Source organism: Thermoleptolyngbya sp. C42_A2020_037 (assembly GCF_015272455.1).
Taxonomy (GTDB): domain Bacteria; phylum Cyanobacteriota; class Cyanobacteriia; order Elainellales; family Elainellaceae; genus Thermoleptolyngbya.
In genome coordinates this window covers 1-57671 of the sequence record NZ_JACYLP010000057.1, presented here as the reverse complement: position 1 = coordinate 57671, position 57671 = coordinate 1, and the positions used below count along the sequence as shown (strand labels likewise).

Annotated in this window: 56 protein-coding genes and 1 pseudogene (1 of these 57 running past the window's edge); 24 read left to right on the top strand and 33 right to left on the bottom strand. The window is 56.3% G+C overall.

All coding sequences use genetic code 11. From position 1 onward, the window contains the following. On the top strand, positions 1-1768 hold the 3' portion of the coding sequence (locus tag IGS16_RS21130; protein WP_297088889.1) for a CAAX protease. The gene continues 1277 nt to the left of window position 1, outside the view; the window shows 1768 of its 3045 coding nt (coding positions 1278-3045); its start codon lies off the left edge, out of view; it ends in the stop codon at positions 1766-1768. Between the two features lie 92 nt (positions 1769-1860). Here IGS16_RS21130 and IGS16_RS21125 read toward each other — a convergent pair whose 3' ends face one another. Beyond that, positions 1861-2343 carry a cupin domain-containing protein gene (locus tag IGS16_RS21125; RefSeq protein WP_367185855.1) on the bottom strand — a complete coding sequence of 161 codons (483 nt, stop codon included), beginning with the start codon at positions 2341-2343 and terminating at the stop codon, positions 1861-1863. 231 nt (positions 2344-2574) lie between these two features. On the opposite strand from IGS16_RS21125, the gene IGS16_RS21120 reads away from it, so the two are divergent. Then, a complete protein-coding gene (locus tag IGS16_RS21120; protein ID WP_068508434.1) occupies positions 2575-3084 on the top strand; it encodes a hypothetical protein in 510 nt (169 codons plus the stop codon). Positions 3085-3421: 337 nt separating this feature from the next. After that, a complete protein-coding gene (locus IGS16_RS21115; protein WP_297088885.1) occupies positions 3422-3961 on the top strand; it encodes a late competence development ComFB family protein in 540 nt (179 codons plus the stop codon). Between the two features lie 224 nt (positions 3962-4185). Here the strand turns inward: IGS16_RS21115 and IGS16_RS21110 are convergent, their stop codons facing one another. The 4 genes from IGS16_RS21110 to IGS16_RS21095 all read right to left on the bottom strand — a co-directional run bounded on the left by IGS16_RS21110 (position 4186) and on the right by IGS16_RS21095 (position 8664). After that, positions 4186-4833 carry an NUDIX hydrolase gene (locus tag IGS16_RS21110; protein WP_297088883.1) on the bottom strand — a complete coding sequence of 216 codons (648 nt, stop codon included), beginning with the start codon at positions 4831-4833 and terminating at the stop codon, positions 4186-4188. Between the two features lie 178 nt (positions 4834-5011). Next, complete coding sequence (locus IGS16_RS21105; protein WP_297088881.1) at positions 5012-6064, bottom strand: DMT family transporter; 1053 nt, start codon at positions 6062-6064, stop codon at positions 5012-5014. A gap of 54 nt (positions 6065-6118) precedes the next feature. Next, entirely contained in the window at positions 6119-7093 is a 975-nt protein-coding gene (locus IGS16_RS21100) for an XdhC family protein (protein ID WP_297088879.1), read from the bottom strand. A 137-nt stretch (positions 7094-7230) separates the two neighbouring features. Then, on the bottom strand, positions 7231-8664 hold the full coding sequence (locus tag IGS16_RS21095) for an NCS2 family permease (protein ID WP_297088877.1): 1434 nt from the start codon (positions 8662-8664) through the stop codon (positions 7231-7233). Between the two features lie 729 nt (positions 8665-9393). Between IGS16_RS21095 and ebsA the strand changes: the two genes are divergently transcribed. From ebsA to msrB, 3 genes are all read left to right on the top strand, one after another. Next, entirely contained in the window at positions 9394-9768 is a 375-nt protein-coding gene (gene ebsA / locus IGS16_RS21090) for a type IV pilus biogenesis protein EbsA (RefSeq protein WP_068508424.1), read from the top strand. A gap of 119 nt (positions 9769-9887) precedes the next feature. After that, entirely contained in the window at positions 9888-10976 is a 1089-nt protein-coding gene (locus IGS16_RS21085; RefSeq protein WP_297088875.1) for a phosphotransacetylase family protein, read from the top strand. A gap of 94 nt (positions 10977-11070) precedes the next feature. Beyond that, positions 11071-11472: a peptide-methionine (R)-S-oxide reductase MsrB gene (gene msrB, locus IGS16_RS21080; RefSeq protein WP_068508420.1), complete on the top strand. Its 402-nt coding sequence runs from the start codon at positions 11071-11073 to the stop codon at positions 11470-11472. A gap of 46 nt (positions 11473-11518) precedes the next feature. Here msrB and fni read toward each other — a convergent pair whose 3' ends face one another. The 13 genes from fni to psbD form a co-directional block, all read right to left on the bottom strand. Beyond that, complete coding sequence (gene fni, locus IGS16_RS21075; RefSeq protein ID WP_297088872.1) at positions 11519-12622, bottom strand: type 2 isopentenyl-diphosphate Delta-isomerase; 1104 nt, start codon at positions 12620-12622, stop codon at positions 11519-11521. A gap of 110 nt (positions 12623-12732) precedes the next feature. Next, a complete protein-coding gene (locus IGS16_RS21070; protein WP_367185844.1) occupies positions 12733-13419 on the bottom strand; it encodes a YggS family pyridoxal phosphate-dependent enzyme in 687 nt (228 codons plus the stop codon). Positions 13420-13500: 81 nt separating this feature from the next. Beyond that, positions 13501-13770, bottom strand: a complete 270-nt coding sequence (pipX, locus tag IGS16_RS21065; RefSeq protein ID WP_068508416.1) for a transcriptional coactivator PipX — start codon at positions 13768-13770, stop codon at positions 13501-13503. Between the two features lie 350 nt (positions 13771-14120). Further along, on the bottom strand, positions 14121-14558 hold the full coding sequence (gene acpS, locus IGS16_RS21060) for a holo-ACP synthase (RefSeq protein ID WP_297088868.1): 438 nt from the start codon (positions 14556-14558) through the stop codon (positions 14121-14123). A gap of 155 nt (positions 14559-14713) precedes the next feature. Continuing rightward, positions 14714-15649, bottom strand: coding sequence for an energy-coupling factor transporter transmembrane protein EcfT (locus IGS16_RS21055; RefSeq protein WP_297088866.1), 936 nt, complete (start codon positions 15647-15649; stop codon positions 14714-14716). Between the two features lie 11 nt (positions 15650-15660). Then, positions 15661-17022, bottom strand: a complete 1362-nt coding sequence (gene der, locus IGS16_RS21050) for a ribosome biogenesis GTPase Der (protein WP_297088864.1) — start codon at positions 17020-17022, stop codon at positions 15661-15663. A gap of 180 nt (positions 17023-17202) precedes the next feature. After that, positions 17203-17928 (bottom strand): DnaJ domain-containing protein, encoded by a 726-nt coding sequence (locus IGS16_RS21045; RefSeq protein WP_297088862.1) that lies wholly within the window; start codon positions 17926-17928, stop codon positions 17203-17205. Positions 17929-17970: 42 nt separating this feature from the next. Then, entirely contained in the window at positions 17971-18936 is a 966-nt protein-coding gene (gene cysK / locus IGS16_RS21040) for a cysteine synthase A (RefSeq protein ID WP_297088860.1), read from the bottom strand. Positions 18937-18965: 29 nt separating this feature from the next. Continuing rightward, on the bottom strand, positions 18966-19403 hold the full coding sequence (locus IGS16_RS21035; RefSeq protein ID WP_068516006.1) for an Rrf2 family transcriptional regulator: 438 nt from the start codon (positions 19401-19403) through the stop codon (positions 18966-18968). A 166-nt stretch (positions 19404-19569) separates the two neighbouring features. Then, complete coding sequence (locus IGS16_RS21030) at positions 19570-21063, bottom strand: iron uptake porin (RefSeq protein ID WP_297088857.1); 1494 nt, start codon at positions 21061-21063, stop codon at positions 19570-19572. A 397-nt stretch (positions 21064-21460) separates the two neighbouring features. Then, positions 21461-23080: an iron uptake porin gene (locus tag IGS16_RS21025; protein ID WP_297088855.1), complete on the bottom strand. Its 1620-nt coding sequence runs from the start codon at positions 23078-23080 to the stop codon at positions 21461-21463. A 582-nt stretch (positions 23081-23662) separates the two neighbouring features. Beyond that, positions 23663-23941: a 4a-hydroxytetrahydrobiopterin dehydratase gene (locus tag IGS16_RS21020; protein WP_297088853.1), complete on the bottom strand. Its 279-nt coding sequence runs from the start codon at positions 23939-23941 to the stop codon at positions 23663-23665. Between the two features lie 694 nt (positions 23942-24635). Continuing rightward, the gene (gene psbD, locus IGS16_RS21015; protein ID WP_068508400.1) at positions 24636-25694 is read right to left on the bottom strand and encodes a photosystem II D2 protein (photosystem q(a) protein); all 1059 of its coding nucleotides are present in this window, start codon (positions 25692-25694) and stop codon (positions 24636-24638) included. 331 nt (positions 25695-26025) lie between these two features. On the opposite strand from psbD, the gene IGS16_RS21010 reads away from it, so the two are divergent. Together IGS16_RS21010 and IGS16_RS21005 are read left to right on the top strand one after the other, a co-directional pair. Then, positions 26026-26298 (top strand): hypothetical protein, encoded by a 273-nt coding sequence (locus IGS16_RS21010; protein ID WP_068508399.1) that lies wholly within the window; start codon positions 26026-26028, stop codon positions 26296-26298. A 59-nt stretch (positions 26299-26357) separates the two neighbouring features. After that, complete coding sequence (locus IGS16_RS21005) at positions 26358-27032, top strand: energy-coupling factor ABC transporter ATP-binding protein (RefSeq protein WP_205370908.1); 675 nt, start codon at positions 26358-26360, stop codon at positions 27030-27032. Between the two features lie 30 nt (positions 27033-27062). Here the strand turns inward: IGS16_RS21005 and IGS16_RS21000 are convergent, their stop codons facing one another. Then, complete coding sequence (locus IGS16_RS21000) at positions 27063-29213, bottom strand: HAD-IIB family hydrolase (protein ID WP_297088851.1); 2151 nt, start codon at positions 29211-29213, stop codon at positions 27063-27065. Between the two features lie 361 nt (positions 29214-29574). Between IGS16_RS21000 and IGS16_RS20995 the strand changes: the two genes are divergently transcribed. The 3 genes from IGS16_RS20995 to IGS16_RS20985 all read left to right on the top strand — a co-directional run bounded on the left by IGS16_RS20995 (position 29575) and on the right by IGS16_RS20985 (position 32222). Beyond that, positions 29575-30741 carry a pyridoxal phosphate-dependent aminotransferase gene (locus IGS16_RS20995; RefSeq protein WP_297088850.1) on the top strand — a complete coding sequence of 389 codons (1167 nt, stop codon included), beginning with the start codon at positions 29575-29577 and terminating at the stop codon, positions 30739-30741. Between the two features lie 139 nt (positions 30742-30880). After that, on the top strand, positions 30881-31204 hold the full coding sequence (gene trxA / locus IGS16_RS20990; RefSeq protein ID WP_068516004.1) for a thioredoxin: 324 nt from the start codon (positions 30881-30883) through the stop codon (positions 31202-31204). A 211-nt stretch (positions 31205-31415) separates the two neighbouring features. Beyond that, positions 31416-32222, top strand: coding sequence for a hypothetical protein (locus IGS16_RS20985; RefSeq protein WP_297088849.1), 807 nt, complete (start codon positions 31416-31418; stop codon positions 32220-32222). A 179-nt stretch (positions 32223-32401) separates the two neighbouring features. Here IGS16_RS20985 and IGS16_RS20980 read toward each other — a convergent pair whose 3' ends face one another. Together IGS16_RS20980 and IGS16_RS20975 are read right to left on the bottom strand one after the other, a co-directional pair. Continuing rightward, positions 32402-33118, bottom strand: coding sequence for a TIGR03943 family protein (locus IGS16_RS20980; RefSeq protein WP_297088848.1), 717 nt, complete (start codon positions 33116-33118; stop codon positions 32402-32404). Positions 33119-33313: 195 nt separating this feature from the next. Beyond that, positions 33314-34333, bottom strand: a complete 1020-nt coding sequence (locus tag IGS16_RS20975; protein WP_297088847.1) for a permease — start codon at positions 34331-34333, stop codon at positions 33314-33316. Positions 34334-34518: 185 nt separating this feature from the next. On the opposite strand from IGS16_RS20975, the gene IGS16_RS20970 reads away from it, so the two are divergent. The 3 genes from IGS16_RS20970 to IGS16_RS20960 all read left to right on the top strand — a co-directional run bounded on the left by IGS16_RS20970 (position 34519) and on the right by IGS16_RS20960 (position 35775). Next, positions 34519-34677, top strand: coding sequence for a hypothetical protein (locus IGS16_RS20970; RefSeq protein ID WP_297088845.1), 159 nt, complete (start codon positions 34519-34521; stop codon positions 34675-34677). Between the two features lie 122 nt (positions 34678-34799). Then, positions 34800-35306 carry a GNAT family N-acetyltransferase gene (locus IGS16_RS20965; RefSeq protein ID WP_225894760.1) on the top strand — a complete coding sequence of 169 codons (507 nt, stop codon included), beginning with the start codon at positions 34800-34802 and terminating at the stop codon, positions 35304-35306. Positions 35307-35574: 268 nt separating this feature from the next. Then, positions 35575-35775 (top strand): hypothetical protein, encoded by a 201-nt coding sequence (locus IGS16_RS20960; RefSeq protein ID WP_068508382.1) that lies wholly within the window; start codon positions 35575-35577, stop codon positions 35773-35775. Positions 35776-35954: 179 nt separating this feature from the next. On the opposite strand, the gene hpsL is transcribed toward IGS16_RS20960, so the two are convergent. The 6 genes from hpsL to IGS16_RS20930 form a co-directional block, all read right to left on the bottom strand. Next, positions 35955-37589, bottom strand: coding sequence for a hormogonium polysaccharide biosynthesis protein HpsL (gene hpsL, locus IGS16_RS20955; RefSeq protein WP_297088842.1), 1635 nt, complete (start codon positions 37587-37589; stop codon positions 35955-35957). A gap of 306 nt (positions 37590-37895) precedes the next feature. Next, positions 37896-38183, bottom strand: a complete 288-nt coding sequence (locus tag IGS16_RS20950) for a hypothetical protein (protein WP_297088840.1) — start codon at positions 38181-38183, stop codon at positions 37896-37898. A 309-nt stretch (positions 38184-38492) separates the two neighbouring features. After that, positions 38493-38810 (bottom strand): hypothetical protein, encoded by a 318-nt coding sequence (locus tag IGS16_RS20945; RefSeq protein ID WP_297088838.1) that lies wholly within the window; start codon positions 38808-38810, stop codon positions 38493-38495. Between the two features lie 148 nt (positions 38811-38958). Then, positions 38959-39270 (bottom strand): hypothetical protein, encoded by a 312-nt coding sequence (locus tag IGS16_RS20940; RefSeq protein ID WP_297088836.1) that lies wholly within the window; start codon positions 39268-39270, stop codon positions 38959-38961. 12 nt (positions 39271-39282) lie between these two features. Next, entirely contained in the window at positions 39283-40893 is a 1611-nt protein-coding gene (locus IGS16_RS20935; RefSeq protein ID WP_297088833.1) for a bifunctional aminoglycoside phosphotransferase/ATP-binding protein, read from the bottom strand. 138 nt (positions 40894-41031) lie between these two features. Beyond that, positions 41032-42369 (bottom strand): adenylosuccinate synthase, encoded by a 1338-nt coding sequence (locus IGS16_RS20930; protein ID WP_297088832.1) that lies wholly within the window; start codon positions 42367-42369, stop codon positions 41032-41034. Between the two features lie 198 nt (positions 42370-42567). On the opposite strand from IGS16_RS20930, the gene IGS16_RS20925 reads away from it, so the two are divergent. Then, complete coding sequence (locus tag IGS16_RS20925; protein WP_297088830.1) at positions 42568-43665, top strand: adenosine deaminase; 1098 nt, start codon at positions 42568-42570, stop codon at positions 43663-43665. 134 nt (positions 43666-43799) lie between these two features. Here IGS16_RS20925 and psb27 read toward each other — a convergent pair whose 3' ends face one another. From psb27 to purH, 4 genes are all read right to left on the bottom strand, one after another. Then, positions 43800-44198: a photosystem II protein Psb27 gene (psb27, locus tag IGS16_RS20920; protein ID WP_068508368.1), complete on the bottom strand. Its 399-nt coding sequence runs from the start codon at positions 44196-44198 to the stop codon at positions 43800-43802. A gap of 136 nt (positions 44199-44334) precedes the next feature. Continuing rightward, the gene (locus IGS16_RS20915; protein ID WP_297088828.1) at positions 44335-44817 is read right to left on the bottom strand and encodes a DUF4079 domain-containing protein; all 483 of its coding nucleotides are present in this window, start codon (positions 44815-44817) and stop codon (positions 44335-44337) included. A gap of 288 nt (positions 44818-45105) precedes the next feature. After that, positions 45106-45411, bottom strand: a complete 306-nt coding sequence (locus IGS16_RS20910) for a hypothetical protein (RefSeq protein ID WP_068508364.1) — start codon at positions 45409-45411, stop codon at positions 45106-45108. A 233-nt stretch (positions 45412-45644) separates the two neighbouring features. After that, positions 45645-47225 (bottom strand): bifunctional phosphoribosylaminoimidazolecarboxamide formyltransferase/IMP cyclohydrolase, encoded by a 1581-nt coding sequence (purH, locus tag IGS16_RS20905; protein ID WP_297088826.1) that lies wholly within the window; start codon positions 47223-47225, stop codon positions 45645-45647. 483 nt (positions 47226-47708) lie between these two features. On the opposite strand from purH, the gene IGS16_RS20900 reads away from it, so the two are divergent. Together IGS16_RS20900 and IGS16_RS20895 are read left to right on the top strand one after the other, a co-directional pair. Continuing rightward, entirely contained in the window at positions 47709-48371 is a 663-nt protein-coding gene (locus IGS16_RS20900; RefSeq protein ID WP_068508361.1) for an alpha/beta hydrolase, read from the top strand. 141 nt (positions 48372-48512) lie between these two features. Next, positions 48513-48725 (top strand): DUF2555 domain-containing protein, encoded by a 213-nt coding sequence (locus IGS16_RS20895; protein WP_172353751.1) that lies wholly within the window; start codon positions 48513-48515, stop codon positions 48723-48725. A gap of 95 nt (positions 48726-48820) precedes the next feature. Here IGS16_RS20895 and IGS16_RS20890 read toward each other — a convergent pair whose 3' ends face one another. Next, positions 48821-49513 (bottom strand): phosphoribosyltransferase, encoded by a 693-nt coding sequence (locus IGS16_RS20890; protein ID WP_297088821.1) that lies wholly within the window; start codon positions 49511-49513, stop codon positions 48821-48823. Positions 49514-49869: 356 nt separating this feature from the next. Here IGS16_RS20890 and psaK point away from each other — a divergent pair, with 356 nt between their 5' ends. From psaK to IGS16_RS20860, 6 genes are all read left to right on the top strand, one after another. Further along, positions 49870-50130 (top strand): photosystem I reaction center subunit PsaK, encoded by a 261-nt coding sequence (gene psaK, locus IGS16_RS20885; RefSeq protein WP_068516001.1) that lies wholly within the window; start codon positions 49870-49872, stop codon positions 50128-50130. A 236-nt stretch (positions 50131-50366) separates the two neighbouring features. Next, positions 50367-50738, top strand: coding sequence for a hypothetical protein (locus tag IGS16_RS20880; RefSeq protein WP_172353753.1), 372 nt, complete (start codon positions 50367-50369; stop codon positions 50736-50738). Continuing rightward, positions 50735-52318 (top strand): D-alanyl-D-alanine carboxypeptidase/D-alanyl-D-alanine-endopeptidase, encoded by a 1584-nt coding sequence (gene dacB, locus IGS16_RS20875; RefSeq protein ID WP_297088819.1) that lies wholly within the window; start codon positions 50735-50737, stop codon positions 52316-52318. Before IGS16_RS20880 ends, dacB begins: the two co-directional genes overlap by 4 nt. A 238-nt stretch (positions 52319-52556) precedes the next feature. Next, positions 52557-55091, top strand: a complete 2535-nt coding sequence (locus IGS16_RS20870; protein WP_297088817.1) for an HDIG domain-containing metalloprotein — start codon at positions 52557-52559, stop codon at positions 55089-55091. Between the two features lie 106 nt (positions 55092-55197). After that, positions 55198-56320 (top strand): peptide chain release factor 2 gene (gene prfB / locus IGS16_RS20865; RefSeq protein ID WP_367185854.1). Its coding sequence is split into 2 segments (ribosomal slippage): positions 55198-55269 and positions 55271-56320, totalling 1122 coding nucleotides; the frame shifts between segments, so codons are not numbered across the junction. Between the two features lie 65 nt (positions 56321-56385). After that, a complete protein-coding gene (locus tag IGS16_RS20860) occupies positions 56386-56928 on the top strand; it encodes a hypothetical protein (protein WP_297088813.1) in 543 nt (180 codons plus the stop codon). On the opposite strand, the gene IGS16_RS22410 is transcribed toward IGS16_RS20860, so the two are convergent. Next, on the bottom strand, positions 56923-57309 hold the full coding sequence (locus tag IGS16_RS22410; protein WP_367185842.1) for a transposase: 387 nt from the start codon (positions 57307-57309) through the stop codon (positions 56923-56925). The genes IGS16_RS20860 and IGS16_RS22410 overlap by 6 nt on opposite strands. 89 nt (positions 57310-57398) lie before the next feature. Between IGS16_RS22410 and IGS16_RS20855 the strand changes: the two are divergent. After that, a pseudogene (locus tag IGS16_RS20855) lies at positions 57399-57671 on the top strand (IS4 family transposase); the annotation flags it as partial.

Here is a 57671-nt window from a genome sequence, read left to right as displayed (position 1 = left end):
CGCTCCGCGAATCGCCCCCTGGATGGGGCGGCTGATTTTGCCAAAACCGAACGAGCGGCGGCAGGTGCGCGGCGTGTGGTTTGAGGTGCATCACGCGCCGCCAGAATATGCCCATCTGGTGGGACAGGTGGTGGTGCTGCGCTGGCAGCAAACGCCGGGGATTCAGTTCTTTTTGCAGCAGACCACCCGCGATGTCTTTTTTAGCGAAGAGACGGAATACAGCATTTGCCAGGGCTTGGTGCATCCGCTGCGAATTGACCGCTGGCAGCGGGTCGATCCGCTAGAGTCGCTGGCAGGCAGCCGCCCCTACGATGACGTGCTGGTGATGCTGGACGAGCCGCAGGTGAAAGATGTCCAGATCGGCGGCGAAGGGCGATCGCTCCTCGCCATTACGCGAGAACCCGTGCAGATTACAGGTCGCTATTATGCCCTAGCGACGGTGCTGGAACCCGTCAATGCCCAGGGACACCCCCTGCCAAACTCCGATGCCTCTGAGCCAGAATTTTTCCGCATTCAGCATTTCAACCGGGCCACGCGCCAGTTTGACGGGCCCACGGAAATTGTGCGGTTTCCCCCGGTCATTCCCGATGCAAACAACCTGCCGCCTGCTGGGAATCGGGGATTGGAAAAGTCTCCTGCGGGACGCGATGGCTGGTATCTCTATGGCGCAAAGGACGCAGCGGGTCGGTTTGTGGTGCAGGCGATCGCCCCCCGTGCGCTCCTGCGCTTGCAGCCGGATCAAACCATTGGCGATCGCCGCGAGGCGTGGCAGTTCCTCAGGCGCGGCATCTGGGAAGACATTGCCACGCTGAAGGGCAACGTCCGCTCGACGCTGCTCCTAAACGCCCTAAACGAGAGCATGGCAGATTCTCCGAATGCTCCCCCGGATGCCCCTGCGCCCGCCAATGCCCCGCCCTTTGCCGAAGGCTCTCGGGCGCTGGTGATTCACCTCTACGGCGGCATCGGCGGCGCAATGGCAGAACCCCAGGCGCAGGGCCCGCTATACTTTGGGCATTTTGCCTACGGCGTGGCGACCGTGGTGCGCGAACCGCTGGCCGACGAGCTCATCTTCGACATTCACTATCACCAGGTCTATACCCACAACACCGATGGAGTGATTGCGGGAACGCTTTCCTGGCAGCGATTTTTGGGCGATCGCCAGTTTGGCTGGCTGGGTGTGCGACCAGTGTGTGACCTGGTGATTCAATACGATCCGTTCACCAGACCCTTCGACTTTGGCGGCGTAAAAGCCTCGGCGCTAGACGGACTCGTAACCCAGCTTGAAATCATGACCGCCCGCTACCGCATCGGCGACGGCACAGGCGGAACCTACGTCGGCCCGGCTCACAACTGCTCACAAGACTCCAATCAGGCCCTCTACGCGGCGGTGAAAAACCTGGGCGACGCGCTCAACCGGATGCCCGAACTCAAGGACTGGCTGGATGAACAGCCCGACCAAGCAGCCCGGTTTGACCAACTGGTGCAGTTGGGGCGCTTTATTAAACGCGAGATGTTGCCGCTGGGCACGGCCCGCGCCGACTGGAAAACGAACGACAGCACCCTCGGCGTTAGCCCCGAAAGCGAAATTCTCTATAACCTCACTGTCGGGCTGATTAGCTGGCGGACGCTATTGCCCCGCCTCGCCTGCGAAACCATTGCCCGCCAGTTTCTCAATCAGGGCGCACAGATTTGGGTGCTGCAAACTTGCCAGGTGGGGGGCGATCGCCCGGAGATTGCGCCCGTTGCGCCAACGCCGTTGGGGTGGTGAGTGGGTGGGGGATGTGGGGGAAGAGGGAAGAGGGAAAACGAAGAACGAAGAGGGAAGAACGAAGAACGAAAAACCTTTTTTAGCGCGATGTGCTAGCCTGCCGGATCATCACCTGCTGGATGATTGCCTGCTGGATCATTACCTGCTGGATTGTGGTGTGCTGGATTGTAGAGGACGACGTTTTCTTGCTCGTTAGGGTCGTTGCGGGAAACTAGGGCGCGGGCGGGTTCGGTCTGGCTGAGGTTGTGGGGCTGGTGGGGCACGCCGGGGGGAATAAATAGGAAATCGCCTGTTTCGTTGATGACCGACTGCCGAAGTCCCAGCCCGTAGCGGGTTTCGACGCGCCCCTCCAGGATGTAGATGGCGGTTTCGTAGTCGCGGTGGAAATGCGGCTCGGCAGAGGCTCCTGGTGGAATAATCACCAGATTCATGGAGATGCCCTGCGTCCCTGCGGTGTTGCCAGAAATGCCAACGAAATAGGGCAACCGCTGGCGAGTCAGGGTTTCTGCATCGGGACGCACGGTAATGATTTCGCCGTCGTTGGGCTGGGGAGCGGTAGTGTCTGCCCCGCTCATGCCCTCATCGCTCACCTGCTCTGCCTGGGCTGCTTGGCGTGAATCTTGTTGCAATGCCATCGAACTGTGTCCTCCGGGCCAGCATCTAAATTTCTCTATCTTCATCCTAATCGGCAGATTTGCACCTGGCCCTGCGAACGACGCTTGCGCCGCCATCTCAGCCGATAATGGAACCAGCAGTTGGAAACCTTGCAAGTCAACATTGCAAAGAAGGCACGGAGTGCGATCGCCATGAATTATGTTGTAGCAATCCTTCCTGACCGCATTCAGGCAGAGGCGGCCTATTCAGCACTGGAGGCGGCAAACCTGCCCATGAATCAGGTGAGCATTTTGGGGCGCGGCTATAAAAGCGCTGATGAGTATGGCTTCCTTGACCCCAAAAAGCCCGCCCGCAAGCAGGCACTGCTGATGGCGACGTGGCTGGTGCCGTTTGGCTTTATTGCAGGGGTGGCGTTTAACCTGGCGACTGCGTATCAACTGGTGCCCTCGGCGGGTGTGCTGGGCAATCAGATCATCGGTGGCGTTTTGGGGGCGATCGCCGGAGCAATGGGCAGCTTCTTTGTCGGCGGCGGCACGGGGCTGGTCTTCGGCGGGGGCGATGCCCTACCCTATCGGAATCGTCTCAAGGCGGGGAAGTATCTAGTCGTGGTGAAGGGACAGCCCAACCTGACGAATCAGGCCACGAAAATCTTGAAACAATTTGATCCAGAAAATATCCAGGGCTACGTCGAGCCAGATTGAGTCTTGCCAGATTGAGCCTTGCCAGATTGAGCCTTGCCAAATTAAGCACTGCCAGATTAAGCATTAGCAGGCTGTTTTTGTCGCCAGGGGCAGCCTGGAACGGGCAGGCTCCGTAATTTTTCTTAAAGTGCCTGAATCGTTTGCAAGCCCATTACGCAGCCCAGAGATTGCACTCTTGATCAGTCCAGACCCGTGCCACTATCCGGATAGATCTTCACACAATTGTTAAATGGGGTTGGTGCAGTTGTGGAATTCCGGGGCACACTAAGCCTGATGGGTATAAGCCTGATGGATTCGAGTGACCCATTCCGTTTTGCTGTGAAGATTTGAGGGCGACATGAGCATTGAGAAAATCGTCGAGCAAGCGCTTCAAGATGGCTACCTTACCCCTGCGATGGAAGCTGAGGTTGGGCGCATTTGCGATACGGCTTCCGAATTGTCTATCGAAGAGTACATGGCCCTCGATCGGCTCATGGGGGCGCTATTGACCGGCGAGGTGGTCGCAGTGCCCCGCAAGCAGTTCATCAACGTGATGGAAGAAATGGTGTTGACGGAGGCGATCGCCCGCGTTGCCGAAATCGAAGCCACCAGCGATTGCACTCTCGACTTGGGCGACATTGCCGCCTACGCGCTGAACCGACTGCCGCCCATGTATGCCACAACGGAGGAAGGCGCAGACTATCAGCGCAGCCGCGCCCGCGAAGATCTGCAACCGCTGATTGCAGAACAGGTGGCAGAGGCGATCGCCCGCAGCGTCAACCGCCCCGACTTCTATCCCGAACGCCAGGCCTTGGGCAAGAGCACCAGCGACGAAGTGCTGGGTCAGGTGAGTACGCTGCTCAAAGCCTACGCCCATAAGTTTGAAGCACACGCCTAGAGACGCACGCCTAGAGAAGGGTGGAAATTGGCGATCGGGGAACCGGATTGCTCTCAATTCTCGATTTTGGCTTTTCTCGATTTTGGCTTTGCCATTTGGCTTTGCGATTTGGGTCTGCGCTTTGGGTTGGCCTATGCAGTGAACTCAGGGCTTTCTGTGAAAGTTGCAAGCCAGCCCTGAGCGGTCACCCGGTTCTGCTGTGGGCGCTGTAGCGCAACACCCTCTTAACCCTCAACTGCCAAGCCCCAACCCCTCGCGCCCTGATGCGTCAAAAAAGCGGCCGTGCCGTGGGGAACACACACCACGTCTGGGCTGAGCCGGATGCCCGGTTGCAGGTCGATTTTTGCACCCGTGCTGAGCAAGTGTCCGAGGGTGGGGCGATCGCCCGTCTGCATCTGCTGCAAATGCTCGTCGCGTAGGTACAGGATTGCTGCGATTTCGCTGCTGGGCTGGGGTTTTGCCCGCAGAGACGCATCAAAGGCAAGCAAGTAGTAGGTCTGTTGGCTGCTGGCCAGGCTGCCGTAGCTGGAGTGCGCTCGCTTTTCTAAAATCAGTCGGGGGCGCAGGCCTGATTCCAGCAGACGCACCGTGAGGACTTCCCCCTCAGCGCTCAGAAAATAGGTCTGCTCAGCGCTGTGAATCGCAGAAACCACCGCGCCGATTTCTTCAGCGCTTTCTCGCAGGGCGCAGTCTGTCCAGGACTCGTCGGGCGAGCGCCGCTTGCCGCCCACTCCAAAAAACCGCAGGCGATCGCCGCCGTGGGTCAGTTCTCTCCGGGGAATCGAAAAGACGTGATAGCCATCCCATCGCAGAAACAGCGCCGCCCCTGTAGGGGTCGTCCGAGAGATGAAATCAGACAGTGAAATGAGCATTGACCAATTCAGACCTATCGCAAGGGAGACGGTTTCAGGAAGTTGCGTTCAGGAAGCCATAGCAAGGCATCGCCTCCCCTATTTAAGCCTGTCTAAAGTTAAGACCGGGTAAAGCGACACAAAACGATCGCTCTTTGGGCATAAGCATCCATTCATTCGTCAGAACAACGAAGCAAGATCACGAATCAGAGCGAGTCGGAGAATTGACCGACGGATTGACCGTTGCAGCTTCTACAGTTCCCTTTTTGGGGGCGACAACGACGGGGCTGGGCCCCGGAAATTTTGCCGCCAACTCATGGCGCTGATTCACCAGATACACGCTTACCAGCGTCAGCACCACGCCAATCCACTCTTGCTGGGTCAACTGTTCCCCCAGCGTCAGATTGCTGAACAGCAGAGCGAAGACAGGGGTCAGGAAAATCAATGCGCTGACGCTGGTGACATTGCCCGTCGCCGCCAGGTAGAAAAACATGCCGTAAGTAATTGCTGTGCCAAAAATCGTCGTGTAGCCCAGCCCGGCCCAGTCGCCCAGACTCAGCCCTGACACCTGCCCTGCCTCAGTCAGCGCTGACAGTAGCAGCAGGGGAACCGCGCCAATAATCATGTGCCAGCCTGTGCCCACGATGGGGTCGGCGTGTTTGCGGACATAGGTGACGATGATCGTGCCAAAAGACATGGCCAGCGCCGCCAGAATCATCAGCAGTTCGCCGCTTTGCATCAGCGTCGCCCAGCTAAAGGCTCCGGTCGGCAGGCTGAGGTTGCCCTGGAGGGTGGACTGGATCGCTGCCTCCGGCAAACCGCACAGCGCTACGCCCAGCACCCCAATCGCCAGCCCAATCCAGCCCCAAAGCCCAATCACATCGTTCAGAATGAACCGCGACAGCACTGCCACAATCATCGGCTGCGCGTCGATTAGCACGGCTCCCAGCCCCGCACCTGTATGCACCAGTCCTTCGCTCAAAAAGCCCTGGAACAGTGCGCCATCGACCAGACCAAATAGCGCGATCCAACTCCACGCCTTCCAGCCCTGAGGTTGCGGCAGTTTGGCGATCGCCCCCACCAGCAGCACCAGCAGCCCCGCAGGCAGGAGCCGAAATCCTGCCAGAAACAGCGGCGTGGTATGCGGCAGGACAAACTTCATCACCACCATCGCCGTCCCCAAAAAGAAGAAGGGTGCAACCAGGACAATGGGCGATTTGGCGAGGGCGGGCGTAGATGGGTTGAAAGACATTAGGACACGAGGGGGTGACAGGGTGGCAGAGGGATGGAATCGTAAACGCGAACGCTAAAGAGGGGTGACGGACTGGCGGAGGGATGCGGAGAGCGATCGCCCTGTGCCGCCGCGCCGAACCAGGATTAGCTCGGCAGCGATGCTGACGGCAATCTCTTCTGGAGTGAGGGCACCGATGTCTAACCCGATGGGGGCGTAGATGGTTTGCAATTTGCCAGGATCAATGCCGCGCTGGGCGATCGCCTGATAGACCTGGTGCACGCGCTTTTCGCTGCCAATCATACCCAGGTAGCAACAAGGCAAATTGCGGCTTAGCAAACAGTCCAGCGCCTCTAGGTCATATTGGTAGCCGCGAGTCACCAGGGCGACATAAAGCTGGGGATGAGGTGCTAGCTGGCGCAGAGCATTGGCGATTGGTTCGACAAAGATATGCGTCGCCTGGGGATAGCGGTCGGCGTTGGCCCACTCTGGACGATCGTCCTGCACCATCACCTGAAAGCCAATGAGAGCCGCGATTTTGGCCAACTGTTCGCCAACGTGACCCGCGCCGACGATCAGCAAAGCAGGCGGCGGCTGTAGCGTTTCGACAAAGGCAGATTCGCTGAGGGCGATCGCCCGTCCATTCCCCAACTCATCGGCCAGGTAGGGCGACCGATCAGGAGCAAGGTCAATAGCAAGGGGCGTAACCAGCGTGGCGGGCTGTCCCGACTGGAGGCGATCGCAGATAGACCGGGCCAGGGCGATCGCCCCTTCTCCCTGCCAGCGCTCCACCCACACCTGCATCCAGCCGCCGCACACGCCCTGAATCTCGCGGTTTGGCGCACCCGACAGGTCAATTTGCACCTGCTGCTTTTCGCCCGATGCCAGTACCTCCTGCGCGGCGCGAATGACCTTGGCCTCACCTGCCCCGCCGCCAATCGTGCCCCAGATCTGTCCATCTCCCCAAACTAGCATCCGCGCCCCCACCTCCCGCGGCACCGATCCCCGCACCTGGATGACCGTCGCCAGGACAACTGGATGATGTTGCAAAAGGATTGCGAGTTGAGAGAAGCATTGGATAGACATCGGAGCAGTACCAGCAGGGGTGGAGTCATGGAGTCATGGGGTTAGGGAGTGTAAGAGAGCCACTGTCCCACTCCCCATTCGCCCATGCCTCCATCACCCGATTACTCCGCTGAGCCAAAGCGCAGCGTCATGAAGATAAACCGTGCTACGAAAACCGCCGCCAAAATCCAGGTAGCCAGGCTCACTTCATGGGCTTTGCCCTGGAAGGTCTTGGCCAGGGGATAGGCAATGAAGCCCAGGGAAAGGCCCGTAGCAATGGAGAAGGACAGCGGGATGAAGAAGATCGTGAGGAAGGCGGGAACCGCTTCGGCAGGGTCGGCCCAGCGAATGTCTGCTGCGCCTGCCATCATCAGCACACCCGTAATTACCAGGGCTGGAGTCGTGGCGTAGGCAGGAATCGCCTCAAACAACGGCACCAGGAAAATCGCCAGGGCAAACAGGATACCTGTCACCAGGGCCGTAAAGCCCGTGCGGCCGCCTTCGGCCACGCCTGCTGCCGATTCCACGTAGCTGGTGACGGTCGAAGTGCCGACGATCGCCCCGGCCGTTGTGCCCACAGCATCGGCCAATAGGGCCTGATTCGTGCGGGGCAGTTCGCCAGTTTCTGTCAGGAAGCCGGCCCGCTTGCCTACGCCCGACAGCGTGCCTACGGTGTCAAACATATCCACAAATAGAAACACCAGCAGCACCGCCAGGAAATCGATCCAGTTGCTTCCCGTGACCATGCCCAGTCCGCTAAACGCCTTACCAAACAGATCGACCGGAAACTGGGGTGCGCCAACAATGCCCCTAGGCCAGGGCGACACGCCCAAAATCCAGCCCAGCACCGCCGTTGCCAAAATTCCCCAGAGCAATGCTCCGCGCACTCGCCGCACCAAGAAGGCTGTCGTTAGGGCAATGCCAAACAGGGCCAGCAGCGCATTGGGATTGCCCAAGCTGCCCAGCGTGGTCTTGGTGACTGGGCTGGCAGCAATCAGCCCAGCACCGCCGGTGGCCGGATCGCCCGCCAGCCCAATGTAGGCGATGAAAAAGCCGATGCCCACAGAGGTCGCCGTTTTCAGCGTCATCGGGATGGCATCGACAATCTGCTTACGGACATTGGTAAAGGTGAGAAGGATAAAGATGATGCCTTCCACTAGCACTGCCGCCAGAGCGAGCCGCCAGTCAAAGCCCAGCGTCAACACGACGGAGTAGGCAAAGAAGGCGTTGAGTCCCATGCCAGGAGCCAGGGCGAAGGGATAGTTGGCGATCAGGGCCATGACTAGGGTGGCGATCGCCGCTGAGATTGCCGTCGCAAACACCTGTTCACCGAACAGATCTCGCGGTTCTTGCAGGAAAATCGCGTCCGACAGAATCAGCGGGTTGACGACCAGGATGTAGGCCATGGTCATGAAAATGGTGAACCCCGCCAGCGTCTCAGTCCGAAAATTTGTGCCGTGTTGGTCGAACCGAAAAAAGTTTGCCAGCTTTGCCCATATGCCGCTGTATTGCGGCGTAGGCGATCCGGGTTCCGACTGGAGAACCTCAGGCTCCATAGTTGATCCTCCCTATCGCTTTAACGATGTGATGGTGGGTTGCAATTTCACTGGTTTAGACAGCGCAAGGGTGAAGGAGAGACTTAGAGGCGATCGCCTCGTAGAACCGCCTCATAGAACCCCATAGAAAAGTGAAGGAGTCGAGAGAGAAAGCGCCCACCCTCAGCCCATTCACTTCACCCGTTCATTCAGCCCATCTTCAGCCCAGAACCAAGCTCAGACAGAACGTGCCCTATGCTACAAACAGGGACGCTTCAAAATCAGTAATGCTGGCACAAAAGGCATCGTCCTAAACCAAGTCATAAAGCCCTCATGCTAAAGTTGTCGCCCAGAGTTCATTGTAATTTCTGATACATTTTTACTTTCTTTTAGTCTGCCAAAAGTTTGTTCCGCCTTGTAAGTCATCGAGCGCCATCTAAATTAACGTCTCGAGAGCGATCCCGTCTTGAAACCGTTGAAAAGGTTGCAACTGGAGAAGCACTGATTCAGGTCATGACGTGGTCTCTCTGCGATTTTTCTCGCAGGCGGTGCTAGCAAACCGGGGGAACAGGGCATACTGAATCAGTAGTGAATCATTAGTCGTGATCCATTACCCGTTGTCCATCTATAGCCGCTGGGGAGGGTGCAAATCTTGGCTAGATCCTGGCGATCGCCCAGCCTGCTACCCCCACGCTGCTGGTTTGCAACTCTTCACCTGCTAACTATTGAGACTCCAAGGACGATTTGAGCATGTCCATCGAGACCCTTCAACCTGCAAATCCTCGCGACGTGAACGTGTACGCACCCTACTATCAGGGCCGCAAGCGCAACGCCCTGCCCCTCGCCATCAGCCTTTATCAAAAGGGCAGCCTGGAGGGGTCTCGCAAGATCGAGGGGGGAGAGAGCATTCCGTTCGTGGCAAGCTGGAGCGTGTCGTCGCTGCCTGCTGACCTAACGCGCTGCCGGATGCAGTTTGATGGCAACGCCGAGCTGAGCTATGAAGTCACGCTGGCAAATTTTGAGTTTGTCGATTTTTTAATCGACGTGATTTTTTACTTCAAATCCAACCGCATAGCAGACTTTTCGCAGGGTTTCTACCGCAAGCTGCTGCGTTTGGATGAATAAGCGGGGTTTCTGAACTCGCCCGGCCCCCCTTGTGAAAGCAAAGACCTCCTCTACAATGGGGAGAAGTCCGCAGCGTCGGACGTGTCTTGCAGCAAAAGCGTGTCTTTCAGAAAAGGTGGGTGGGTGAGTCTGTGCAGTATTTACTCGTTGGGTCTCCCGAAGCGTATAGTGGCAAGTCTGCAATTATTCTGGGGTTGGCGCACCTGTTTCAAGAGAGAGGGGTGGATATTGCCTACGGCAAACCGATGGGGACTTGCCTGAGCGAGTCGGAAGCAGACACGCTAGATGAAGACGTGCGGTTCATCGCGGCCACCCTGAACCTGCCAGAAAGTCGGTTGCGTCCCACGCTGCTCTCGCTCGACCCGAACACGATCGCCCGCCGCATCAAGGGCGAAGACTCTACCCACTATCAGCAGGCGCTGTCTGCCTATGAGCAAAGGCAGGGCGGCAGTTTGGTGCTGTTGGAGGGGCCAGGAACCCTGGACGAAGGCTCTTTGTTTGACCTGACGCTGCCGCAGATGGCGGAGGTGCTGGATGCGCCTGTGCTGTTGGTATCTCGCTATCACTCTGATTTGGTGGTGGATTCGCTGCTGGCCTCGAAGCGGGTGCTGGGCGATCGCCTCCAGGGGGTGCTGCTGAACGATGTGCCGCTGGATCAGGTAGACGCGGTGGATGCCAACGTCCGCTCATTTCTGGAAAGCAAGGGGATTCCAGTGCTGGCGGTGTTGCCCCGGAGCGACTTGCTGCGGAGCGTCAGCGTGGCGGAACTGGTGCATCAGCTGAATGCAGAGGTGCTGTGTCGCCCGGATCGGCTGGACCTAATGGTGGAAAGCCTGAAAATTGGCGCGATGAATGTGAACTCGGCGCTCAAGTATTTTCGCAAATCGCGCAACATGGCGGTGGTGACGGGGGGCGATCGCCCCGATATTCAGCTTGCAGCGCTGGAAACCTCGACCCACTGCCTGATCCTGACCGGGCAAATTCCGCCAACACCCGCCGTCCTCAGCCGTGCCGAAGACCTGGAAGTGCCCATTCTCTCTGTTGATTTAGACACGCTGACCACGGTGGAAATTATCGATCGCACCTTTGGTCAGGTGCGCCTGCATGAATCGATCAAAGTGCAGCACATCCGCCAGTTGATGCAGAGCCATTTTGACCTCGAGCGGCTGATGAGTGCGCTGGCGCTGGAACCCGTGGCGACTGCCTGAGGCGTTGCTGCACCCTTGACCCAGACTTGCAAACCAGTCCTGCCTCGAAAGCTTTACACAGCTTTACAATAGAAGCAGGATTGAAGGAATCATCATGGCAGAAAAAATTGTAAAGTCTGACGCTGAGTGGAAAGCGCAGTTGACACCAGAGCAATACAACGTCACCCGCAAAAAGGGCACCGAACGCGCCTTCACCGGGGCCTATCACAACCACAAGGCTCCTGGTATTTACAAGTGCGTCTGCTGCGGCACGCCGCTGTTTAGCTCCGAAACCAAGTTTGACTCTGGCACGGGCTGGCCGAGCTATTGGGCCCCGCTGGCGGCCGAAAACGTGGGCTACGAGGAAGACAACAGTTTCTTTATGCGCCGGGTCGAAGTCCACTGCGAAACCTGTGGCGCTCACTTGGGCCATGTGTTCAACGACGGCCCCGCACCCACGGGAATGCGCTATTGCATCAACTCCGCTTCGCTGACCTTTGAAGAAAAGCCGGAGTAGGTTCGCAGCGCGAGAATGGAGAACCGTGGAATCGAGGGGGATTGCATCACTCCATTCCCGCCCCCGCTTTGACCAAGATCCCCGGCTCCCGCAAGTCCCGCAATGCAGCGCTGCCCGTGCAAAGCAGGACGGTGTTAAGTTCTGCGATCAGGGCTTTGATCAGCTCATCTAGGGCGGCATCGGAGTCGGCAGCGGCTTGCAGGAAGGGGAGGGCGAGTCCGCCCAGGTCTGCACCCAGGGCGATCGCCTTGGCCACATCCAGCCCATTTCGCAGACCGCCAGAGGCAATTAGGGGAATCTGGGGGGCGATCGCTCGGATCGAGGTGATGCATTCCGCCGTCGGAATGCCCCAGTCGGCAAAGGTATTGCCCAGGCGGCGCTGGAGCGGATCTTGGGCGCGTTCGCTTTCTACTCGGGCCCAGGACGTGCCGCCAGCACCCGCCACGTCGATTGCCCCCACCCCACAATCAATCAGCCGCTGCGCCATTCGCGCAGAAATGCCGTTGCCGACTTCTTTGGCAATCACGGGCACGGGCAGGGCGTTGCACAGCGCCGCGATTTTGTCGAACAGGCCGCGAAAGTTGCGATCGCCCCGCGTTTGCACACACTCTTGCAGCGGGTTTAGGTGCAACACCAGCGCGTCCGCCTGGAGCCAGTCCACCACCCGCAGACACTCCTCCACGCCGTAGGTATAGTTCAACTGCACCGCGCCCAGGTTGGCAAAGAGCAGAATATCTGGCGCAGCGGAGCGCACGGCAAAGGTAGACACCACCTCTGGATTTTCGATGGCGACGCGCTGCGACCCCACGCCCATCGCCAGCCCGTGTCGCTGCGCCGCCGCCGCCAGCCGTAGGTTGATCACTCGCGCCAAATCTGTGCCGCCTGTCATAGAAGAAATCAGCAGCGGAGCCGTCAGCGCCTTGCCCAAAAAGGTTGTATGCAAGTTCAAATCAGCCGGAGCCAGTTCCGGCAAACAGCAGTGGGTAAACCGATAGCGCTCTAGACCTGTGGTGAGGTGCGACTGGACGTTTTCTTCCAGGCAGACGCGGATGTGTTCGGCTTTGCGGGCTTGGGTGGCGATCGCCTGCTCGGAAGGGGCACTAAGGGCTTGGGCAGTGGCAGGAGAAAGGGAATCAATCGGTCGCGTCATGCTGAATGGAATGCGGCTTTTGCATTAGCTAGTGTGCCATGCGATCGCCCTTCCACTGGCATCTTCATGAAAAACGAAATATGATCACTGGTCGGTTACCTGACCGATAATCAGGTTACGGTTCGTTCGCCAAACAAGACCCGACCTAGCCGGATGATGGTAGCTCCGGCTTCGATGGCCAGGGGATAATCTTCTGACATTCCCATTGACAGTTCTTCCATTCGGATCGTTTTGAGGGTTTGATGACGAATTTTTTCAGCCAGTTCGCGAGTTTGCAAAAACACCGATTTTGTCACGTCTGGATCGAGTCCGTAGGGCGGAATCGTCATCAGCCCTACGATGTCCAAATGCTGACAGTCGTCGAGCAGGGGCAAGTCAGCCAACAGTTCTGAAACTGTCCAGCCAAATTTATTGGGGTCAGGAAGAATTTTAACCTGGAGGCAGACGCGCGGGCGGGTGGGGCGATCGCCCGCAAGCTGGTTGAGGCGCTGGGCCAGCTTGAGGCTGTCTACGGAGTGAATCCAGTGAAAATGGTCGAGGACTTTGGCGGCCTTGTTGCTTTGCAAATGCCCGATCAGGTGCCAGGTTACATCGCTCAGGTCGTTCAGTTCAGCTTGTTTGGCGATCGCCTCTTGTAGCCGACTTTCACCAAAGTCGCGGATGCCTGCGGCATAGGCGGCCCGCATTGCGGCAGGAGACACTTGCTTGGTGACTGCCATCAGCCGCACCGTATCGGGCAGCGTTTGACGAATTTGATGAATCGTTTGGGCGATCGCCTCAGGCGCAGCAGCACTCATGCCCATCTTTTCTGACGTGGACTCGAGGAATCATTAAATCTGCAAATTTGCAGAGGTTCCGCACAGGGTTAACCGAGCGAATTACTGAAAGGTCTGTTTATAAACCAGTTGCAACGCCGCATACTCCGCTTCACTGCCGCTGCGTCGCAGACCCCGCAGACGATTCTCCAGCAAAATGCGGGCATCTGAGCGACCGATCGGCTCAAACTGCAAGCCTTCTGAGGAGGCCGTCACCAAAAAGAACAGCCGCTGCGCGTAGAGTGTCGCAAACAAATCTTGATTTGCGGTAACTTCGCAAACCTGATAGAGCAGCCCAAAGGTTGGGTGGTTCAGGTAGGATTCGCGACTCATTCGAGTTGCATTAGCTCCTGATGGTGGGGCAGATAGCGATTGAGCAAATTTCATAAATTGTTAAATGATGACAGCAGAGTAGCAGAGTGTGGAACGACAGAGAAGCGCAACGTTCAGGATGTTTTGGAGGCGGGCTAAGAGCTTTGGCTAAACCGTTTGGTCTAACGAGTTCGGTAAAAAACCTAACCAAAACTCTCACCCGAAGAGGCCTATTGGAAAAAGCTCCTCATCAAGCGTTTTGACTGAGCAGTTCATGCAGACAGCCCGACTGCATGTTTATCAACGATACGACCTTGACTCAGTGAACCTGCCCAGGTGATTTCGACCAGCTCACTTTGCCCAGGTGACTCTTATTCGGCTCCGGGGCCCAGAAACAGTGCCGTGGCGATCGCATACTCTCCGTCATGGCTGAGGCTGAGCCGCCAGTTTCCACCACCCGCTTGAGTCGCCCACTGGGCTGCCGTGCCGTGTAGACAAACTGTTGGCGCACCGTTTCCCTGCCGCTGAATTTCGACATCGGTATAGCGAATTCCTCGCCAGCCCGTGCCCATTGCTTTGACGACTGCCTCTTTTGCCGCCCATCGGCCTGCCAGTCTGGCAATACCAACCTGATTTTCGATGGCCTGGGCACAGGCTTGCCAATAGTCTTGCTGCTCGATAGCAGTGTAGACTTTTTTCAAAAAGCGATCGCCAAAACGGTCAATCAACGCCCTGATTCGAGGAATATGGACAATATCCGTCCCTAGAGAGATGTTTGGAGAGATGTTCAATCGTGCCTCAAAATGCATTCACAGTAATACTGTATGCTAGTTTGTATAGCAGGGCTACAAAAACAAGTTTTCTTTAAGTTTTTATCGGCAGGTTAAGACATTTCTCACGGAGTTAGCACACGGGATTGCAAGAGCTTGGCGACTTGTCTCAACGCTCCGGCGCTCTGCCCCCGTTAGCTGCCCCAGTGGATGCGGGCAAGGATGAATAGCACTAGTGTGGCGATCGCCAGCCAGTCGAGCCAAAACACGCGAAACTGATGCCACTTCACCTGATGGCGGTTGGGACTGGTAAAGCCTCGCACCTGCATGGCGCTGGCAATCTGGGTGGCGCGAACCAGCAGGTTATCGACCAGGCGTTCTGCGACGGTGAGGGCGACTTGGGAACTGCCTCGAAACCCCAGCTTTCGCCAGTTGATGGCGCGGGTTCGCACGGAGCGGATTAGGTTTTGAATTTCCTCTAGCACCAGCGGAATGAAGCGCAGCGAGAGCGTCAGCGTCAGCACGATTTCGGTGACGGGAATGCCAAACCGTCCTAGCGGTTTCAGTAAGCTCTCCAGCCCAGCGGTGATTTCTTCTGGCGCGGTGGTCAGCAAGAACAGGTTCGTACTGACCAGCAGCGTGAAAACCAGCGTGCCGACTCGGATGCCCAGATTGAGCGATCGCCGCGTGACGCGCAGCGGCCCTGCCTGAAGCAGCACATACTGATAGCCATTGCCCAGGTTCAGCGTTATGGGCGCATCCTCCCCGACGGACGGAGTTGCAGATGAGGACGACGGAGGCACGGTGATGCTTAGCTCGTCCGCAGGGATGCGCGGCTGGTGAGTAACCGTCAACCCGTCAGGCACGACCAGCGTCACCAAAAACAGCAGCAGGCTAAATCCCGCCGCCAGCCCGACCTGCCGCTTCCAGACGCGCAGCGGCAGCAGCGTACTCACCATGAGCGCCAGCAGCCAGCCTACCAGCGACAATCGCCAGTAGGGGGTTGCGGCGATCGGGGTTAGCACAAACGCCATCAGCCAGGCCGCCTTGACGCGGGGATCAAGCCGATGGAGCCAGGTAACGGGTTGCTCCAGATATAGCCCGATGGGGAGCGATCGCAGCAGATCCATAGCCGTTCCGCTTACACCTTCGTCGCTCGGTTTGCAGAGCCACGCTCCACCTCTCGAAGCTTTTTGCCTCGCCAAAAGAAGCGAACTGGCGTACCCACAAAGCCGAGCGACTGGCGAAACTGGCGCTCGATATAGCGGCGATAGTTGTCGTTAAACAGGTTGGGATCGTTGACAAATAGGGCGATCGCCGGAGGTTGCGTACTCACCTGCGTACCGTAGTAAATCTTGCCCTGGCGACCCTGGCGCGTGGTCGGCGGCGAGTGCCAGTTGCCTGCTTCCTCCAGCACTTCGTTAATCACCGAGGTCGAAACGCGGCGGCGATGCTGCTCGGCAGCCCGGTTCACCAGTTCCAAAATCTTTTCCACCCGCTGCCCGGTCATGGCGCTAACAAAGATGGTCTCTGCCCAGTTGGTAAAGTGAAGGCGATCTTCCAGATGTCGCTCGTATTCATAAATCGTGTGGGAATCTTTTTCAATCGCGTCCCACTTGTTGATCACCACAACGCACGCCCGCCCGTCATCGGCAATGCGTCCAGCCAGCTTCTGATCCTGCTCCGTCACGCCATCGATTGCGTCGATCACCAGCAGCACCACATCCGCCCGCCGAATTGCCTTAAAGGCTCGGTTGATCCCAAAGAATTCTGGGCCGTATTCCACCTGCTTTTTCTTGCGGATGCCTGCGGTGTCGATCAGCCGATAGCGCTGGCCGTTGCGCTCGACCTGCATGTCGATCGCGTCGCGAGTGGTGCCTGAAATGGGGCTGACGATCGCCCGCTTTTCTCCCACAAATGCATTCAGCAGGCTAGACTTGCCGACATTTGGCCGTCCCACGATCGCGACCCGAATCTCATCGGTTTCTTCGACCTGATCCGTCGGTGGCAAAAAAGTAATGAGTTTGTCCAGCAGGTCGCCTGTGCCGCTGCCATGAATCGCCGACACAGGATAAGGTTCCCCCAGCCCTAGGCTCCAAAATTCCGCCGCCTGAATCAGCCCTTGCTCTACCGACTCGCATTTGTTAACCGCCAGCAGCACAGGGACAGACTGTTGCCGAAGCCAGGTGGCGATCGCCTCGTCGGCCGCCGTCACGCCTGCCTGTCCGTCTACCACCATCACTGCCACGCTCGCCTCCGCCAGCGCCGCCATTGCCTGCTCTCGAATCAGCGGCAAAAATTCGGTGTCGTCATCGAACACTAGCCCGCCGGTATCCACCACCAAAAAGTCGCGGTCATTCCAAAAGGCAGGCTTGTACGTGCGATCGCGCGTCACCCCCGGCTCATCATGCACAATCGCATCCCGCACCTCTGCCAGTCGGTTGACAAAGGTAGACTTGCCTACGTTGGGGCGACCAATAACGGCAACAATCGGAAGGGACATGGGAGGACTGAGGGTTGGCAGTTAGGGACTGGTTCAGCCTTGATCCCGCAACCCAAATTGACACAGCTTTTCTATTGTGACGCACAACCGGGGGATCAGGGGTCAGGACTTATGGACTTGAAACCGATTGCCCCGAAACCAGAATCAAGGGGGAACTCTGGGGGTTCCTGATTTTTGCTCTTACCCAATTCGCTTCACTGCTGCCTGCGCCTCCCGCTTCAGCCCTTTGGCAATCCGAAATAATTCCTTACCTGTGTGCAAATACTGCTCGTTGTAGCTGGTGACAAATCGCTCTAGCTCATCGATGCCATCTCCCACTTGGCTCAGGCAATAGAACAAATCGGCAGCGGCCTTTGCCGTGCTGGGCGGGTTTGACATCGATTTAAACGTAGTCTGGGCCTTGTGCAGCAATTCGCGGGATTCGTCTAGATACGCCTGAAATGCCTCTAGCAATTCGTCATCAAATGGATCATAGGCAAGATCATCAAGCTGCTCTTTAAGCGGATTCAGAATTTTGGAAATCAGTCGGTTGACCGGCTGATAAACTCGCGTCAGCCATAGCTTGAGCTGCTGGTCGTCGTCTTGCCCGGTCTGGCGCTGCTGATAGCGGCGCTGCGCTTCGGCCGTGCGCTGCTGGCGGCTGCTTGCAGACTCTTCGTAAACGTCAAAACCGGCCGCTTTCAGCCGTTCTGCATCATGCAACTGCTGATCGTAGGTGCGGCGACGCTGGGGATCGCCTAGCACTTCGTAGGCAGCGTTAATGGTTGCAATCTGGTCATGCCCGTCCAGTTCGGGATTGTGATCGGGATGAAACTGCTTCACCAGGCGGCGATAGGACTGCTTGATCTCAGCCTGGGTCGCCGTCTGGTGAACGTCCAGAGTTTTATAGTGGTCTTGCTGCTGCATACGCCTATTGTAAGGCGTGTGTAAAGCGCGTCTTTCAAAGACTCAGGCGCTCAGCGAACCAGACGCAACCAGTTCTGGATCTTGGAAGAGGGGAGTGCTGAGGTAGCGCTCACCAAAGCTGGGTTGAATCATCACAATCAGCTTGTTGGCGTTTTCGGGGCGCTGACCCACTTTGATCGCAGCCGCCAATGCCGCGCCGCTGGAAATCCCAGAGAGCAAGCCTTCTTCGCGGGCCAGCCGACGACCAAAGGCGATCGCCTCTTCATCGGTCACGGTCACCACTTCGTCGATGATTTCTGTGTTCAATACTTGGGGAATAAAGCCCGCGCCAATGCCCTGGATCTTGTGGGGGCCGGGGCGACCGCCCGACAGCACCGGACTGTTGGCGGGTTCAACGGCGATCGCCCGAAATCCTGGCTTCTTCTCTTTCAGCACTTCGGCCACGCCCGTCAGCGTGCCACCCGTCCCAACACCCGAAACTAAAATATCCACCGCGCCGTCGGTGTCTTGCCAGATTTCCAGCGCCGTTGTGGCTCGATGGATTTGAGGATTCGCCGGGTTGCTAAACTGTTGCAGCATATAGGCATCCGGCAACAGAGCAACGATCTGCTGCGCCCGCTGAATGCAGCCACTCATACCCTCGATTCCGGGCGTTAGCTCCAACTCTGCCCCAAACGCCCGCAACATCGCCCGCCGCTCTGAGCTCATCGTGTCTGGCATCGTCAGAATCAGCCGATAGCCCTTTGCCGCCGCCGCCATCGCCAGCGCAATGCCCGTATTCCCAGAAGTCGGCTCTACTAGAACGGTCTTGCCCGGCTCAATCTTGCCCGCCTGTTCCGCCGCCTCAATCATGCTGATCCCGATGCGGTCTTTGACTGAGGCAGAAGGATTCATACCCTCTAGCTTCACCACAATCTGAGCAACACAGCCCTCCGCTTGGGGAATCCGGTTCAACTGCACGAGCGGCGTGCCGCCAATCAACTGAGTAATATTTTGAGCAATTCGCATGGTTAGATTCAGTCCAACTTTATGATGTATCAGATGTAGTACATGATGTCTAAACGGCGGCGAGCTTCGCGCTTATCAGACAGATCCTGCAAAGTCTGTTTTTGCAAAACTGCATCGGCTGCCTGCCCCGCCTCCTGCCACACCTCCCAAATCACCATTCCCTCAACGGTTTTGGTATCACGTCTCGTGTCGGTAGTCTGTGCGTCCTGTCCCTCAATACAGTTCACGACTTCCAGTAAGCTGATCTTCCAGGGTTCTCGTGCCAGTACATAACCGCCTTTCGCTCCCCGCTGGCTCCGCACCAAGCCCCCACGCCTCAGAGTGGCCAGCAGTTGCTCTAGATAGCGGTCTGGAATGTTCTGCTCCGCAGCGATTTGGCGAATTTGCAGTGGTTCTCCACTGCTGTAGTGGTTCGTCAATTCTAGAAGTGCCAGTAGGGCATACTCAGTCTTACAGGAAAGTTCCACAATCTCATCAAGAATCAGTACCTTCCTCAGTATACCCCGGTTCTCCACCGGGGTTTTGGCTGTTCCAGGTTCAATTACGCAAAATAAGAGGCTCCACCTTGGTGGAGCCTCTTAGATAGCCATACAAGTCAAGCTTCAGAAACTATTCTCTGGCGAAACTCAGGCTTTAGAAGCGGAAGGAAGTCCGCAGAACTGGGATGATGGCATCGTCGCCAGTGTCAGCAATGTTGCTCACAAAGATCACGCCAGGCGTCAGAGAGATGTTGTCAGATACCGGGAAGCGATAGAACACTTCAGCGTGGAACGAGGTACCGGTATTGAAAGGAGAGAAGTTGCCCAGAGTAGAGTTGCCGAAGGAACCCTGGTAAGGAGGCACACCAGCAATGATACCCAGCAGGCTACCCTCTACACCCAAGTCACTAATACCCAGCGTGAGAGCGTAGGACCAAGCCTCGCCATCACCCCGGAACGCTAGAGGCCCAGCGAAGGTGCGGGTATCGACATACATACCCCAACCGCCGATGGTGAAGGCATCCGACAGAGCAAATTCAAAGCTAACGCCATAGCCATTGTAAACAGAAGGCGAGAAGTCACCTAGGCTGTTTGGCTCAGAGATGTAGCTGTTGACGTAGGTCAGCGCCACCGTCAGGTCGCCAGGCGAGAAGGTCAACTGACCAAAAGCAGTGTAGTCGCCATTGAACAGACCTGCACCGTTTGAAGGATTATTACCTTCGCCAGTCAGATAGCCCAGACCCAACTGGAAGGCATCGCTCAGATCAAAAGTCAGACCAAAGCCGATGTTCTGAGCAGCACCACCCAAGTCGTAAATCGGATTGTAACCGAAGTAGGACAGCGAACCTTGCTCCCCATCATCAAAGGAACTGACTGAGGTCACGATATCAGAGATGCCCTGATTGCGAGCACCCAGGTAGACAGTCGCAGGGCCAAGGGGGAAGTAATACTCCAAACGGTTGACAGATACAGCAAAATTACCACCACTGTCAAAGGAGAAATCAGTCTGCTCGGTAAAGTCTTGGCTGACCGGAGAGATCTGAGCAGAAGGAACTGCGTTGAAGTCAACAAAGTTGCCACCTTGAAGACGAGTTCTCAGACGATCTCTGCCCGTGAAGCTGGTGTCGAAGTTCAAGCGAACACGGCTTTGGAACACCGTGTTGTTCTCATCTTCAATCGAGCTACTGCCAAAAATGTCGGAGAAGGCAAAGACAGCGCGACCGTTCAGGCGGGTGGTGGTCGAGAACTGGTTGGCTTGCAGTTCTTCAACGGCTGCTTCCAGAGCATCCACGCGACCGCGCAGCACTGCTAGCTCAGCCGCAAATTCACGCTGGAGCGCTTCAATGCGAGCTAGGGCTTCAGGATCAAGGCTTTCCAGACGACCCACCACCGCGTCCAAGCAGGAAGCCAGACCAGCAGCAAACTCGAAACGAGTCATCGCCCGACCACCGCGATAGGTGCCGTCGGGATATCCTTCCAAGCAGTCTAGACCGCCTTGCGCTTCCGAGTTGGCTAGGTAGGCGAGCGCTTCGTAGGCCCAATCTCCGGGGCTGACATCAGAAAACTCGGTCACCGAGGTCACCTGGGCCAGAGAGCCACTGCTACGACCTTCGTTGCTGTACTGCATCACTTGATCGAGGGTTGCCACGGAAGGCTCAGACTGAACCTGTGCGCTGGCAGGGGCGATCGCAGAGACCAGTGCAGCTCCCAAAACTGCTGGAGTAACCAGCAAAGAGTTCCAAAGAACCTTTGACAGCATTGCTTTTGTCCTCACACCTAGAATAAAGAACTCGCAATCAATAATCGTTATAACATCGACTGCTCAAGACTTCTACCCGAACAACACGGAGAAATCTGCATAGCCAGTGAGAAATCTTTTACAACGACGATTGCTAACTTTACAGATTGCACTCACTCAAACACCCATCAGTGTAGCAGGTACTTCTTGATTTGGCTTGAGTAATCCAGGTTAAGGAATGATGAAGCACAGATATCCTGTAGCTAGCTTGTGTTAGGAATCACGCTAGCTACAGGGTTTGAAACAATTAGAATCGGAAGGAGGTGCGGAGTACAGGAATCAACAAGTCGTCGCCTGCATCCGCAACGTTGCTGACAAAGATGACTCCGGGAGTTAGGGAAATGTTATCTGACACGTTAAAGCGGTAAAACACTTCTGCGTGAAACGAACCACCTGTGTTGAAGGGACTTACATTACCAAGTGTGCTGTTCCCAAAGGAGCCTTGGTAAGGCAATACACCAGCAATCACTCCCAACAAGCTACCCTGTGCGCCCAAGTCGCGGAAGCCTAGCGTGAGGGCGTAAGACCAGGCTTCTCCGTCACCTCTAAAGGCAAGCGGGCCAGCAAAGGTGCGAGTGTCCGTATACATCCCCCAACCGCCGATGAAGATAGCATCGGTCAACCCCAGTTCAAAGCTAATTCCGTAGCTGTTATAGACTGATGGCGAAAAGATACCACTTGCAACCGGATGAGAGCTATAAACATTCGTATAGGTCAAACCGAGTTTCAAGGTGCCAGGGGTAAAGGTCAACTGACCGAAGGCCGTGTATCCGCCATCGAACAGCCCGGCTCGGTCAGAAGGATCATTTCCCCGCCCTGTGAGATAGCCCAGACCAAACTGGAGGTCATCGGATAGGTCGAAGGTGAGTCCAAAGCCAATACGCTGCTCGTTCTTCCCTAGATCGTAGATGGGATTGCGGTTGAAGGATGACAAAGCTCCCTGCTCACCACTATCAAAGGAACTGATGGTGGGAACGATATCTGAAATTCGCTGCCCTTGCGCTCCCAGATAGAGCTGCCCGATGCCAATGGGGAAGCGATACTCAAGTCGGTCTACTGTAACTGCAAAATCGCCACCACTGTCAAAGGAGAAGTCGCCATACTCGTCGAAGAAGCGCGTATTGGATTCCTCAGTAGCCGGGGTGATAAAGATACCCGGAACGTTCACAAAGTCCCTGAAGTTGCCAGCTTGCAAACGAGTCAGCAATCGATCCTGTCCCGTAAAGCTGGTATTGAAGGCCAGGCGAACGCGGCTTTGGAACACCGTGTTGTTGGCATCTTCGAATACGCTGTCACCGAAAGCATCCGAGAAGGCAAAGATAGCAGTTCCGCTCAGGCGGGTGGTGGTCGAGAACTGGTTGGCTTGCAGTTCTTCAACGGCTGCTTCCAGAGCATCCACGCGACCGCGCAGCACTGCTAGCTCAGCCGCAAATTCACGCTGGAGCGCTTCAATGCGAGCTAGGGCTTCAGGATCAAGGCTTTCCAGACGACCCACCACCGCGTCCAAGCAGGAAGCCAGACCAGCAGCAAACTCGAAACGAGTCATCGCCCGACCACCGCGATAGGTGCCGTCGGGATATCCTTCCAAGCAGTCTAGACCGCCTTGCGCTTCCGAGTTGGCTAGGTAGGCGAGCGCTTCGTAGGCCCAATCTCCGGGGCTGACATCAGAAAACTCGGTCACCGAGGTCACCTGGGCCAGAGAGCCACTGCTACGACCTTCGTTGCTGTACTGCATCACTTGATCGAGGGTTGCCACGGAAGGCTCAGACTGAACCTGTGCGCTGGCAGGGGCGATCGCAGAGACCAGTGCAGCTCCCAAAACTGCTGGAGTAACCAGCAAAGAGTTCCAAAGAACCTTTGACAGCATTGCTTTTGTCCTCACACCTTGATTGTCCAAACGTTATCGTCTGAGATAGCTAGGAATAATTAGCATCTCACTAGTTGCAACAGCATCTATTTTTGGCAGCCAAAGCTGTCTGCCGAAGCAATGAAATGCCGGCTATACGCATCTCGAAAAGTGCTTCTAGTTGAGAATATATTTCAATTAGGTAGCAAAATAAAAATAGCAGATTGTCAACGAGAGTGCAAGATCTAACCTGTAAAGGGCTGCCAATCGGAGCAGTCAAGGTTTGCGGGATTTTTGATCTCTATAGCCGCCATCTCGATTCGTCTAGATGGTTCTCTAGGTGCTTGTCGGCTGCTATGAGCCTGATAACAGAGCTGATTGGTCTGGACGCAGCCCACACAAATAAGCCCCCAAAAGACTCCAGGGTCTTGGGGGCTGGTTTTGGGGGCTACAATAGCGCGTCCTGCTGAAGCTTGATTTAGGAATCGAACTTCACGGAGGCTTGTATTGTGACGCTATGGGGTCGAGAAGTGCGGGATGAGCGTCTGAGAGTCTAGAGCCTTGATGCAGCGCTGCTCTACCCAGCTCAACCTTGAGCCAATCCTACAGTTTGGACACTGTAGCAGCAAGGTCAAAGTCTTGTTGAGTCAGTCCGCCGGCGTCGTGGGTGGTGAGGGTGACGGTGACACGGTTGTAGGAAATGGCGATGTCGGGGTGGTGTCCAGCGGCTTCGGCAGGTTCGACCAGTTTGTTCACAAAGGCGATCGCCTCTAGGAAATCTTTGAACCGATAGGTGCGCTGGAGGCGATCGCCCTCCAAAATCCAGCCAGGCACTTGCGCCATCTGCGCCTGAATCTCTGCGTCGGTTAGCGGTTGAGACATGGTGAACTTCCTCCGGGAGTACGCTTGATAGGTTGATCTAACTCCTTGATCTAACTCCACAGTAGGACGGTTTAGCAGGGGTTGAGGCGATCGCCACATTGAAACCCCTGCCGAAAAACCATCGAAAACCAACCCAAAAAATGACCTGGAAATTGCCCTGAAACTGCCCCAAAAACTATCCAAAAAACTATCCGCCCTTGCTGGGAGTGCCTTGGGTCGAAACCAACCGTCGAAACCAAAACACCGGTAGCAAGGGCGGTCTAGCGGGTCTTCAAATTGACCTAGACTGCCGGGAGGATCTCTGAACTATCTCAAGATCTCCCAGAAAACTTGATTCTGATTGAAGCTGGGTCAAGCTACAAGAGAACAGCCCCGGCGCACAGCCAGTACATCTCAACCTGACGACCCATACGTTTACTGCTGTCCTGCATGGGCAACACCTCCTGTTCTTTTAATAGTATTGACTGCATTAGCGCCGCTGTGAAAAGCTAGGCTTTTCTCCGTGGCTTACTCCAGAATATAGCACAGCTAACGGCTGAGTGTCTCAGATGACGGGGGCTTCAGGAGATTTTTTGAGGAAGAAATACGGCATTGGGCAAAAAAACGCCTCCACAAAACTGTGAAGGCGGAGAGAACAGCAGTAATCACTGTCAATAAAAACTCAGTCAAAGCTGCAAATCTTTGCTGAAGCCCCTTACAGCGCGTTACCGCGAGGTAGCACCTCTTCAGGGAATACAAATTGTTCGTGAGGCTGGTCTTGCGGAGCCATCCAAGCGCGGATGCCCTCGTTCAGCAGAATGTTCTTGGTGTAGAACGTCTCAAACTCCGGGTCTTCCGCCGCGCGAATCTCCTGCGACACAAAGTCGTAAGCCCGCAGGTTCAGCGCCAACCCCGCAATCCCAATGCTCGCCATCCACAGACCCGTCACCGGCACAAACAGCATGAAAAAGTGCAGCCAGCGCTTGTTGGAAAACGCAATCCCGAAAATCTGGGACCAGAAGCGGTTGGCCGTCACCATCGAGTAGGTCTCTTCTGACTGCGTCGGGTTGAAGGCGCGGAAGGTGTTCGCTTTGTCACCGTCTTCGTACAGGGTGTTCTCCACCGTCGCACCATGAATGGCGCACAGCAGCGCACCCCCCAGGATGCCTGCTACTCCCATCATATGGAACGGGTTGAGGGTAAAGTTGTGGAACCCTTGCACGAATAGGATGAATCGGAAGATGGCAGCAACCCCAAAGCTGGGGGCAAAAAACCAGCCCGATTGTCCTAGCGGGTACAGCAGAAACACGCTGACAAACACGGCAATCGGACCGGAAAATGCCAGGGCGTTGTAGGGACGGATGCCCACCAGACGGGCAATCTCAAACTGTCGCAGCATGAAGCCGATCAGTCCAAAAGCCCCGTGCAGGGCGACAAACGTCCACAAGCCGCCGAGTTGACACCAGCGGGTGAAGTTCCACTGGGCTTCGGGACCCCACAAAAACAGCAGGCTGTGTCCCAGGCTGTTGGGCGGGGTGGATACGGCGGCGGTCAAAAAGTTGCAGCCCTCTAGGTAGGAACTGGCGATGCCGTGGGTGTACCAGGAGGTGACGAAGGTGGTGCCGGTCAGCCAGCCGCCCAGCGCCAGGTAGGCGCAGGGGAATAGCAGAATGCCTGACCACCCTACAAAGACAAATCGGTCGCGCTTTAGCCAGTCGTCGAGAACGTCAAACCATCCTCGCTGGGCTTGCGCTCTTCCCATTGCTATGGTCATAGCGCGGATCTCCAATGAATTAAGTACGAGTACTGAAAGGCTCTGCCTATACCTGTGAGTGATCGTGCAACAAAGCTGCACAAATCGACAACGGAGTATGAGCAGAGTTTACGTTTCTTTACTTTCCCCCTCATTATACAGATAGTTTCTGGGAAAGCTATCGGTGAGATCGGATTAGCTTAAGGATTGAGTGAGGAGGGGTTGGATTTTGGGTTTTGGATTTTGGAGATTTAGGCGTGAGAACGGGTTTGTGTCCTTTCCCCTGAAATCAGGTCTGTCTGAGATACTGAAGAGGTAGCGTTTGTTTCTGTGCATAAAGGTCTGGATTTAGATGTTTATTGTTGACATTGTGCTGAAAAATACGCCGTCGATGCTGTCGATTCAGCGGAAGACCGCAGAAGATGCGGAGGCGGTGTATCAAGAGATTTTGAACGCGATTCGGTCGGGCAGCCCGGTGGCGTTGGAGTTGACCTGCGAAAAACAGCCGGACAAGAAACTGGGCGTGTTGGTTAGCGAGATTTCGGCGGTTCAGGTGTCGGAGAAGGCTGGAGCCAGCGGCACGGCTCGTCCGCCGGGATTTTTTGCGCTGACGGAGCCGTCCTGACTGTAGGCGAATTTCCTGAATGCTCTTGGGGGCTGCTCCTGTGATTGAAGGTGGGTTAGATGAGTGAGTGGGCGATCGCCATTGAGTCTGTAAGCTTTGCCTGGTCGGCACAATCGCCAGTGTTGCAGAACTGTTCGCTGCATGTCCCCAAGGGGCAATTTTGGATGCTGCTGGGGACGAACGGCAGCGGCAAGTCTACGCTGCTAAAGCTGATGACAGGGTTACTGGCTCCCCAGTCGGGGCAAGTCAACTTGGTGCAGCCCGTCGGGTTTGTGTTTCAAAATCCCGATCATCAACTGGTGATGCCAACGGTGGGGGCAGATGTGGCCTTTGGGCTGGTGGCAGAAAACCTGTCTACGGCTGAAACTCGACAGCGGGTGCAAGAGGCGCTGGCGGCAGTGAACCTGCTGCATTTGCAGCGTCGGCCCATTTACGCGCTGAGCGGTGGACAAAAGCAGCGGGTGGCCATTGCAGGGGCGATCGCCCGCCATTGCGAGGTGCTGCTGCTAGACGAACCCACCGCCCTGCTCGACCCCGATAGCCAGCTTGATCTGGTCGATCAAGTCCGGCAACTGGTGAAAACACGCGGCATGACGGCGCTCTGGGTGACGCATCGCCTAGACGAACTGAACTACGCCGATGGAGCCTTTTTTATGGAGGCGGGTCGGATTGTGGAGTCGGGCGATCCGCAGCGGCTAAAGCAGCGGATGATGGCCGGCGCAGTGAGGGGTTAGGACACCAGAAATTGCAGAAGCTTGGGTCGCTCAGACTTCCGTCATGGTGTTGAAAAAGTCAAAATGGGCGATCGCCTCCACAATGCCCAGCGCGTGGGCCTGCTTGGCGTAATAAATCCGCTCCCCATCCATCAGGTGCGACAGTTCCTCATGGTGTCGATTAGCCACCACGACTGCCAGCGTATTGCCGCGCATCATGTCTTCATCGGCTCCAGAGCCACCCGCCACCAGAATATGCTCTAGCGGGATGCCCCAGCGGTCAGCCACGTAGCGCAACGCCTGCCCCTTAGAGGCGCGGATGGGTAAGATATCCAGATATTGCCCAAAGGAGAAGATCACATTCACTGCCAAATCTTCCTGATAGAGCAGGCTCTTGATTTCTTGAATCGCGGGCGCGACCTCCGCATCATAGAAGTAGCTGATTTTGAATTGGCTCTGGTGGATGCCGGGCTGCAACTCTAGACCTGGCAGATCGGCTAAAACACGCCGCACTTCTCCGGGTGTCCAGCGGTGGTCGATATGCCGCTTCCACCAGGTATCTTCTGTAAAATCCGGACGATAGTGAATCACCGTGCCGCTGCTGCTGATTAGCACATCGGGTTCGGGAATATGATACTGGCGCATCACTTTCAGGGCAGACTCTAGTGTCCGCCCGGTGGCCACAGCGAAAGCCGTAGACTTGCGATTCTCGCGCAGTACTTCGACAAAGTAGGGAATATCAACCGGGTTGCCCAGCAGGTTTTGATCGAGGCTGGTAACGATCGCCCGATCGTTGTAGACCATAGCGCGGCGTGACAGCGGCACTCGCTCCACTACCTGGGTCTTGTCGAGCAGCGGTCGAATCACCTCCAGGTAGCTGGATGCGTGGGCTTCCCAGGAATAATGTTCGCGCACGCCCCGCAGCCCGTTTTCAACAGCAAGCTGCCGTTTTTCTGGGTTTTCTAGCAGCGTCAGCAACGCGGCAACAATCGTATCACTGTCCAGCGGATCGATCAGGATGCCGTTGTTGCAGTTGCCAATGATGTCGCGCGGGCCGCCGTCCTCCGTTGCCACAATCGGCAAGCCGCTGGCCGCTGCCTCGATGAGCGTCAGCCCAAAGGGTTCTGTCAGGGCTGGATTGACAAACACACCGCCAGATAGGGCCGCCAGTCGATAGATATAGGGCACTTCGTCGGCTTTGTGGCGCTTGGGATAGGCAACGCGACCGTAGAGGTCATAGTAATCGAACGCCAGGAATAGCTCCGTCAGCACTTCCTGAGCGCCTGCGTCCATATCCTTAATATTGTTCCGGCTGCCCGCCACAATCAGCAGATTGGCCAATTCCTGGAGTTGCTCGGAACTGCCGTAGGCCTTCACCAGTGCCCCAATGTTTTTGCGGGCATCGGGACGAGACAGCGCCAGGATCAGTGGCTTCTTCGGTTCGCGCAAGAAGCGGCAAATATCCTGGGCGATCGCCGTTTCCCACTCATCCCCTTGGGGCGGGTAAAACAGCGTCAGGTCTGTGCCAGGGGGAATCACGCGCATCCGCTCCGGCTGGTAGCAGTCATACAGTTCGTACTGTTCTTCCACCTCCTGGCGCGTGCTGGTGATAATTAACTCAGCGCTTGCCAGGGTTAGCTCTTCTGCCTCGATCCGGCGCAGCATGTTATAGCGCTGGTCAATATCCTGCGACGACAGTCCATTTGCCAGCAGCCGCGTCCGCTTGACCCGTCCTAGCGAGTGCCCCGTATGCACGAGCGGCACGTTCAGAAAGTTAGCCAGGCGGCTGCCCACGTAGCCTGCATCGGCATAGTGGCTGTGGATCAGGTCTGGCACGCGATCGCTCGTGCGAAAAAACGCCAGCATATTGTCCACAAAGCTGTCCAAGTAATCCCACAGTTGCTCCTTGGGGATGTATTCTTCCGGCGGGCCCGCCACAATTCGCACAATCCGGGCCTTGCCGCCCAGCGGCTCAAGATCCTCGCTATAGTCTTGATCCACATCGGGCGAGGCAATCAGCCGGGTAAACAAATCGACCGCTGCCACGCCAGGTTGCTGGGCCAGGGCGCGGGCCAGCTCCACCACGTACTTCACCTGGCCGCCTGTGTCAGAATCGCGCCCTAGCTCCATATTCTGACCCCGAATCAAGCCATGCACACTGATCAGCGCAATATACAGACCGTTGTGACTGTGGTTGGGCATATTTTTTTGGAAGAGGGGGTTAGGGTCTTGGCGTAATGGGGATTGGCGTAATGGGGATTGGCGTAATGGGACTGACGTAAATAGGGATTGGGGTAATGAGCGGTCTAGCTGTCTAGCTGATGTGTAACTTACTGCAATCTGAGGGTGCTGCGATACTCTCTTTCGGCTAATATTTCGTCACCTTATCACTCCTAAACCGGTTTGGCGGCGATCGCCCACACCCTACGTCTCCCCACCCCAGTCCATCCCCCGGTTTGTAAAAAACGCCTGACATTTTCCAACCCACGCCAGCATTCACAGTAGGCTGAAGTGAGCTACATTCAGCTAAAACGTCTTGAACGGTCAAGCATTTGGGGTAGGCATGAAACTGGCAGCACGGGTAGAGAACGTATCGCCGTCGATGACGCTGATTATTGACGCAAAGGCCAAAGCCATGAAGGCAGAGGGCATTGACGTATGCAGCTTTAGCGCCGGAGAGCCAGATTTCAACACGCCCAAGCATATTGTAGAAGCTGCCAAAGCCGCGCTGGATGAAGGCAAGACGCGCTATGGCCCGGCTGCGGGAGAACCCAGACTGCGAGAGGCGATCGCCCAAAAGCTCCAGCGCGACAACGGGCTATGCTACGGGGCAGACAATATTCTGGTCACCAACGGCGGCAAGCAGTCGATCTTTAACCTGATGCTGGCGATGATTGAACCCGGGGATGAGGTGATTATCCCCGCGCCCTTTTGGGTCAGCTATCCCGAAATGGTGAAGCTGGCAGAGGGCGTACCTGTCATCCTGCCCACGACGGTCGAAACCCAGTTCAAAGTCTCGCCAGAGCAGATCCGGCAGGCGATTACGCCCAAGACCAAGCTACTGGTTTTTAACACGCCCTCCAACCCGACGGGCATGGTCTACACGCCAGACGAAGTGCGGGCGATCGCCCAGGTGGCCGTCGAGTCCGACCTTTGGATACTGTCGGACGAAATCTACGAAAAAATTCTTTACGACGGCGCTCAGCATCTCAGCATCGGCGCAGCCAGCCCAGAAGCCTACGAACGCTCTGTCGTGTGCAGCGGGTTTGCCAAAACCTACGCTATGACGGGCTGGCGCGTTGGCTTTTTAGCAGGGCCAGTGCCCCTGGTAAAAGCGGCAACAAAAATCCAGGGCCACAGCACCTCCAATGTCTGCACCTTTGCCCAATATGGGGCGATCGCCGCCTATGAAAATTCCCAAGACTGCGTGCAGGAAATGCTAGCCGCCTTTGCCGAGCGCCGCCGCTACATGCTGGATGCCCTCAACGCCATGCCAGGGCTAGAGTGTCCCAAACCCGATGGCGCATTCTATATGTTCCCCAGCATCGCCAAAACGGGACGATCTTCCCTCGATTTTTGCAGCGAACTGCTAGATCAGTATCAGGTTGCCACAGTTCCGGGCGCGGCTTTTGGCGCAGACGACTGCATTCGCTTGTCCTACGCGACCGATTTAGACACCATCAAGCGCGGCATGGATCGGTTAGAGAAATTCCTTCATGGGATTGTGTAGCAACCCAGACGACCCAGGCGATCCCCGCAAGGCGACAGGCGACCCAAATGTAACTCACTATTAAGACTCTGGCTGCTGAAGCGGGTGAGTTCGCTATGGTAAGATTTCCATTGATATTGAAGGCGAAGGACTTATAGGCATGTCAGCAGCCGCACAAGTTACAGATTCCACTTTTAAGCAAGAAGTTCTTGATAGCGATGTCCCCGTTCTGGTAGATTTCTGGGCCCCTTGGTGTGGCCCCTGCCGGATGGTTGCTCCTGTAGTCGATGAGATTGCTGAGCAATACGCGGGACAGGTAAAGGTCGTAAAAGTGAATACCGACGAGAACCCCAGCGTTGCCACTCAGTATGGCATCCGCAGCATCCCTACGCTGATGATTTTCAAAGGCGGTCAGCGCGTGGACATGGTAGTCGGCGCAGTTCCCAAGACGACCCTCGCCAGCACGCTTGAAAAGCATCTATAGTTTTTAAGAGCCAATTAAGCGCGAAAGGCTTTGATCGTTAGCGTGTACCGGGTTATTCGCTAATGCTCCTGCCGGAGTTTAGCTTGCCCCACCTTACCCACAGGTGGGGTTTTTGCACTTGTCAGAAGGTGGATCTTTTTGTTAGCACCGTAGCATCCAACCAGATTACGTCAACGCTGGATGGCAGGCTACATGGAGGCAAACAAGCGGTATGGGCGGAATAGTCAGCTTTGATTTGGGGCCCAAACCCACCCATCAAGAAGGCGGACATTTGGTGCTGAAATGTCCATCCTGGGAGCGTCCTTCTGCATTTGTCCTACTGATAATCTCCTGTCTGTGGCTTGGGGTTTTCAGCAATAATCGCCTGACGTGCGATCGCCCCGACCTATCTACTACCCACTGCCAAGTGGTTCGCACCCTTGGAGTGGGCCTAATTCCTCGTGAGACGGTTCGGCTCGGCTCCCTGACCACAGTTCAGGTTATTAGTGAAACCCGTCGTTCAGATGACGGGGACTATCTGGTCTATGACCTAAAGCTGAGTGGAACTGAGGCGGTGACGCAACTGGGGCTGAATACGATGGATCAAGCTCGCGCTCAGCAGATGGCTGAAGCGGTTCAACGGTTTCTGGTCAATCCTGGTCGCCCTGCGATCGCCCTACAAACCCGGTCTATCTGGAGCTTTATATGGGGCCCACTGGGGCTGGCCGGTCTGGCGATCGCCCTCCTGCGGCGCAAACCCCATCGCTTCGAGTTTGATCGCTTGATGGGCAAAATGCAGGTGTTTGGAGCAAATGGCCGCCTTAAGCAGGAGCTATGGCTGCGAGAGATTCAGGCTGTGGTCATTGAGCAGTGTAGCAGTGAAGATTTAACGGGGTATGGCGTAGTGCTGCTGACGCAGCGGGGCGATCGCCATCCCCTGACTGAGACTTATAGCAGCAATCTGGAAAGCAAACAGGAAGCGGCCGAAGCGATTCGAGCATTCTTGGGATTGCCGCCTGTGGAAATCAAGGAAGTTTAGAGACTAGGGTGATGCAGTCGGGCGATCGCCTTCCGCTCATGCGTACCTACAGTGCTGGTGTACCCGGCAAACAAGCGGTAGCTGAGGCGATTCGCGAGTTCTTAGAGTTGCCGCCAGTAGAGATGGAAGATGGACTAGCTGCAAGAATTTGATGGTCGGCCCACAGCGCCCAATAATCACTAATAATCATACGGATTCTGGGGTTCCTCAATCGGGGTCAAGGACGTGGCCTGGATGACCAGTTGGCGTTGGCCGTCGAGGATTTCCGTCGCCATGTCGCCTTCTACACGGAGCCACTGGTCTTGTTCGTAGGCGGTGCGATCGCCCTCAATTCGCACGGGCAGCCCAACCGGGTATACGTCTGCGGCGCAGCAGGTAATCACAAAGCGGGTAATGGTGAAATAGTTGCTGGGCAGGTTGGGTGAATGGATGACAAACCCTTCGACCGAGGCTTTTTGACCCGTGTAGGCATCGGGTTCGGGGTAGACGTTCAGCAGGCGCACCCAGTCGATCAGCGAGCGATCTTCGGGGCGGGTGTTGGTGCGGAAGGACTGAGGCTGCGATCGCGTCAGGGTGAGCGTATCCGCTACGCCGCGCTCGATGGCGACCTGGCTGGCAAAGGCGCGGGGCGTAAACTGGAGGCCAAACAGGGCGATCGCCAGCAGCAGGGCGCTACTCCATCCGGGCGGCAGCAGGTTTGCGTGGGACTCTGAGGGCTGGGTAATGGCAATGCCGCGTCGCAGCAGCCGCAGCCCCTCCCACAGTTTGGCCACGCCCAGCCCCAGTAGCGCAAACCCAGCGGCGATCGCCAGCCAGACGTAATCTGGATGCAGCAGGATATTAATCCGCCCAGTCAGCCAAAAGCGCAGCATCAGCCCGCCCCAAGCCAGCAGCATCCCTGCATCTAGCCAGATTAGCCAAAGCCCTGTCCGATTTTTCCGAGGCCGATTACTGCTCCTGCTTACCATCACTCCGTCACTCCGTCACTCCGTCACAACCATCATTCGGTCACACCATCACTCCGTTGCTCCGTCACCCAGCCAACCTGTTACTCCGTCCCCCTGTTATCCCAGCCCTCCAGCCCTCCTGTTCTAGCTGATATACAGATTAATCAGCAAGCAAAACAAAAACGTGAGCTGACCCGCCAGGATAAACAGATAGGCGATCGCCCGGCCGCGAAACATCGACAGCAGCAGCGCGATGTTTTTCAGGTCAATCATCGGGCCAAACACCAGAAACGCCAGCAATGCGCCGCTGGTAAAAGTAGAGGCAAAGGACAGGGCAAAAAACGAATCCACCGTTGAGCAAATCGACACAATCCACGCCAGCAGCATCATCGCCAAAATCGACGTGACCGGGCCCTGCCCCAACCCAATCACCCACTCGCGCGGCACAAAGACTTGAACGATTGCGGCGATCGCCGTTCCCAAAATCAGCACACCGCCCAACTCGCGCATTTCCTGCACAATGTTGTTCACCAACAGCCACAGCTTGTCCGATAGCGGCTTGGTGAGGACGGGATTGATGGCGATCGCCGACGAAGACAGCGACCCATCCGGGCGAATGGGCTGATCCGCCTGTCCCAGCCAATAGGTTCCTGACTGCAACAGGGACGACTCACCCGCTGGCTTTGCAGCCGCCCCGCGCACTGCTGGCATGGCCCGCGCCACTCCCGGCTGCATCAGCGGCCGCAGGTCTGCCTGAGCGCTAAACACCCAGCCCACAATTACTGCCACCAGCAGCGACAGCCCCACCCGCAAAAACACGATCTCCGGCTGATCCCGAAAGGCAATCCACGTTGCCCAAAACACCACCGGATTCACGGTGGGAGCCGCCAGCAAGAAGCCCACCGCCATCGACGCGGGCGCACCCTGCACAATCAGCCGCCGCGCTACAGGCACGTTGCCGCACTCGCACACGGGAAACAAGAAGCCAATGCCGCCGCCAATCATCGCCGCCAACAGCGGATGTTTGGGCACTGCCGCAATCAGCCGCCGCTCATCCACGAATAGCAGCAGCACACTCGAAAACAGCACGCCCAGCAGCAAAAAGGGCATCGCCTCCACGAGCAGGCTGAAAAACAGCGTCAGCGCATTGTTCAATCGATCCATGCGGTCTAACCTAATTCTTCGGTCTAGCGATCCCCGATTGGGTCTGAGAGGCTATTCTACACTGTCCGATCGCAGACGGGTTTTTCAAAAGGCGGGTTTCCGCCCAAAAAGCGAGGCTTTTGCAGGATCAATCGCGGGGGAAACCGGCCCAATCCCCCACCGGAATCGCGATAAGGTTGAGTGGGATGAGTGGTGTTGCCATCGAAGCGGGTCAGAATTATCAGAATTATCAGACATGCTCCATTGCCCCGACCCGTCATCTCGATCCGCTGTCTCAACTGGTGATCTCGACGTTTCCGCAAGGCATTCCGAATGTCTTTCCCGAAGCTCGCTTTTTGCCCTAATCCCTATTTCTCAACCTCTATTTCTGACCTCCTGACGTCTAACTATGGCTTCTGATTCCGAAAGTAATAAGGCTGAGCGGGAACGGGCGATCGCCAATACCCTGCCCGTCGAGATTCGGGACATGGACATCGACGACCTCGCCCCGGTGTTTCATCTGGGGGAAAGCCTGTTTACTAGCGACCTCTATCCCTACCTGTATCGCACCTGGGACGAGTGGGAAGTGATTGGGCAATACAACACCGACCCAGAATATTGCCTGGTTGCAGAAATCGAAGGCGAACTGGCAGGCTTTGTGCTGGGCACGATTATCAGCAAGGCATCCTGGGTCTACGGCTACATTATCTGGCTAGGAGTCAGTCCCAAGTTTCAGCGGCGCGGCGTGGCGGATAAGCTGGTGGACAAAATCGTTGAGCGCATGATCGAGGAGGGCGCTCGGTTCATGCTGGTGGACACCGATCCGGCTAATGAACCTGCGATCAAGTTCTTTCGGCGCAAGGGGTTTGGCAACCCCCGTCGCCATGTTTATCTGTCGATGAACCTGAGCAAGCACGAAATTTACGGCCGCCTGATCGCCTACGAGCGGGATAAGGCTAGCCGGGTGCGTCATCACCGTCCTAAGCGACCCTGATTGTTCCCGCGTTGCGGTTTAAGCCGTTCAATACGCTGCTCAATACGCTGCCCTGAGAGCGCGATCGCCCACCAAGCTGCTCTGTATGCTGCTCTGTATTTAGTGTGGCAATCTGGCGTAGCCACTTAGCATGGCAACACACGCCATGAAGAAGCATTAATTTTTCCAATAAAGCGTCATTCTGTATTTTTAGATACAGAATTTACTGCTATGATTAAACAAGAAGCGTCAAAGTTCCATCACTTAACACCACCAGAAGGATTTCACTATGTCTACCCAAGATCAAGCTCGCGCCCTGATGATGCGCCACCACCACAACATCAAGAATCGCCAGCAATCGATGCTCAGCCGTGCCGCAGCCGAAATCGGCCTACCTGCTGAAACGCCCACCCTCTGGAATCATGTTCAGGGCAAGCCCCATCCGTCTTTTGTGCAGAGCTATGACCGCAGCGGCTCGACCATGAGCTAGGTTGCCAGGGGACTGGCTCCGCAATCCCGTTAAACAGGAATTCGATTTTAGACCTGGTTTGGAAGACCTGGTTTGAAACCTTGGGCGATCGCCCAATCCACCCTTTTGCTCCGCTCGGTCAGGGAGGTATCGACACCGATGCCTCCCTGATTTTTTTAAGACCCTGCCTCATGCCTCACCTAAGCAAAGCCTAGTCGCTTGAACCGTCGGCGTTGAGCCTGGGGCTGGGCAGCAGTGGCTTCCAGGCGTTCTTGGCGCTCCAGTTCTGGCAATTTCAGCACGACCCCGGCAAAAAACCAGTAGTAAACCGCAACGGGGTCTACATCGAGAGGATAGTAATACGTGTTGTAGCTAATGAACAGCACGAATAGCCATAGTGCTGCGCCATAGCCCCGTAACGTGCGATCGCGCATGGAGCGGTAGGCCAAAAAGGTCAGCACCGTCAGCATGGTTACCAGCGCCAAAAACGCCAGCGTCCCCAGCATTCCAATTTCATACAGCAGCTTGGGATAGTACGTTTCGATTAGCTCAGTGTCGCCCAGCGTGCGGGCGGCGTTGGTGGCTCGTCCCAGCCCTTTACCCAAGAAGTTCTGATTATTCAGTGACCACTGAAACTGTTCCAGAATAAACAGGTGTGGCGGCGAGGCTTCCCAGCGGCTTTGCAGACTCTCAAAGCGTCGGGATAGGATGTCGGGGTTCCGCAGGGCGGCGTAGCCCAGCACAGCGCCGAGAATGACTGCACCAGGGATAAAGCGCTTTAGGTTCACCACCTGCCCCGTCAACACCAGCAGCGTCAGAAACACACCGGGCACCAAAATCAGCGCTACTCGCTGCCCCGATAGCACCGCCATAATGAAAACCGATGCGAGAGAAATCAGCCCTGTCGTGCGCCATTGCGCTCTGGGGTCGCTAAATGCCGTTGCAAACGCCAGAAATGCGGCAGAAATCAGGAACCAGCCCCATTGCCAGGGCGCAACAAAGGTTCCAGGCAAGCGAATCTGGTTGTGTTGGGGCGTATAGAGCAACGCTCCACCTACAAAACAGCGGGCATTGAGGGAAGCGCGGTAGAGGTCTGGCCCCTGGGCAAAGCGGGTGCCAGGGCAGGACCCGGTTTTGAGCAGGACATACTGGATAAACGCCAGGGCGCAGCAGGTGAGGATAATAATGACCGTGAGCCGCATCAGGAACAGCAAATCGCGGCGATCGCGTAGCAAATAATACGCGCACACCACCAGCGGCATGTAGCCCATCAGCACCTTCAGTCCCAAAATGCCCATCAAAATCGGCTGTTCCCCTGGCGCAGGGCTAAGCTGCTGCCCTCCGTTCACCACCAGCAGCGTCATCAGACACAGCCCCAGCAAAATGCCTACAGGTGCAATCATTTGCCGGGGAATCAGCACGGGCAGCTTTTCGCGGCGGCAATATTGAATCACGCCGAAGAGGGCAGGAATATAGAATCCGTCTTTGGCAAGCTGAAGCAGCGGACTGCTGCCCAGCGCATAGGTCACCGATCCGCTCAGGGGCATATAAATCAAAAAGGCCCACAGCGCGTGGCGGGGATACTTAAACGACAGCGCGGTGCAGAGCGTACCAATGAAGGTGCCAATGCCTGGGCGAACCCCGGCAGCCAGACCCATAACAAAACCAACCACTGTGGCAAATAACGCAGCAAAAATCGTGAAGGTAACCAGCTCTTGCCGCAGGCGATTGGCTTTGCGGCGCTGAGCAAGACGCTGACGCAGGGTGGGTTGGGGCGATTCAACCGCTAGAACCGAGCTGGGCTGGGCTTTGGACTTGGGCTTTGTTTTCAGCACGGGGCAGGTAGAGGGCAAGCAGAGGGTGCATCTAGCAGAAGGGCGATCGCACAGTAGGATTGGGTGATTTGGGCGAATCCGGCTTAGGCTAAACAACCCATATCAATGGCTGACATTGATTCTGGATTTTAGATTTGGCGATTTTAGATTGCTAGTCTAAGGTCTGTAGGGGCTTCCAGCGGCTTCAAATGTAGCGCTGTTGCCAAGCATTGATTTGACGACGAAGTCCCCCAGGCGCTCTGGCACCTAGCTCATCGCATTCCTATCGTAGCCGAGCGTCTCGCGCCCCCTGCCCAAATGCTTTGGCTACGCATATTGCACCACAACTTCAGCCTCTACGGGCAGTTTGATTCGCAACTCTGCCCAAAGTCGATACTGCTGCGGGGAGATTGTGAGGATGGCAGATGGGTGATCTGCGCTGGGGTAGAGGAGCAAATGACTGCAACACGAATAGGCGCTGTCTTCCTCATGCTTTCCAAAGGTCTGAACTAGGCGATACAGCGTATTGCCGTAGCGGATGCCTTCACACAGGTAGCCGTCCCTATAGAACCAGAACGAGCGGACAGAGCGCTCATTGACAACAGTCGGTATCATGGTTCGTTCTCGCGTAAGATGCATTCGGAATTTCGAGATTGCTGGGTTCAGTGTGAAGCCTGCATTTTGACTGGTGGAAACTTAGTAAAAAAATATACGCTTTTCGCGTGGTTTTACGGAAATCCGCAAACTTCTATAGAATCTAGCAATTTATCCTGGAACCCTGATGGCAGCCTCTCGATAGAGACCGCAACGCTTTAGTTGTAGCCCTGACCGTTTGGTAGCTACAACCGTAAATTCTCGGTGACCGTTGCCCTAATTTTATGAAAATAAAATATTTCCAGGCGAGCGTTTTTTGACAGGCATGGCTCAGCGACGACGCGATTTAAAGCTGGGCCCCGGTGGGCGGCTAAAAAATCCACGACGGGGACGGGCGATCGCCCTTTCATCTGGCTCTTCTTCAGATTTGCGCCCTAGGCTGAGCCGGGGAATCAGATCGCGCTGGCTTTTTTGCTCTGGAGGCAGCGGTTGTGCCTGTTTGCGGTAGCTAGCAATGAGTGCGCCCGACAGTCCGGCGATCGCCCCCAGCCCAATGCTCAGCGGCACCCAGTAGCCCAACAGCGCAAAGCCGATGAGAAACACAATCCAGAGCTTAATGCCAACAATCACCGGATCATTGTTGCCCATCGCAATCCCTCCAGTGCAATTCCTTCCAATGCCGTGAGCCGCAGTAAACAAGAGCGTGTAAACCACGAGAAAGCCTACAAGCCACAACCTCTCTCACGCTCAGCGCTGACCCCTGACCCCTAACCCCTGACCCCTTGCCCCCGCAAAGCTACTCTCTCGCGGGAATCAGCCGCTCCAAAAGCGTCAGCAAGCGATCGATTTGCTCGTCGCGCTTTTTGGACTGTTCGCGCATTTCCCGAAAACCCTCTTTGATCTCGCTAAACCCGTCTCGCATAGAAATTTCCAGCCGAGTTAATTCCTCGGTCATCCGCCCGACCTGCTCGGATAAAATCTGCACGCTTTCTGCCAGGGTCTCCAGCCGTCGGGTGAGGCGCTGATCCAGCACTTCGATGCGGGTATCTACCGCTGCAACGTGGGAATCGAGGGTGTCTAGCCTTTCAACAATCAGTTCGTGGGTCATAGTGAGTCTCTGTCAAAGCGAATCCAGGAGCGCGTCGAGGGGCTGGGTGGTGTCTATTGTTCTAACGTATTCTGCTTCGGTAGGCGTGAAGGGTTCAAAGGTCTGCTTTGCCAAAATTTCCGGTGTAGCATCGGCGATGTCGCCTGTGCGCTGGCTGAGCCGCTTAGCGAGGATTTCCAGGGGAGCCGTGCAGAAGAGAATATGGAGCGGGATGCCGTGGGCGCTGGCCTGGGCGATCGCCCCTTCTCGCAGTGCCTGCCGATCGTATTTGGCATCCAAAATTACGGTGTATCCATCGGCGGCCAGCGTTGTGCCCAGGTGCAGCAGGCGATCGTAGGTCTTTTGGGTCATCTCTGGGGTGTAGAGGTCGTCGCCGCCACGCTCTGTCAGGGGCACGCCGCCCAGGTGTTTGCGGACTGCATCGGAGCGGATGTAGACGGCACCCAGCTTTTGGGCGATCGCCCGCGCCGTGGTACTCTTCCCCGATCCCGATAGCCCGCTCATCAGCATCAGCCGCCCGGCTTTGGGCTGGGTATAGTCCCACGCCAGTCGATAATAGAGCGCGGCGGTGTCGTGGGCTTTGCGCTTTTCCTCCTCTGGCACACCGGGGTCATTTAGCAAAAAGGACGTCACCTTTGCCCGCACGTAGGTCTGGCGGTTGACGTAGATCGGCAGCACCCGCAGCCCTTCCCAATCGCCCGTCTGCTCCACGTATTCGTTCAAAAACACCGTCCGCAGGTCAGGTCGCTGCCGCGCGTCCAAGTCCATCACGATGTAGGCAATGTCGAACATGACATCGACAAATCGAAACGGCTCGTTGAACTCGATGCAGTCGAATAGCAAAAACTGCTGGTTCCAGTAGGCGATATTTCGCAGGTGTAGGTCGCCGTGGCACTCACGAATCCAGTTTTGCTGAATGCGCTCGTCGAATAAGTCGGCTTTTTCGGCAAAGAAGCGATCGCAATAAGCTCTCGTCTCGTCAAATTGCGTCTGGGTTTGGGGCCCGCCGATGTATTGCGCGGTCTGCGCCCAGTTTTCGTCAAATGCCTGCCGCACGCGCCCAACGCGGCCGAATTCTCGGATGTAGTCGCTGGTTTCGGTTTTTAGGTGGAACGTGGCGATCGCCCCTGCTAGGTCTTTTAGCAAGTCCTCCGTCAGTTCGCCCCGCTCATACAAGTTGGTCAGGAGGGTCGATTGCGGAAACTGCCGCATCTTCACCGCATACTCCACCACCTCGCCTGGCCCGTCCAGATGAAAGGTCGGCACGCCGTTTTCCACCGTTTGGGTAATTGGCAGCACGTCCAGATAAATCGCCGCCGCCGCCCGCTGATTCAGCCGCAGTTCCTCTTCGCAAAAATGTTTCCGCTTTTCCAGCGTGGAATAGTCCAGAAATCCAAAGTTCAGCGGCTTTTTGACCTTGTAGGCATATTCGCCCGTCAGCAGCACATAGGAAATATGTGTCTGAATCAACTGCACGGGCGACGCATCCGACGGATAGAAGTCTTCAGGATATTCTGGCGGATCGCCTGCCCCAGTTTTCAGCGGGTCGGGCGGCACCGGATGCGGGTAAAACCCCGGCTGGAGCATATGCTGGATGACAGGCGGTAGGGCAGAGTCGGACATGAGAGGTTGGGGGTTGGGGGTTAGGGCTGCTTTTTTGACTTTCAGCTTCTCACTAGAATAAATGCGCCTGGAAGGTTTCCAAGCGCATTTGTAACCGTATTCTGAAACGAATCATGAACTGCGTGCGCCCATCCAAGTCTACTGCGCCGTTTCGACTGCGCCGTTGGTATACAGCAGCGCCCGCTTGGGCCCGTGGATGGGGTCTTCCACAATAATGGTCTGGTCGCGGCTGGCTCCGAGGGAAACGATGGCGATCGGCACTTCCATCAGTTCTGCCAGAAACTTGAGATAGTCCAGCGCTTGACGCGGCAAGTCATCGAGCGATCGACAGTGGGAAGTGTCTTGCTTCCAGCCCGGTAGGGTTTTGTAAACGGGCTGACAGCGAGCAAACAGCCGCGCGTTGGATGGAAAATCGCGAATTTGCTGACCGTCGATTTCATAGGCGGTGCAGACTTTGATTTCGTCGAGGTCATCCAGCACGTCGAGCTTGGTGATGGCCAGGCAGTCTAACCCGTTGATGCGGACGGCATAGCGACCGATCACCGCATCAAACCAGCCGCAGCGCCGCTTGCGTCCGGTGGTGGTGCCAAATTCCGCGCCGCGATCGCACAACGCTTCGCCCACATCGCCCAGCAGTTCCGTCGGAAACGGCCCTTCGCCGACGCGAGTGGTATAGGCCTTGGCCACGCCGATCACCCGGTCGATGATCGTCGGCCCCACACCCGCCCCCACGCACGCACCACCCGACACCGGGTTCGACGAGGTGACATAGGGATAAGTGCCATGATCGAGATCCAGCAGCGTGCCCTGTGCGCCCTCAAACAGGATATTGCGGCGCTGGCGCACAGCCTGGCTAATTCGCAGGGAGCTATCGACCACATGGGGCCGCAGCCGCTCGGCATAGCCCAGGTATTCATCGATCACGGCGTCGGGGTCGAGCGGCGGCAGGTTATACAGCTTCTCTAAAATGACGTTTTTGTATTCGATCGTCCAGGTCAACTGGTCGCGCAGTCCCTCTGCATCCATCAAATCCACCACGCGAATGCCCGTGCGCTCGGACTTATCGGCGTAGGTGGGGCCGATGCCACGCTTGGTTGTGCCGATTTTGTGGCTGCCGCGCTGCTCTTCGGCGGCGGCATCGATCATGCGGTGATAGGGCATGGTGACGTGGGCCGTCTCAGAAATCAGCAGGTTCTTGCTGGAAACGCCCAGCTTTTCGAGCTGATCCAGTTCGCTCAGCAGCACCTTGGGATCAATCACCGTACCAGAGCCGATGATGCACTCTGTTGCGGGATACAAAATACCCGATGGAATCAGGTGCAGCTTGAAGGTTTGCCCCTGCACCACGACCGTATGACCCGCGTTGACCCCGCCCTGATAGCGCACCACCACATCGGCGGACTTGCTCAACAGGTCGGTAATCTTCCCTTTTCCTTCGTCGCCCCACTGGGCCCCGATTACTACAACGTTTGCCAAGGGTTTAAGTTGCTAGAATTTTCAGAAATACGCAAACTCCCATTATCAACAGCGCGTGTTCCTGGTGTCAATGCTTAGGAGCAAGACGCTGCTAGTCTGAGTGGAAATGCCCATTTCTAAAGCTCAACTTGAGAAAAATGCAGTGCGTGGCTTTGAGTGAAATGCAGGCGAGTTAACAACTAGATTGAGAGGTATCTTGTGACGCTATATGCCGAATTGCACCGCCATCTGGGTGGTTCCGTCGTCCCTCGGATTCTCTGGCGCTATTTTCAGCGCAACCAGGCAGACTTGGCAGGACGATTTGCCGACTATGCCGAGTTTGAGGATTTTTATACGCGCCCGCGCAATACGCTGGCGGAATATCTAGAGTTGCATACGCTGGTGGAAAGCGTGCAGACGGAAGATACCCTGCCCTACTTTATCTATCGCCTGATGCGCGGGGCATACGTGTTTGAGAATTTGGCCTATTTGGAATTGCGCTATACGCCGTATTTGAGAACGCCGGAGCATCTCAGCCAGGGCGATCGCATCTCATTAATGAGCCAGATTGTGGAGGTGGTGGGCCGCGCCAGCCAGATTGTCGAGTATCCCATCGTCACTAGCCAAATCCTCTGTATGCACTCACGGCTACCCTACGAAGTAAACCGGGCGATCGTCGATCTGGCGGCGGCACGGCGCGATGTGGTGTGTGGCGTGGATTTGGCAGGTGGAGACGGGCTGTATGGCGATCGCCTCGATGAATTCATCCGGCTATATGACTACGCGCGATCGCTCGACCTCAACACCACCGGGCACTTGTATGAAACCGAAGAAGGCTGCTATCCCGAACTCTTGCCCTACCTGATGCGGATTGGCCACGGCATCCAGATTCCGCTAAAGCACCCCGAACTGCTGCCCCAGGTGGCGGCCCAGGGGCAATGCCTGGAGGTCTGCCCCACCACGTACTTAAAAACCGGCACACTGCAAGACCTGCATCAGCTTAAGGTCGTCTTCGACCGCTGCTTTGAGGCGGGCGTGGATATCGCCATCTGCACCGACAACGCTGGACTGCATAACGTGCGGTTGCCGTTTGAATATGAAACGCTGCTGACTCACGACATCATCGGATTCAAGCAGTTGCGAGCCTGTCAGGATGCGGCTTTCCGTCACGCCTTTGCTTGGAAGCACCCGCAGCGTCCGGAGCTGATCCTGAATACGATTTTGCGAGCAGACTCTGACCCGCCGAACGGCTCCGAAGCACAGACTGATTCTAGAAAAGAGAGCGCGGTTTCAGGGTTGCAGTTGCCTGAGTCATGATACGAGGCACGACTTGGGCCGAAACCTGAGCCATAAATGTGATTGTGAGCAGTTCATAGATAGCAAAAGAGGGAAGACGCTCTGACTTCCCTCTGCTCGTAATTTCTCTGATGTAAACCCGTTGCTCAACGCCCCTACGCTTCGCGCTTTAGTGCAGACTCGACCTGCTTGAATTCCAGTTCCAAACGCTCCTTCAGCTTGGCAGGAACAGGGCGATTTGGATAGGAGCTATAGTGCCCCGCCAGAGAATTCAGCGCTGTCCGCATGGTAGTGAAGGAACCCAGCTTGAGCAGCGAGTTGTCTCGACGATATCGGGCTGAGAAGTCGTTAATTAGCTGGCGGGCTTCGGATTGGGCGGCGGCCTTTTCAGGCGTGCCATCGGGCAGTTCTAGTGCGTTCCGCAGGCTGCCAATCAGCGCCAGCGTATCTTGCCGATAGTTGCCACTGAGATTTCCCGACGCACTGGAGCAGCCCGTCAATCCAATGACACACACCAGCACCAGGGCAAACAGACGAGTTAGAAAAGTCTTCATAGAACCTCGGCAACTAAAAATCGGCAATTGGAAAGCGACCGTCAAAATCAAAAACTGGGAAAAAGCGTCGTTTTTCATCATAACTTGAGTTGGCGATCGCCCCAGCACGAAACGCCAACCCAGCAACCCTTAGCCCTCAGGCGTTACCCGTCATGCGGTTCACGACGTTTTGCACAATCTGCATTCCGGTGATAGCCTGCCAGCCAAATAGAACCAGCAGGATCACGTTCAGCGTGATGTGGGCATAGCGGGCCGCATCGTTGCCCTTCTGCATAAACGGGGTCAGTGCAGCAGAGGTGGCAATTATGCCCGTCATGCCCAGGCCCACCAGCAGGTGGGGATTGACAAACAGCTTGCCGCTGTTGATATAGGTGGCAGCCATGCCGCCCAGCGTGCCCAGCACCATCGTCGCCAGCAAGATCGAGCCAATCTGGTGATGGCGGATATTGAAACGCCCTTTGAGCAATGCTTTTTTGACCTCGCCCTCGGCGGAGCGCGTGCGCCGAAGCTGAACGCCCAGATACATGGCGTAGATCGTTAGCCCAAACAAAACCCACATCAGGATCGGGTGAACAAACTGGCTGTAAACCTTGAGCGACTGCAAAAGCTCAGGACTCATTACGCTCTCCCTCTCTGCGCCTCAAATCTTAAAAAAATCTAACTGCACTGTAATAAAAATTAGCACAATTAGCGTCACTGGGAAGAGACTAGCAGGATGGACGGGAGGCGGAGGCGGTCAGATCGGTTCCGAATCAGATCAGTTCCGAATCAGTTCAGTTCCGAATCAGTTCCGAAAAGGATCACCTCCAAAAAAACAAGCCTCCCAGCGAGAACTTGCTCGGAGACTTGTTTGCGGATGAAAGCCTGGGCGTAGGGCTAGTAACCCTTCTCTCAGGGGGCGATCGCGCTACATCCCTGGCAAGAGCGAGTCAGTAGCGTTGCTGGGTTCGTTCTGGGGCTGTTGGCGCAGAATGATGGGCGGCTCGGTAACCAGGCCCACGAGGCGATCGCTCGGAAAGCAGAGAATCGCTTTGCCTTCGGTAATTGGAATCTGGAAAAGGCGCTGGGGGCGGTTTTCAGGGGGTGCGACCAGTGTCTCAAACAACTCTTGCAGGAGCATGTTGTTGGACTGAATTGTGACCGTTTGCTGCGTGCCGCCATCGAGCAGGATGGTGACAGCGACTTCTTGGGGCAGGGGTGCATCAGAAACCATGCGATTACCTAGATATAAAGTGAATGCTGAACAACAGCTTGAGTGAAAACTTAAAACAGGGAGTTCGCGCAGAACAGCAGCCCAATGGCTGAATCTTGACGAGTCCTGTTGTACGTTTCCCGCGAAATAAGACGGAAATCGGGAAATTACTGGAAAGTCGAGCGATGGGCTGCTAGTTGTTATGCAGTTTTTACGACTTGAACATCTGGGCGACGAAGTGCAATCAGGAAAACCTAATGCAAGAAATGGCGAACGCCCGTGAAAATCATAGCCAATCCCAGCTCGTTTGCGGCCTGAATCGACTCGGCATCGCGCAGACTGCCGCCGGGCTGGGCGATCGCCACGATCCCCGCTGCCGCCGCCTGCCGCACCGAATCGTCAAACGGGAAAAAGCCGTCACTGGCTAAAATTGCGCCCCTAGCGCGATCGCCCGCCTGCTCCAGCGCCAGCTTCACAGAGCCGACCCGGTTCATCTGTCCTGCGCCAATGCCCAGCGTGGTGCGGTGGTTTGTGACCACAATGGCGTTGGATTTGACGTGCTTGCAGACCGCCCAGGCAAAGCGCAGTTCTGCCCACTGGTCGTCGGTCGGCGCTTTTTCGGTCGCCACTTTCCACTGGCTGATGTCAATGGGGAGGTCGTCAGCGGCTTGAACCAGCAGTCCTCCGGCGATCGCCCTCACCGTCTGCGCTGGGCCCGTGTGCAGGTCGGGCAGCGTTAGCACGCGCACTTTGGACTTTGCCGCCAGGATTTCTGCCGCCGCCGCATCACACCCCGGCGCAACTACGCATTCCAAAAAGGTCTGGGTCAATGCTGCCGCCGTTTGCCCATCGATGGGTCGATTCAGCGCCACAATGCCGCCGAAGGCCGAGGTCGAGTCGGCTTCATAGGCTTTGGTATAGGCCTCCAGCAGGGTATTGCCTAGCGCCACGCCGCAGGGATTGGTGTGTTTGATAATCACAGCAGCGGCAGGCGCACCAGGCGCATCGTCAAACTCCGCCACAATCTGCCGCGCCGCCTCCAGATCGACCAAGTTGTTATAGCTCAACTCCTTGCCCTGGAGCTGGGTTGCTGCTGCCCAGCCCCTGGGCGATTCCCCAGTTTGATACCAGGCGGCAGGCTGATGGGGGTTTTCGCCATAGCGCAGCGGTTGCAGCAGGCGACCCGTAAGGGCAATCGAAGCTGGATGCTCGCTGGTCGATTCTGCGGCAATGGGTTCGCGGGTTGCCGATTGCGCGGCCAGGTAGGTGGCGATCGCCGCGTCATACTTCGCCGTGTGCGAAAATCCTGCCAAGGCGCAGGCTCGGCGAAACTCAAACGACACCTGACCATCCCCCTGCCGCAATTCCGTCAGATATTCGTCATACTGCGCCGGATTGCACAGCACGGTGACATGGGCAAAGTTTTTGGCCGAAGCCCGCAGCATTGCCGGGCCGCCGATATCGATCTGCTCCACCGCTTCTGCCAGCGACACACCCGGTTGGGCAATGGTCTGCTCAAAGGGATAGAGATTCACCACCACCAGGTCAATCGGCTGAATCTGGTTTGCCTCTAGATCGGTCAGGTCTTGAGGAACGTCCCGTCGGGCCAGAATGCCGCCGTGAATCCGGGGATGCAGCGTCTTTACGCGCCCACCGAGGATTTCAGGGGAACCCGTGTAGTCAGAAACTTTGGTAACTGGGATGCCTGCCGCCTTCAGCGCTTCGGCAGTGCCACCGCTACTGATAATCGAAAAATTGAACGTTTCTACAAGCTGGCGGGCAAACGCCACCAGTCCGGTTTTGTCAGAAACGCTCAGAAGAGCTAAACGGGTCATGGCACTCTACTAACTCAAAAACGACTCTAAACCGACTCGAACCCGAATGATGGCGGCATAACGGCTGAAACACTTCACGCAAGCGCCTCACCACTTCATGAAAACACTTAACTAGTTCGTCTGGCTGACGCACTTGCGTGAAAGGACTAAAGGACTGCTAACAAGCTGCGGTTGACGCTTCCTCAGAATACTCAGAGTATATGGAAACAATGGGCTGGGAAACTTATGATTTGATCGAATGATTTGATCGAACCGCGTTTGATTTTGATGGAACTGCGTTCAGGGCGATCGCCGTCTGGAGGTCTAAACCTGGGTTCGCTAAATTCGCACTCTGGCTGAATGGCTCCGCCAAGGCAGAGTCAGCGCCAAGCTCCCCTAACCTCTAGAGTCGCCGCCCAAAATTACCCCTAATAACCACTATCCAGAGTCCACACGCATCAATCCTTTTTACACTCCTGCTGAATTTCTACCAAGAGGAAGACTGTGTCTCTGAGAGCGATTTCCATCCCGCCCCGCAGCGGAAAACCGCCGGAAGCGCTGCTGGTCATGCTGCATGGCTGGGGAGCCAATGCCCAGGATGTGGCTTCGCTGGCGCTGATGCTGGATTTGCCGACGATGCAACTGCTGTTTCCTGATGCACCGTTTCCCTATCCCTACGGGCCCACAGGTTGCGTTTGGTACGACTTGCCCGATGGCTATTCCTTCGAGAGCGATCCAGAATTCGTGAATCAGCCCAAGCTGCGGGAGAGCGCTGTCCGACTAACAGAATGGCTGCGATCGCTCGTTTCGATCACGGGTGTGCCGCTAGAAAAAACGCTGCTGGCGGGCTTTTCGCAGGGCGGCGCGATGGCTTTGGAGGTCGGTCTGAGTCTGCCGCTGGCGGGGCTGCTGGTGCTGAGCGGCTATTTGCACGGGCCACCCCAACTGGGGATCGCGCTGCCCCCACCCGTGCTGATGGTGCATGGTCAGCAAGATTTGGTGGTGCCGATTGGTGCGGCCCGGCGATCGCGCGATGTCCTGCAATCGGCGGGGCTATCGGTGCGGTATCACGAGCTATCAACGGGTCACGAAATTACCCCAGAGGTGCTGAAATTGGCGCAAAACTTTACAGAAGAAATACGGTTGTCAGCGAGCCGGAGCGAATAGGATAGGAGATGTAGAGGTCTATGGCTCTCAGCGAAGCCTACGCAGGCAGCGAAGCCCGCGGAGGTATGGATGGGGGTCTACTCTGGGGAATTGCTTTCTAAAGGATTGCTTTCTGACTAGTCGGAATTTGGAGGGCGAGCCATGCGTACACTGGACTTTTGCGAGCAAGATGTCGCCCAAATGACCGAGGGCGAGGTGGAAAACCTGGCGAAGCGGCTCGAACAAGACGACTATGCAAACGTCTTTGAAGGGCTGCGCGACTGGCACCTGCTGAGGGCGATCGCCTTCCAGCGCCCCGAACTGGCAGAACCCTACTACTACCTGCTAGACATGGAAGCCTACGACGAGTCCTGAACACAGTTCACGACCGTCATATCCACCCAGGAGCCTGAATCTAAGGGTTCTCGTCTAGATTTTACTTCAGGTTTCACAGCGTTAATGCATCCAGCCTAATGAAGCCCTGACTCCTGAAGCATTTGATGATGGCGCTTGAGGATGTCCAGGGCTTCTTCGGTTTCGACCTGGGGAAACTCGACATAGAAGCGGCTGACGCTGAGAAAAGAGCGCGGAGCCGCCAACAGGACGATGCGATCGCTCCAATGCTTGAGAAACGGCACAACCCGCGAGGGCGCAACGGGCGCACAAATGATCACTGCCGCTGGATGCTTGGCTTGCAGGGCACGAGCGGCAGCGGCCATCGTCAGCCCGGTGGCAATGCCGTCATCGACCAGAATGGCGATCGCCCCACGGGGATCATTCGGCTTCATGCCTCCCGAAAACAAGTCTTGCTGGATACGAGCGCTCGCCTGTGCGGTTTGCACTGCGCTCCGCCATAGCAATGTTCGCGTTTCCATCATCCCGGCATGGCGCGATCGCATCACCTGGCCATCGGCCGTCACCGCCCCAATCGCAAACTCTGGATTGTCGGGGCGCGTCACTTTTTTAGCTACCATTACGTCCAACGGACAGCGCAAGCTCTGGGCAATCGGCGCTGCCACCGGAATGCCCCCCCTGGGCAGCGCGTAGACCAGTGGTTGGGCATCGGGATAGCGAAACCGCAGCAGGCTCACCTCGGCGGCAACCAGCGGTGCAAGCTGTTGTCCGGCATCCAGGCGATCGCGCAGCGGCAGTCGGTTGGACATGTTGGCCCTCCGGGGGTGAGAGGGGTCAGGGGCGAGGGGATAAAGGAGAAACTAAGAATATCACTCTCGATCATGACCGATCTTTCCAGGCTTTGTTAGCAAAACGCACGGGGCGCAACCCACAACCAGCGCAACGGGGGACGATTGCCCTTTGTAGAATTTTGTTGCGGCAAACGTTAACTATTGATGCAAACTATGCCAGAGGTTGTCCGTTTTTTGATACTAGTGCCCTTAAGCTAATCTTTCGCCCGCCGGAGGTTTCGGGAAGGCAGGTTTGCTGGCCGGGGGCCTGCGGAGCGTGGGAAAGATCAGCATTCTGAATTCATTCCTCTTTTCATGACTTAGGAGATCGAGCCTTGTTCATTTCCCCGTTACTTGCTGCCGTGCCCACCACCCTGGAATGGGGCCCCAAAACGGCAATTGTCATGATCCTGTGCAACATTCTGGCGATCGCCATTGGCAAATTCACAATTCAACAGCCCAGCGTTGGGCCAGAGCTACCCTCCTCTAACATGTTTGGCGGCATGGGCTTGGGAGCGCTGCTGGGAACGACCTCTCTAGGACATATCCTTGGCGCGGGAGTGATTTTGGGACTAGCCAGCATGGGCGCACTATAGCCCCAAGAAGCTGGCAGAAGCCGCCAAGATCTCTGTAGGCAGGGTCTGGCAGTGTTTCGTCTGGCAGTGTTTCATAGTTGACGACTTTGGTGCTTCGCAAGAGTGTCGCAGGCTTGCAGCAAGCCGCGTTAATCATTGGGTTCCTGAAGACTCACGGCGCGTCTTTCCCAATGCTGCTCAACGCTGCTCTATGATGTACCAGAGTCGTCACCCTTTTACGTTTGCCCAAATCCTGCATGATTGTCTCGCCTGATGAATTGGTTCGTTATCGCGCCGAACTAGCCGAAAATCCTGAGGCCCTGGCAGCATTGACCATGCTGGAAGATTGCGAAGGAGATTTGGAAGATGCGGCGATCGCCCTGGCGCTGCGGGAAGGACAGGAACCCGATCAGTCAGAAGGCTGGCTCGATGGTTTTGCCAAGCGCTGGCGGGTCTACGTTTGCCAGTCTGGTGTTCGAGGTCACCTGGAAACAGGGGCGATCGCCCTGGGCATCCAGCTTCTAGCAGCCGAAATGGTGCTGCCCGTTGATCTGGCGACGTTGGTTGCCATTTACGTACAAAAAACGGGCGTGGAGACTTTCTGCAAGCCCCTAGAGGAGCGGCTTTGAGCGTCGGCTGGCAGGGCGGCTGGCAGGGCTGGCACCGCAGCCAGAAAGCCCCGATCGTCTTCGCCGCGCTCCTAGCGCTGTTGGGCAGTGGGAACCCGTCCACGGCGATCGCCCAAAGCCAAGTTCCTAACCCAGACCCCAACCAAAATCCAAAATCCAAAATCCAAAATCCCCAAATTGCCCAATCTCCCGGCAGTTTCTGCGCGGCAGATTTGCCAGGGCAACTGGACGCGCTGCTGAATGCAGAGCCTGTGCCGCGATCGCGCTGGGGCGTATTGGTGCGATCGCTCGACACGGGCGACACGCTCTATACCCGCGAAGCAGACCAGTTTTTCATTCCTGCTTCCAATGCCAAAGTCTTCACCACAGCAGCCACGCTGACGGCCCTCGGCCCCGCCTTTCGCATTCGCACCTCTATCTACCGAGACGCAAGCGACCGTGAGACAGCAGAGACAGGGCAAGTTCGGCTGCGGCTGGTGGGGCGCGGCGACCCTACGCTCACCACTGCCCAACTTGATATGCTGACCACACAACTCAAGGCACAGGGCATCACCCGCATCGATCACCTGACGGTCGATGCCTCCTATTTCCAGGGCGACGAGGTGAACCCCAACTGGGACTGGGAAGATGCCCAGGCGGGCTACGGCGCACCCATCAGCAGTGTGATGGTGGATGGCAATACGATCGCCCTTCAGTTGGTTCCCCAGGCGCTGGGGCAGCCCCTCCGCGTCGTGTGGCGCGACCCGGCCGATGGCGCGGGCTGGGCCATCGACAATCGCTCTCGCACCGTCGCCGCCAGCGAAGCCGAATTTACAGCCGTCCGCCGCGCCTTTGACCGACTGCTGCTGCGGGTGAGCGGCCAACTGCGGGTCGGCAGCGCCGCAGAGCTAGAAATCATCCCCGTCACCGATCCAATCCGCCACTTCATCAACCGACTGCGGCGATCGCTCCGTAGCCAGGGCATTGCGCTCGGCCCTGTGGCGATCGCCACCACACCCACTCGCCTCACGGAACCCGAAATCGCCAGCATCGCCTCTGCACCACTGTCGGAATTGCTCAAACCCACCAACGCCAACAGCGAAAACCTCTACGCCGAGGCAATGCTGAGAATTTTGGGCGCAGAGCAATTGCCTGACCAGTCCGCCAATAGCCTCTCTGCCGGAATCACGGCTCTCAAGGCGACGCTGACCCAACTGGGCGTATCCGCCGACAGCTACGCCCCCGTCGATGGTTCTGGGCTGGCTCGCAAAAACCTGGCTAGCCCAGAATCGCTGGTGGAAACCCTGAGGGCGATCGCCCGCACCCCCAATGCCCGCGTGTTTCGCGACTCGCTGGCCGTGGCCGGCAGCAGTGGCACCCTGCAAAGCCGCTTCCGCAATACGCCCGTGCAGGGAAGGCTCTGGGGCAAGACTGGAGCCATCAGCGGCATCGCCTCACTGTCGGGCTATCTGGAGCCACCCCAGCATCCGCCCCTAGCGATCAGCATCTTGGTCAATCATTTTGACCAGCCTGTGCGAACCGTCCGCCCAACGATAGACAATCTGGTGCTGCGAATCGCTCAGCTGCAATCCTGCGAGTGAACCCCATCCTCCTGAACCCCATCCTCCAGGGTGTGTTTCCCCGTTGCTCCACGAATCAACCCTGCTCTATCCTTTTGTAAAGTGACCCCTCGCCTATACTGCTTATACTAGAGATCTGTGGCTGGTGAGATGGATTTAAGTTTTTGACTGGCTGGTTAAGAACGCTTGTAGAAAAAGGATCGTCTCGAATTTGGTGCGATCGCCATAGCCCTTTAATTAAGTGCCACTTGGTGCGCTGATGAAACTGTTCCGAGGATTTTCCAAACAGTTTGAACCGGGGCGGCAAAGACATCGCTCTAAACCAGGCAGTCTGCGCCCTGGCAAGCAACCTGGTACTCCGCCGGCTCGTTTTTCTAGCGAACATGCCAACCGTCTGTGGCTCCAGGTTTCCCAGGCGGCGCGGCTGGGGCAAGACTGGCTCTGTCCCCCGGCTCGCCGTCGCAAGTCTTCCTTTTCTTCGACCTGTGCCTATCCCCGGGCCTACGCGCTGCTGGCAGTGCTGACGCTGACAAGCGTGATTGGCTATCGGTTCTATAACGAGCCTCAGCTTGCCGTGGGCACCGTTGCTCCCCAAACGCTGCGGGCCGTAGAGAATGCAACGGTGCTGGATAGCAAGTCAACCGAAGAAAAGCGGATGGCTGCCCGCCTGGGTGCGCTGCCTGTGCTGATGATCGATCCAGCGGTCAACCAGCGCGTTTATCAAAATATTCAGCGCCTCTTGGATGAAGGGGACGCACTGCGCCAGATGGCCGGCCCCTTTCCTTACGTTTCTACAGGCACTCTGTCTACTGCAACGCAATCCCACCTGCGGCAAACCTCCAAGGCAGAGTGGGAATCCATCATTGCGGCAGTCGAATCGACCGCCAGTCGCCTGCCATTGCCCTCGACTCCATCTGCCTTAAGCGGACGAGAGCCACCATCGCGATCGGCTCAGCAGCTTGCCATTCTGGAACTGCAAAATCAGCGACGCTCCATGTCAGAAGAAGATTTTTCGGCGCTGAAGCGAGTCATCGTGCGGGCCCGCCAAAACTATGCGATCGCCCTGGCGGAGTTATCAAACACGCCGGAAGCAGGAGCCAGCCTCTATTCTCCTGCTGTGCTGCAACTCTCTGATACCGAATGGCTAGATACCAAAGTCAAAACCCGCCGCGCTCTCGAACGAATCCTTACTCAGGGAGTTGCGCCCGGTCTGCCCAATAGCATCTTGAAAGATGCCATTCGCATTCAGATGGGAACCGACCTGCCCGCCAACACGTTGCCCCTGGCTAGCACCCTGCTGATTTCTGCCATCGAGCCAAACCTGATCCAAGACCCAACCCAAACTCGGCTCCAGGCAGAGCAGGCTGCCCAGGCAGTTGAGCCAGTTATGGTGTCCATTCGACGGGGTGAAGTCATTGTTGAGCAGGGAGATGTCATTACCCAGGAAGACTTTGTGCTGCTCGACCACTTTGGGCTGAGCCAGCGCGGGATCAACTGGTTTGGGCTGACCAGCTTTGCGGCCCTAGTGAGCGGCGGCGTGGCGGCATTTCTCCTGCTGGAAAGACGCTTTCACCCCGGTTTTCGACGGCGCGACTATGTGCTGGTGATGCTGCTGGTGCTGAGTACCCCGGTGCTGCTAGCGCTGGGCGCATCGACCACGACGCTCCCCGCCGTGGGGCTGCTGGTCAGCACGTTCTATGGATCGCCACTGGGCGCGACGGTTGCAGCATTTCTCAGCTTGGCCCTGCCGCTGGGGATGAATGTCGGCAGTCGCCACCTGTTTGCCAGTTCCGTCAGCAGCCTGCTGGGGGCGGTGATGGCGGGCCGACTGCGATCGCGCGAAGAACTTGCCCTGCTGGGGGGAGCCGTCGGGCTGACGCAAGGGCTGGTCTACCTGCTGCTGAGCCTGATCGTCAGCGGCGGCAGCGGCATTGTCTGGTATACCATCCTCATGGCCTCGGTGACGCAGGGCTTGCTGGGCGTTGCCTGGAGCATCGTCGCGCTGGGCATCAGTCCCTACCTGGAGCAAGCCTTTGACCTAGTGACCCCGATTCGGCTGGTGGAACTGTCGAACCCCAACCGGCCGCTACTCAAGCGACTGGCCGAAGAAGCCCCCGGCACCTTTCAGCACACGCTGTTTGTGTCTACCCTGGCGGAGGCAGCGGCCCGTGAGCTGGGCTGCAACGTGGAACTGGTGCGAGCAGGAACGCTGTATCACGACATTGGCAAGATGCATGACCCGAAGGGCTTTATCGAAAACCAGATGGGCGGCCCCAACAAGCACGACAGCATTGACGACCCCTGGGTGAGCGCCAGCATTATTAAAAAGCACGTCACCGAAGGCGAGGCCATGGCCCGCCGCTATCGCCTGCCTCGCGCCATCCGCGCCTTTATTCCTGAACACCAGGGCACGATGCTGGTCGGCTACTTTTTCCACGAAGCCCAGCAGCGCGTCAAAGCCAATCCGTCGCTCATCCTGCGCGAGGCAGATTTTCGCTACGATGGGCCGATTCCTCAATCCCGCGAGACGGGCATTGTCATGCTGGCCGATTCCTGCGAAGCCGCGCTGCGATCGCTCAAAGATGCCACACCCAAAGACGCGCTGGCGATGGTCAACCGCATCCTCTACGCCCGCTGGCAAGACAATCAGTTGGTCGATTCGGGCTTAGAGCGAGCGGAAATGCCTCGGATTGCCGAAGTCTTTGTGCAGGTGTGGCAACAGTTTAACCACCAGCGGATTGCCTACCCGAAGGCGATCGCCGCCCCCAAAGCTCCAGCCGCAGAGGTAAAATAAGGGTTCCAGGGATTGGGGGGTTTGAAGGTGAGGCAATACCCCAATCCAGCGCCTCTTCACCGCCCGTCCCAAGACTCAACCGAACCCTTTACGCTAAATCCCAATGATCGATTCGTCCGACATCAAGCGCAGCATCGAACAGTTGTCTGATCGCCTGGGTCATACCCAGGACTATCTTTGACCTGCCTGCTCTAAACGCCAAAATCCAAGACCTAGAGCAGGTCGCCTCGCAGCCCGACTTTTGGGACAACCAGACCCAGGCCCAGCGAGTGCTGCAAGAACTCAACGACCTGAAATCCCACGTCGAGCAGGTGCAGCGCTGGAAAACCACCCTAGACGATGCCCAGGCAGTGCTGGAACTGTTGGAACTGGAATCCGACGAATCGCTGCTGCAAGAAGCGCAGGACAGCCTCAGCCAGATGAGCCGCGAACTCGACCAGTGGGAGCTTCAGCAGTTGCTCTCTGGCGAATACGACGACCGGGGTGCCGTGCTGACGATTAACGCGGGCGCAGGCGGCACCGACGCGCAAGACTGGGCTGAGATGCTGCTGCGGATGTATACCCGCTGGGGCGAAAGCCACGGCTATAAAGTATCGCTGTCGGAACTGTCGGAGGGCGACGAAGCGGGCATCAAATCTGCCACGCTAGAAATTGACGGGCGCTACGCCTACGGCTATTTGAAAAACGAAAAGGGAACCCATCGCCTGGTGCGGATTTCGCCCTTCAACGCCAACGACAAGCGGCAAACCAGCTTTGCAGGCGTGGAGGTGATGCCAATTCTCGACGACTCAGTAACCCTCGACATTCCCGAAAAGGATCTGGAAATTACCACCATGCGCTCTGGTGGCAAGGGCGGACAAAACGTGAACAAGGTGGAAACGGGGGTGCTGGTGCGCCACCTGCCGACGGGGATCTTGGTGCGCTGCACCGAAGAGCGATCGCAGCTTCAGAACAAAGAAAAAGCCCTGGCCCGCCTGAAGGCCAAGCTGCTGGTGATTGCCAAAGAGCAACGTGCCAAAGAAATCGCCGACATCCGGGGCGACATGGTAGAAGCCGCCTGGGGCAACCAGATTCGCAACTATGTGTTTCATCCGTACCAGATGGTGAAGGACGTTCGCACAAATGTCGAAACTACTGCCGTGACCGACGTGATGAATGGCGACCTGGATGCCTTCATTGAAGCCAGCCTGCGGCAGGAGAATCAGGTGGTCAATGATGCAACGCTCTAGAAGCTCCACAAGCCGATTGTTTATGCATCGAGGGTTTATTCACTTGAAACTTTTCAGCGACTTCTATGAAAAAAGCACTACATCACATTTCAATCTTTTCAGAGCTTGTAGACAAGTATGGAAAGTTCCTTGATGAAAACTTGGTTGAATTGTCAATTTTTAGGGACGAAAAAGATAGGGTATTCATTCTATCTATCTCAAAATCAGATGAACTCTATAACGAAGACGCAACCTACTCCGCCGAAGTTTTTGGGACTGATTTAAATAGCTCTTGTAAATCTCTTGACGAGCTAAAGGATTGGTTTCTAAATCTTGAAGTAGAAACTCTTTTACAAACCACCAGTATCTTCCCAGGCTATTACACACCAGAAACTATAGAAGGCGGGTATGAGATGCTTGCGCTCTATAGTTTTGAGTCAGAGTACAGTGATCCTGAGTTATCACGCGCCTCGGTTGATGGATATTTTTCACAAGAGCTACAAGCAAAGCATGATTTAGTTTTCGAAGGAACTAGCGAAGCTGACATGGCTGAAGTAAATCTCATTCGAGATTGGTCATGTACCAGAAGTGTTGAATTGAGACATAAAACTTTACATTTGACCCTATGAAGCTCCTACGAGTGTCTCAGGCAGCAGATCGTGGCTCCAATGGACGATTGAACAGCGGCGACTCAATTCAAGTTGCAAATAGCGCAACTTATCGAGTAACTGATGACCATAAAACGCTGGAATTTCTATCAATTGAAGAATCAAGTAGGCAATCAATACCATGTAGATTTGTATGGTGACTCCATTGACACTCTTAGAGATTAGTTTATCTAGCTTCAAGTGCATCTTTAGAAACTTCCACAGCACTTCTATCTGCCACCGATGTCGATAGACTTCACTAATCTCTTCATTCGTCATCAGGTCTACATTCGTTGCCAACCGAAACTCCGTTTGACTCTCCAGGTCGCAAAACCAAACGACTCGATAGCGCTCATGTTCCAACTCAGAGGTGTTGAAAGATAGCTCAACATACAAAAAATGGGGGCAGAATGTAGTATTCTAGCCCCCAACAAACAAAAACAATACGTAAGATGCTACTGTCATTTCCTGCACTTGTCAAATCGATACTCAAGCAGTTGTGCCCCCACAACTACCCTATTTTGAACTCTCGCTTGTTCTTTGAAATCTGGTTAACCTTCGTTTTAGACCAGAGCTTAACGAGCATGAGGAGCTTGTTCTATCGTCTCAACAAATCAGGAATCAAGGTTGACATTTCCACCTTTTCTAAAGCCTGCAAGACTCGACAGGAGGGTGCATGTCACCTTCTTGAGAGGAAATTAGAGCAGGTTGTTGAGGTAAGCACA

Coding starts and splice junctions, on each gene's coding strand:
- IGS16_RS21055 (WP_297088866.1), bottom strand. CDS start 15,649: ATGGATCTGCTGCGATCGCTCCCCATCGGGCTATATCTGGAGCAACCC.
- fni (WP_297088872.1), bottom strand. CDS start 12,622: ATGACGCGACCGATTGATTCCCTTTCTCCTGCCACTGCCCAAGCCCTT.
- IGS16_RS20985 (WP_297088849.1), top strand. CDS start 31,416: ATGGGCGGAATAGTCAGCTTTGATTTGGGGCCCAAACCCACCCATCAA.
- purH (WP_297088826.1), bottom strand. CDS start 47,225: ATGACCCGTTTAGCTCTTCTGAGCGTTTCTGACAAAACCGGACTGGTG.
- IGS16_RS20950 (WP_297088840.1), bottom strand. CDS start 38,183: ATGATACCGACTGTTGTCAATGAGCGCTCTGTCCGCTCGTTCTGGTTC.
- der (WP_297088864.1), bottom strand. CDS start 17,022: ATGTCCCTTCCGATTGTTGCCGTTATTGGTCGCCCCAACGTAGGCAAG.
- IGS16_RS21125 (WP_367185855.1), bottom strand. CDS start 2,343: ATGAGCGGGGCAGACACTACCGCTCCCCAGCCCAACGACGGCGAAATC.
- IGS16_RS20995 (WP_297088850.1), top strand. CDS start 29,575: ATGAAACTGGCAGCACGGGTAGAGAACGTATCGCCGTCGATGACGCTG.
- IGS16_RS21070 (WP_367185844.1), bottom strand. CDS start 13,419: ATGAGTGCTGCTGCGCCTGAGGCGATCGCCCAAACGATTCATCAAATT.
- IGS16_RS21115 (WP_297088885.1), top strand. CDS start 3,422: ATGAGCATTGAGAAAATCGTCGAGCAAGCGCTTCAAGATGGCTACCTT.
- IGS16_RS20965 (WP_225894760.1), top strand. CDS start 34,800: ATGGACATCGACGACCTCGCCCCGGTGTTTCATCTGGGGGAAAGCCTG.
- IGS16_RS21120 (WP_068508434.1), top strand. CDS start 2,575: ATGAATTATGTTGTAGCAATCCTTCCTGACCGCATTCAGGCAGAGGCG.
- ebsA (WP_068508424.1), top strand. CDS start 9,394: ATGTCCATCGAGACCCTTCAACCTGCAAATCCTCGCGACGTGAACGTG.
- cysK (WP_297088860.1), bottom strand. CDS start 18,936: ATGCGAATTGCTCAAAATATTACTCAGTTGATTGGCGGCACGCCGCTC.
- msrB (WP_068508420.1), top strand. CDS start 11,071: ATGGCAGAAAAAATTGTAAAGTCTGACGCTGAGTGGAAAGCGCAGTTG.
- IGS16_RS21010 (WP_068508399.1), top strand. CDS start 26,026: ATGTTTATTGTTGACATTGTGCTGAAAAATACGCCGTCGATGCTGTCG.
- IGS16_RS20910 (WP_068508364.1), bottom strand. CDS start 45,411: ATGGTTTCTGATGCACCCCTGCCCCAAGAAGTCGCTGTCACCATCCTG.
- IGS16_RS21105 (WP_297088881.1), bottom strand. CDS start 6,064: ATGTCTTTCAACCCATCTACGCCCGCCCTCGCCAAATCGCCCATTGTC.
- psbD (WP_068508400.1), bottom strand. CDS start 25,694: ATGACCATAGCAATGGGAAGAGCGCAAGCCCAGCGAGGATGGTTTGAC.
- IGS16_RS21025 (WP_297088855.1), bottom strand. CDS start 23,080: ATGCTGTCAAAGGTTCTTTGGAACTCTTTGCTGGTTACTCCAGCAGTT.
- acpS (WP_297088868.1), bottom strand. CDS start 14,558: ATGCATTTTGAGGCACGATTGAACATCTCTCCAAACATCTCTCTAGGG.
- IGS16_RS20880 (WP_172353753.1), top strand. CDS start 50,367: ATGATTGTCTCGCCTGATGAATTGGTTCGTTATCGCGCCGAACTAGCC.
- IGS16_RS21005 (WP_205370908.1), top strand. CDS start 26,358: ATGAGTGAGTGGGCGATCGCCATTGAGTCTGTAAGCTTTGCCTGGTCG.
- IGS16_RS20980 (WP_297088848.1), bottom strand. CDS start 33,118: ATGCTGCTGGCTTGGGGCGGGCTGATGCTGCGCTTTTGGCTGACTGGG.
- IGS16_RS20860 (WP_297088813.1), top strand. CDS start 56,386: ATGAAAAAAGCACTACATCACATTTCAATCTTTTCAGAGCTTGTAGAC.
- IGS16_RS20945 (WP_297088838.1), bottom strand. CDS start 38,810: ATGGGCAACAATGATCCGGTGATTGTTGGCATTAAGCTCTGGATTGTG.
- IGS16_RS20895 (WP_172353751.1), top strand. CDS start 48,513: ATGCGTACACTGGACTTTTGCGAGCAAGATGTCGCCCAAATGACCGAG.
- psb27 (WP_068508368.1), bottom strand. CDS start 44,198: ATGAAGACTTTTCTAACTCGTCTGTTTGCCCTGGTGCTGGTGTGTGTC.
- IGS16_RS20975 (WP_297088847.1), bottom strand. CDS start 34,333: ATGGATCGATTGAACAATGCGCTGACGCTGTTTTTCAGCCTGCTCGTG.
- IGS16_RS20935 (WP_297088833.1), bottom strand. CDS start 40,893: ATGTCCGACTCTGCCCTACCGCCTGTCATCCAGCATATGCTCCAGCCG.
- IGS16_RS21000 (WP_297088851.1), bottom strand. CDS start 29,213: ATGCCCAACCACAGTCACAACGGTCTGTATATTGCGCTGATCAGTGTG.
- IGS16_RS20870 (WP_297088817.1), top strand. CDS start 52,557: ATGAAACTGTTCCGAGGATTTTCCAAACAGTTTGAACCGGGGCGGCAA.
- IGS16_RS20960 (WP_068508382.1), top strand. CDS start 35,575: ATGTCTACCCAAGATCAAGCTCGCGCCCTGATGATGCGCCACCACCAC.
- IGS16_RS20970 (WP_297088845.1), top strand. CDS start 34,519: ATGAGTGGTGTTGCCATCGAAGCGGGTCAGAATTATCAGAATTATCAG.
- IGS16_RS20915 (WP_297088828.1), bottom strand. CDS start 44,817: ATGAGTCCTGAGCTTTTGCAGTCGCTCAAGGTTTACAGCCAGTTTGTT.
- IGS16_RS21020 (WP_297088853.1), bottom strand. CDS start 23,941: ATGTCTCAACCGCTAACCGACGCAGAGATTCAGGCGCAGATGGCGCAA.
- IGS16_RS20890 (WP_297088821.1), bottom strand. CDS start 49,513: ATGTCCAACCGACTGCCGCTGCGCGATCGCCTGGATGCCGGACAACAG.
- IGS16_RS21110 (WP_297088883.1), bottom strand. CDS start 4,833: ATGCTCATTTCACTGTCTGATTTCATCTCTCGGACGACCCCTACAGGG.
- IGS16_RS20940 (WP_297088836.1), bottom strand. CDS start 39,270: ATGACCCACGAACTGATTGTTGAAAGGCTAGACACCCTCGATTCCCAC.
- pipX (WP_068508416.1), bottom strand. CDS start 13,770: ATGAGTCGCGAATCCTACCTGAACCACCCAACCTTTGGGCTGCTCTAT.
- IGS16_RS21045 (WP_297088862.1), bottom strand. CDS start 17,928: ATGCAGCAGCAAGACCACTATAAAACTCTGGACGTTCACCAGACGGCG.
- trxA (WP_068516004.1), top strand. CDS start 30,881: ATGTCAGCAGCCGCACAAGTTACAGATTCCACTTTTAAGCAAGAAGTT.
- IGS16_RS21095 (WP_297088877.1), bottom strand. CDS start 8,664: ATGGAGCCTGAGGTTCTCCAGTCGGAACCCGGATCGCCTACGCCGCAA.